This window comes from Mesorhizobium sp. 113-1-2 (assembly GCF_016756475.1).
GTDB classification, from domain to species: domain Bacteria; phylum Pseudomonadota; class Alphaproteobacteria; order Rhizobiales; family Rhizobiaceae; genus Mesorhizobium; species Mesorhizobium loti_C.
The window spans coordinates 6482766-6540436 of record NZ_AP023242.1 but is presented as its reverse complement, the minus strand read 5'-3'; the positions used below and the strand labels follow the sequence as shown (position 1 = coordinate 6540436).

Here is a 57671-nt window from a genome sequence, read left to right as displayed (position 1 = left end):
CAGATATAGGAGGCGGCGACCGCGCTGATGACCCAGGGAATGATCAGGATGGCGCGAAGGACACCACGGCCGACAAAGTCGCGATGGAGCGCCAGCGCGCAGGCAAACCCCAGGGCAAAGGAGATGAAGGTGGATGCCAGTGTCCAGATCAGGGTGTTCGAGGTGACCTTCCAGAAAATCTCGCTGCTGAGGATCGCCGTATAGTTGTCGACGCCGACGAAGATCTTGTCGCGAAGCTGCAGGCCGGGCGGCGTGTTGAAGAACGACAGCTCGACCGTGTAGTAGATCGGATAGGCGATCACGATCAGCATCACGGCCATCGCGGGAAGCACATACGCGTAGTCGGCGCGATGCTCCCAGATCCTGCGCAGCAAGCCGGATCCCCCCGGTTGCAGTCTTCCGCGAGCCTCGGTCTTGCCGGTCACGATCGTCACTTTGGCGTGCCCTTGTTATTCGGAACGAACCGGCTGTCCCCTGGAACAGCCGGTCGGATCGCAGGTCAGGCTCGGACTAGAGTCCGCCCATCAGGTCTTTCACCTTCTGGGCCGCGTCATCTGCTGCCTGATCGACGGTCATCGCTCCGGTCAGGGCATTCTGCAGCATGTCCGGGATGATGATGTTCATGATCTCGGGAGATTGCGGCAGCGCCGGGAACGGGATGCCGTATGGCAGCATCGAAGTCGTGACATCGAGGAACTTGATGCTGTCCAGACGCTCCTTCATCCATTTGGTCTTGAAGCCGTTGAGATTGCCCGGATTCGAGCCGGCATAGGCCATCTTCAGCGACCATTCCGGGCTGGTCCACATGCAGATGATGGCCTTCGCGGCCGGTTCGTCCACCTTGCCGCCCTCGACATATTCAGGCTTCAGAATGTGAATGTTCGAACCGCCGAAGACGACAGCGCGCTTGCCGTCGGGGCCGGTCGGGATCAGGCCGTAGCGCATGTTGTCGATGACGGTCTGCGCCTTGTCCTTGTCGGTGCCGGTCGCCTTCTTCTGCAGGTCGAGCATGACATTGTAGTCGGACGGGTGCGAGATCATCATACCGAGCTGGCCGGCGAGGAACAGCGGCTGGTTGTCGGCCTGCTGGTTGGTGAGTGCCGAAACCGGAACCGACTTGTCGCGGACATACATGTCGTAGGAGGCTTGCAGGGCGGCCTTGCTCTGCGGGCTGTCGATCTCGATCTGCTTATAGGTCGGGTTCGCCGTGGCTTCGTCGAAGACCCCGCCGCCATAGGCCCACAACTGAGGCATGAAGCGGTACGGTGTATTGCCGGCATTCTTGCGGGCCACGAGGCCGTAACCGGCGATGCCGAGCTTGTCGTGGATTTGCTTGGAATACTTGACGACATCGTCCCAGGTTGCCGGAGCCTTGTCCGGATCGAGGCCCGCACGTTTGAAGATGTCGGCATTCCAGATGAAGGCCATCGTTTCATTGTTGGTCGGAATGCCGTAGGTCACGCCGTCCCAGGTCACGGCTTTCATGGCGCCGGGCCAGAAATCCTCGGTCGAATATCCCACGTCCTCGGGTTTGAGCGGCTGCAGATAGCCCTTTGAGGCGAACTCCGTGCCACCCAGGATTTGCAGCCGCACCGCCATCGGCGCGGCATTGCCAAGCAGCGCCGTACGGAACTTGTCCAGGAGATCGTTGTAGGTGAGCGCCTGGTCCTCGAGCTGGATATTCGGATAAGTCTTGCGGAAGGTTTCGAAGAAGTCCTTGTAGTACTGGCGCAGGAGGTCGGGGTCGCCCTCGAACACGCCCTGATACCAGAACGTCAGTCGCCCCTTGTAGTCGAGCGGGGTGACCTTGGCGCAATCGCCTGCCGTATCAAAATCCTGTGTGCCCGCAATGGAGCGCACATATTCGGGCGACCACTTGCTCAGGTCGACCGGCGCCGCGCCCAGAGCCGGTGCGGACATCAACGATGCGATCAATGCAGTGGAGACAGTGCCGCGCAGGACGGCACCGCCGAGTGTGAACCTCGTCATAGGTATCCTCCAGGTTTCTCTCCCATGCCGCCCTTATCGAGGTGGGCGGGCTTTACTCGTCGGCTGCGGGACATCTCCTCAAATGTATCCCTTCGAGCACTTTATACGTTTTCAGATCGCAGATTGGCTGTCAACGAAACAAATCGTACATTGTTTATGGAAATCGTGCGTGATATCGAGAAAGTCGTGTATTTATGGAAGGGGGGCGGCCTTGGCCGAAGCGCGGGAATTTAAAGCAGAGCCTCCCGAGGGGATCGATCCTCTCGGCGCCTCGAGCGAGGGCGCCTCGCTTTATGAGCTGATCAGGGAGGACATCATCGAGGGGCGGCTCGCCGCCAACGAACGGCTGGTGGTCACCGATCTGGCCCGGCGTCACGGCACCTCGACCAATCCTGTGCGCGAGGCTCTGCAACTGTTGCGCGGGGAAGGCTTTGTCACCTTTCTCCCCAATCGCGGGGCGCGCGTGCGACCCATAGATCAGGATTTTGTCCGGGATATCTACGAGATCGGTGTGCTGATCGAACCAGCCCTGACGCGATGGTTTGTGAACATGGCCACCGACGAGGACATCGCCGAACTCGAACGTCTCCAAGGCCTGATCGAGGAGAACAATTTCGCCGACACATTCAGGCATAGCGAGCTGGATACGGCTTTCCACACCGTGATGTACCAGCGGCACTATAACCGCCATGCCGCCGAGCTTTGGTGGAAGCATCGCGAAGTGCTGCGAGCGGTAAGCCGTCGTTTCAATTTCACGCTGGCCCGCCGTGCCGCGATCATTCGCGAGCACCGCGAACTCATCGCTCATGTAAAGGCGGGAAATGCGGACGAGGCAGCCGAACTCATTGCGCGCCATGTCGAGGGTTCCGGGCGCCATGTCCTCGAACACATGCGCGCGCGCAACGCCGCTCGGGCAGGGTAGGACAATCGGCCCGGAACACCGCTCTTCGGTTCATTCCAGACAAGGGTAGTTAAGAGATGAAAATCACGAGCATTCGGCCGTGGCTGATCAAATCCGATGCTTCTTATTGGGGAGAGTACCTGTTCGTCGAAGTGACGACCGACGAGGGGGTGAGCGGCTGGGGGGAGATCACCACCACCACAAAGCTGGCCAACCGCGCGCTCTGTACGATCCTGCGACAGATAGGCGCCGCCGTGACCGGCGAGGATCCGGCGCGCATCGAGCACCTGTGGCACAAGATTTTCCGCAGCTTCACCTATATGGGCAGCCGCGGCGCCGCCGTCGAATGCGTGAGCGCCATCGACATAGCCCTCTGGGACATCCGCGGCAAAGTCCTCGGCAAGCCGATCTACGAGTTGCTGGGCGGCCCGGTGCGCGATGAAATCGCGCTCTACACCCATCCCAACCAGGCCAAATTCACCAGCAAGGAGGCCGTGGTCCGCGAAATTCGCGATATTGTCGAGTCAGGACACACCGGGCTCAAATTCGATCCGTTCCCCCACCAAGGTCCTAGTGTCGATGGCGAGGCTCGCGAAAGGAGGGACGGCTATCTCGATGGCAGCATGACCCGCAAGGACGAGCGCGAAGCGGCCGAACTCACGGCCCTGATCCGCGAAACGGCGGGCCCTGACGTCGACATCCTCATCGATGCGCATGGCCGCTTCGACGTTCCCACCGCCATTCGCCTCTGCCGCAGCCTCGAGGAAGCCGGCCAGATCGACTGGTTCGAGGAGCCCTGTCCGCCCGAGAGCCTCAACGCCCTCAAGCAGGTGCGTGACAAGGTCAGCGCCCCGATCTCGTGGGGCGAGCGCGGCCACACGAAATGGGATTTCGTGCCGGTGCTCGAGAACAAGCTCGCCGACTACATCATGCCCGACGTCACCTGGACCGGCGGCATTACCGAACTGAAGAAGATTTCCGCCCTGTGCGAGGCCTACTACATCCCGGTCTCGCCGCATGACGCCGCGGGGCCGATCAACGTGGTCGCGGGGGCGCAGGTGATGATGACCGTTCCGAACTTCTACAAGCTCGAGACGTCAGAGTGGAACCTGGGCAAATACGATCACCTCATCGACAGACCGCTCGACGTCTCGAACGGCAACCTCAAGCTGACGTCGAAGCCTGGTCTCGGTGTCGAGATGAACCGCGAATACCTGCAAGCCCATGAGATCGAGCTGAGCTAGCAAGGCTCGATGCCGGCCAGCGTTTGGGGCGACGGGCCCCGACCAGAACGAGGACAAGTCATGCCAAAGACGGGAGGAGCCGGCGAGGCTCTCAATCGGGTCAACGCCAATTCAAGGCCATCCGACCTTCGCATCACCGACATGCGGGTTGCCGAAATCGTCGGCGCGCCATTCACCTCGGCACTGCTCAAGATCTATACCAACCAGGGCATCGTCGGGCTTGGCGAGGTGCGTGACGGCGCCAGCGCCACCTATGCGCTGATGCTGAAAAGCCGGCTGCTTGGCGAGAACCCTTGCGACATCGATCGCCTGTTTCGCCGCATCAAGCAGTTCGGCGGCCATGGCCGGCAAGGCGGCGGCGTGTCGGCGGTCGAGATCGCGCTGTGGGATCTCGCCGGCAAGGCCTATGGCGTCCCCATCTACCAGATGCTCGGCGGCAAGTTCCGCGATCAGGTGCGCGTCTATTGCGATACCGATGCCGAGAAACCGAGCGGCACCGAAACCGGGAAGCGCCTCAAGCAGCGTATGGACCGCGGTTTCACCTTCCTCAAGATGGACCTGGGCTTGATGCAGATTGCCCATGTCCCGGGCGCCGTGGCCGCGCCCGCCGGCGCGCTCGAAGGGTTTCACGCCAACCCGCGCGGCCGTGGCGGGACACCAGAGGAGCGCAAGGCCCGCAATCTCGCCTACGACGCGCAGAACGTGCAGCACCCGTTCACGGGCCTGCATTTCACCGAGAAGGGGATCGACCTGCTCGAGCAGTACATCCACGAGGTCCGCGAGGTGGTCGGATACGAGATCCCGCTCGCCATCGACCATGTCGGCCACATCTCGCTGCAGGACGGCATACGCCTGTCGCGCCGTATCGAGAAATACGTCCCAGCCTGGTTGGAGGACGTGATCCCCTGGCAATATACCGAGCAGTACCGGCAGCTGCAGCAGGCCACCACGGTGCCGATCTGCACCGGCGAGGATATCTACCTCAAGGAAGGCTTCGAGCCTCTGCTCAAGAGCGGCGGCCTCTCCGTCATCCACCCGGACCTGCTCACCAGCGGGGGCATCCTGGAGACCAAGAAGATTGGCGACATGGCGCAGGATCACGGCGTCGCCATGGCCATCCATATGGCCGAAAGTCCGATCGCCGCGATGGCTGCCGCGCATGTCGCCACCGCGACCGAAAACTTCATGGCGCTCGAATACCACTCCGCCGATGTCGACTGGTGGGACGACATCGTCACCGGCTTACCCAAGCCGCTCGTCAAGGACGGCTTCATCACCGTGCCCGACAAACCGGGGCTGGGCATAGACGATGTGGTCGACGAGGTGATCAGCCGGCATCTGCAACCCGGTGTCACGGGGATATGGCAATCCACCGAGCACTGGGACAATGAATATAGCTGGGACCGGACCTGGAGTTAGCCCAGACCACCTGCCATCATTCCCCAGGCTCACAGGGCCAACGACCGACCATTCGTGTCGACCTCTCCCAAGCGAAGAAAGAAACGGACGAAACCATGATCTACGAACTGCGTATCTATGACTGCCTGCCGGGCAGGCTGCCGGCTTTGCTCAAGCGCTTTTCCGAGCAAACGCTGGCCATCTGGGAGAGGCATGGCATCCGCCAAGCCGGGTTTTTCACCACGGCGATCGGTGAAAAAAGCAATCGCCTCACCTATTTCCTCGCCTGGGAATCGTTGGCCGAGCGTGAGGCGAAATGGGCGGCTTTCGTTACCGATCCGGCATGGCACAGAGCCCGGGACGAGTCTGAGCGCGACGGGCAGATCGTTGCCAATATCAGCAGCCAGCTGCTCACGCCGACGGCTTTCTCGTCTGTGAAATAGGACTGCGCCATGAAGATCACCGACCTGCGCTGCGCCGTCATCGGCAAGCACCCGATCGTCCGCATCGTCACCGACGAGGGCCTTCATGGCCTTGGCGAAGTCGAGTTCACCAAGACCTACCTCAAGCCTTTCGTGCTGCATTTCCGCGAGGCGCTGATCGGCGAGGACCCGACCGACGTCGAGCGTGTCATGCTGAAGATCCGCCAGCGCGGTTCGTTCAAGCCCTATGGCGCCGCGGTGAGCGCCATCGAGCATGCCTTGTGGGACATCGCAGGCAAGGCGGCGGGCGTGCCGGTCTACAAACTGCTCGGCGGCAAGGTGCGCGACAAGGTGCGCGTCTACAACGGCTCGATCCGCCGGAAGCGCACCGGCGACCGGCCGGAGGATTACGCCGCCGACGTCAAATGGATGATGGAGCAGCCGCAGAACTTCTTCATGGTCAAGCAGGGAATCTCGTTCCACTCCAACATGAAGGACAGCATCGAAGGCTTCCATTACGGCGTGACGCAGAAAAAGGCCGGCTATCATGGTGCCATGGATCAGGGCGTGATCAGCGAACGCGGTTTCAATCACATGCTCGACTGCGTGATCGCGATGAAGGAGGTGCTGGGCGACAAGGTCAGCCTGGCGCTCGACTGCGGCCCGGGCTGGATGCTGCCCGATGCGATCAAGTTCGCCCGCGCGGTCGAGAAGTACAATTTGATGTGGCTCGAGGACATGCTGACCGGAGACTATGTGCCGTGGGTCAATCCGCAGGCCTATCGGGAACTGACCACCTCCACATCGACGCCGATCCATACCGGCGAGCAGATCTACCTCAGGCACAATTTCAAGGAGCTGATCGAGACGCAGGCGGTGCGGGTCATCGGTCCGGATCCGGCTGATATCGGCGGCATTGCCGAGCTCAAATGGGTCGCCGAGCATGCCTATATGCACTCGATCCTGATGGCGCCGCACGGCACCGCGAACGGCCTCCTCGGCCTCGGCGCACTGATCAACGTCTGCGCCACCTTGCCCGCCAACTACATCGCCTTCGAGTATCCGAGCGCCTCCGACCCGTGGTGGGAGGATCTGGTGGTCGGCCTGCCGGCGCACATCGTGAAGGACAGCATGGTGGACGTGCTGGAGGCGCCGGGGCTGGGTCTCGATATCGACGCTGAAGCGGCCAGGAAATATCTCATGGAAGAGGATAGGGGCTTCTTCGACTGAAACTCCATTCGCCCTGCACGACGCTACCCGTCTGGGCATCAACCGGGTCGTTGTGTGCGCCAGTCATACTCTTGCCGGAAGCCAAGGACGTCGCGCAGCTTGTGGTTTGAGGTCGGTCCCTCGAACAAATCCATATCTGACTTTTTTCTCACGAAAAACCAAATAAAATCAACGATCTTATGCGTCCTCCGGGCGCCGATCTGCTGACAGAGACTTGCCCGGATTCTTGGCGACAGAATCGAACCAAACGTCAAGCTGTGGTGCGACGCTCATCGTGACTTTGAGGCAGGCTGTGCCTCCGCATTTGCATGTGGCTGGGCTCTGTGCGGTTGCGACCGCACGGCCCGAGTAAACCGAAGTCTAGGTCGCTGCGGCAGCTTCGGTTGCGGTTGCTCTGAGCAGCATGCCGAAGAGGTCGCGCGGCTCATCGGGGTCGGCCAGCATGTCGAGTTCCTGGTAGAGGCCGGTCGACTTCAGCTGATCCCTGACATAGCGCAGCGCCGAAAAGTCCTCGATGGCGAAGCCGACGGAATCGAACAGCGTGATTTGGCCGGCATCGCGCCGGCCCTTAACAGTGCCTGATATCACCTGCCACAGCTCGGTCACCTCATGATCCGGCGCCAACTGCTGGATCTCGCCCTCGATGCGGGTCTGCGGGGGATATTCGACGAAGATGTCGGAGCGCAGCAGGATATCGCGGTGCAGTTCGGTCTTGCCCGGGCAGTCGCCGCCGACCGCGTTGATGTGGACGCCGGAGCCGACCATGTTGTCGGTGAGGATGGTGGCATACTGCTTGTCGGCGGTGACCGTGGTGATGATGTCGGCGCCCTCGACCGCCTCCTGCGCGGTGGCGCAGGCGGTCATGTCGAAGCCGAGGCCGGCGAGGTTGCGGATGCATTTTTGCGTCGCCGAGCGATCGATATCATAGAGGCGCAATTTGTCGATACCGAGCAGCGCCTTGAAGGCCAGTGCCTGGAATTCGGCCTGGGCGCCATTGCCGATCAGCGCCATGCTGCGAGCGCCGGCCGGCGCCAGGTGCTTTGCCGCAAGGGCCGACATCGCCGCCGTGCGCAATGCGGTCAAGATGGTCATTTCCGACAGCAGCACCGGATAGCCATTGTGGACGTCAGCGAGCATGCCGAAGGCGGTCACCGTCTGGCGACCCTCGCGCATGTTCTTCGGGTGGCCGTTGACATATTTGAAGCCGTAGACCTCGCCATCGCTGGTCGGCATCAGTTCGATGACGCCCTCGGCGCTGTGCGAGGCGACGCGCGGCGTCTTGTCGAACAGCTGCCAGCGGCGGAAGTCGTCCTCGATGTAACCGGCAAGCTCCACCAGGAAACGTTCGACGCCGATCTTCAGCACCAGCTTCATCATATGATCGACGCTGACAAACGGCACGATGTTGAGATTGGGGATCACGGTCAAAAGCTCCTGGTCGGGCGGTCCATGATCCTGCGACCCATCAGGCTGGCCGTCAGGTCCACCATCAAGGTGGCTGTGCGGCCGCGCTCGTCGAGAAACGGATTGAGCTCGACAAGGTCGAGACTGGTGACGAGGCGGGAATCATGCAGCGTCTCCATGACCAGATGCGCCTCGCGGAAAGTGGCGCCGCCGGGCACGGTGGTGCCGACCGCCGGTGCAATCGATGGATCAAGGAAATCGACGTCGAAGCTGACATGGAGCATGCCGTTTTCCGCCGCGACGCGGTCAAGGAATGGGCGCAGCAGCTTCTGCATGCCGTGCTCGTCGATGGCGCGCATGTCATGCACGGTCACGCCTGTCTCGGTCAAAGCCACCCGTTCGGCGGGATCGACGCTGCGCACGCCGAAAGTACAGATACGGGTGGGATCGACGCTCTCCTGCAGGTCAGGGAAGTAGCCGGCGAAGCCGGGCCGACCGCTGACATAGGCCAGCGGCACGCCATGCAGATTGCCGCTGGCGGTGGTGTCGAGCGTGTGAAAATCCGGATGCGCATCGAGCCATAGCACGAATAGCGGACGCCCAGCCTCGGCGGCGCGGCGGGCGAGGCCCGACACGGTTCCGGCCGAGATCGAATGGTCGCCGCCGAGAAAGATCGGCATGGCGTCCTCGCTCGCCGCGTAGGCGGCTGCGGCAATGGCGGATGTCCAGGCCGATATTTCGGGCAGGGCCTTCAGCGCCAGATTGCCATGCATAACGCGCCTCGCCGGAATTGCTTGGACGGCACCCATATCGTCGACAACGTGTCCGAGGCCGGACAGCACCTCAACAAGGCCCGCGGTCCTCAGCGCACTCGGCCCCATTTCGCAGCCCATTCTGCCGGCGCCGTCCTGCACCGGTGCCCCGACGATTTTGCAACGCATTGTTTTTCCCGCGACCAAATCCTGATAGCCGCGAGCAGATCATGGCGAGCCGGCGATACGAATAGGCAGAATTGGCAATCCCGGAAAGTATTCTCTATCATAATGGCAGCAGAACTGATCAAAATGGTAACCTCGATGGGTGCGCCCGATGGATACGCTTGACGAACGGCTGGTGACCTTGCTGCGACATGACGCGCGGCGCAGCGTGTCGGATCTCGCCATCGATCTGGGCGTCTCGCGCGCCACGGTCAGGGCGCGCATGGAGCGGCTGGAACGGTCCGGCGACATCATTGGTTACACGGTGGTCCTGCGCGCCGACGCTGTCGATCAGCGCATCCGCGGCATCATGCTCATCGAGATTGAGGGCCATGCCGCCGACCGCGTGGTGCGGGCACTGGGCGGCTTCCCCGAAGTCTCGACCATCCATACCACCAATGGCCGCTGGGATCTGGTGGTCGAACTCGGGACCGCATCACTGACCGATTTCGATGCGGTGCTACGGCGCATCCGCCTCATAGCCGGCATAACAGGCAGCGAAACCAGCCTGCTCTTGGCCACGCCGCGCACGACCCGGGCACGACTGACTTAGAGCCCCATCAAGACCGGCATGCTGCCAGCCGGTTCCTTCAAGCTACCGTCAGGGTAGGTGAGGCTCGTGACAGTACTTTTTCGTCTTAAACAGTTGAACATAAAAGAGTATCCTGCCACGGGCGATGCGCGCAAAGCTGCACCGTGACTGGCAGGTTCCCAGCTTTTCTACTCCGTTGTGCCAGCTTTTTTTCTGCGCCGATTGGTGTGCGACTGCGCGACGGCCATTCTTAACTCGGGCGTGATTTCCAAAGGCGCATTCTCCGCCTCATGTGGGTTCTGCAGCCCCTGGACGTGGACGGTGGGGAATGGGAGTTCGATGCCCTGCTCCTTGAAGGCCTGGCGGAGGCGTAGGAAGAATCTGCCTTTCATACTGAAGGCACCTCCCGGTCTGGTTGTGACCTTGACCCTCAAGACGATGCCGTACTCGCCGAATTCCTGTACGCCCTGCATCTTGATCGGTTCGATCACCCAGTGTTTGAATTCTGGATCTTCCGCCAGTTCGAGGCCTATCCGCTTGATCAGCTTGCGCGCGAGCTCGATATCGGTGTCATAGCCAACGGTGACGTTGAACTTGTCGGTGACCCAGTCGCGGCTCTGGTTCTGCACCGCCCCCAGTTCGCCGAAAGGTATTGTGAACAGCGGGCCACGATGGTGGCGCAGCTTCACCGAGCGCAGCGAAAAGCTCTCCACCGTACCCCTATAGCTGCCCGATGAAATGTATTCGCCGACACGAAAAGCATCGTCGAGCAGATAAAACACGCCTGAGATCACATCCTTGACGATGGTTTGTGCGCCAAAACCCACGGCGACGCCGACGACGCCAGCGCCGGCGATCAGCGGGCCGATCTGGATTCCAATTGAGGCGAGCATCATCAGCACCGCCATCACGATGATCACCGCGAGCAGAATGTTCTGGATGATCGGCAACAGCGTGTGCAGCCGCGCCTGATGCGGATCGAGGGTCAGGATGTCCTCATCGCCGATCACCGCATGCGGTGTGTGGATGCCCAGCTTTCGTTCGATCAAGGCTTTGATGATCGACCAGCCGAAATCGGCTGCAAGCGCAATGACCACGACATTGATCAAGCCGCTTAATATGAGCATGGTCGTCGTATCGCTCTCCCGCATGGATTGCATATCCAGACCCCAGACACGCGCGAGAAAGTAAGCCGCCGCCAGGATCAAAATCATCCTGATGCCGCGATCGATGACTGCGATTGTCACCGCCGGGATCGTCGGCCGGCCAGCATCTTCCGAACCCGGCCGCAGGACGAAATTGACCCCGCGCTGCGTCAGCACGATTGCCAAGGGCAGGACGAATGCGGCGAAGGTAAACCAGAACCATGTATACAGGCCGGCGATGCGCTCCAGGAACAGAACGACGAAATAAGCAGTCAATAACCAGGTCACGCCCACATGACCGCTGCGGTGCGCGCCATCCGCCGCCCTTCTTGGTCGTCGCCAAACGGCAAGCAGCCACAGAAACAGCATCACGAAATCGGCGCCCAGAGACAGAACCATCATTCCGTCCCGATCGATGCCGAGACCCGGCAAGAGGTTAAAGGCGGCGGCGAAGAAGGCGAAGACGCCGACGATCCGCGGTAGCCAATAGAACCAATGGTCAGCCGTTTCGTTGGTGATCGGCAAGGCACGAACCTCGACGGCGTTCTCGACGTGCATGAAGGAAGGGACGAGCAGGGCCAAAACGTAAGTGCGCACGCCCCATGTGAAGACTGCAGCCATCAGAAATGTCAGCACAATCTCGCGGATCAGCATTGGCCAGTCGAACAGCATGAACGCGCCGGCGCTGCCCAGTGCGAACGAGACGATCAGCAGGCTGGAATAAAGCAGGCGGCCGCCAATCTTCTTGGCTCGCCCGATGGGCGTATCCTTCGATTGGGCGATGATCCAAAGACGGAACGGGCGGGTGAGCTTGTATGTTGCCCAAGTCAGAGCCAGGCCGGCAGCGATGAATATCGTAATCAGCACCAATACGCCGGCAGGCCCTTTGCTGGACATATCCTCCATGGTCTGTGCCCGAACGCGCGCGAACTGGCCTGGCAGCAAGGGCAAAGTTCGCACGATTCTTTCGATATGATGTTTGATCCGATCGAGCGTCGAGGATGCCATCGTATTCATCTGGGCTGGTGCGGCCTCGGCGCTGGACGATGCGTCGGCCGGCGAAGCGCCTGCCTCGGCAGGCGTTCCTGTTGACCGCGCGTCCTGTTTTCGTTGTTCGGCCACCCAGGCCTTCACTGACGGATCATCGAGTAGCTCGAACAGCTGTTTGACCCTCTCAGGCGGGACGGTCGCCGGTGACTGCGCCTGTACCGGGCCAGCCAACAGGAGGGCGATCCCAAAGACGAGCGGCCTGGCAATCAGGACAAACATCGCCGTCAGATCTTCGAGACGCCATGCCGGGCGCGCCAGGTTCCTGGCTCCCAATCGTGGAATCATGAGTGACATCGTGCTGTAACCTTCCGGCCAAATCGGCGAGCGACGACATCTATATCCGTCGTTGCTCCTACCTTGAACAAGCCGATGTTGTGGTGCAAGGCGTCATCGGTCCGGGCTAGATCGTTGCGCCGGATACTTGGCGGTGTCTACTAGCCGCAGGGGCAGGGCATTTCGGTCTCGGCCCGGGTCTCCGGGCGTTCCATGAACCGGGCATCGGTGATTCCGGGCGCAGAACGCCGGCACCAGGATCCCAGGCCCATACTATGAGAGCATGAGCGCTTGCCATTCAGCCCTGTTACCAGGTCTTTTGCCTGTCTCTAATTCGCCCCGACCTTGACAGAACAGAGCTGCCATCCGATGCCGTCATCCGTTTTTGACATTCGCCGACTCTTGCCGAAGAAAACGAAAGCTCGATGGCCAAGGATAATGCGAACGGCGGTACTGCTTCCGAAGCCCTCGCGTGGACCGCGTTGTGGAACGCCGCGTCGGATTGCGGCCGCGGCTCGCGCTCGATCGACCCGCAGCCCCTGCGCGCGCTGCCGGCAGGACGCAAGTGGGTGCGTGAGGCAGCCAAGGTGGTCTTCGATGGGCTTATGGCGGGAAGCCTGTCGGCGCCAGGGCAATTGGCTGCCAGGTGGGACAGGTTCGGCGGGGCCATCACAGAGTTGATCGTCGAACTCGGCAAGATCTGGGGCGATCCCGCAGCGGGTCGCCGCGTCCAGTATCTCCTTGAGCAAATGCTTCTCGACGTCGACGACCTTGCCGCGCCGCGCAGACTGGCCCTGACACTCGGAATTCGCGTCGACGCGCAAAATCCGACCTCGACCGAACTTCCGGAGGGGGTAGATCAAATCTGCGCCCGGCTGATGATGGATAGCCAGATAGAGGCTCGCGTGCAGTTCGGCGCACTCGGGACAGTGACAAGGCGTCATTGGCTTGAATTGACCCAGGATTTCGTGCCCACTGAGCGGCTTGAACCTAGGTCTGATCAGGACAGCCACTTCGCCAAACTCGCGCAATTGGCCGCAGAAGCGCAGGAGCTGGTCCGGTCGAGTGCCGAGCCTATGGAACCCCTTCCAGCGCCGCGCCGTGCACCGGCCGCGGATGGGCACGACAAGGATCGGACGTCGTTCTGGGATCGCCATTTCGCGACCCAGGATCCCTGGAAGTACGGTTCGCCCTATGAGCAGGAAAAATATGAGCGGCAGCTCGAAATTCTGCCTGGCGGTGCCATCGGACGGGCGCTTGAGCTGGCCTGCGCGGAGGGCCACTTCACGCGGCAGCTGGCGCCGCGAGTGGGCCATTTGACCGCAACTGACATCTCCGCCGTAGCCATCGGGCGGGCGCGCGCGCGATGCAGCGATCAGCCGAATGTCGAGTTCGGCGTACTGGATTTCTCTGCCGATACGCTGCCGGGCGAGATGGATCTGATCGTCTGTTCGGAAGTGCTCTACTACCTGGATGATCTCGCCGAGTTGCGGCGCGTCGCTAGAAAACTCGCCGAGGCGTTGGCGCCTGGCGGCAGTTTCATCAGCGCGCATGCATTCGTGCTGCGTGACAATGTTGAAAAGACGGGCTTCGACTGGAACACATTCGGTGCACAAGCGATCTCTGAGGCTCTGGCGGCGACCGAAGGCCTCGTCCTCGAGCAATCGATCCAGACCGAGCTCTATCGCATAGACCGCTTCCGCCGCCTGTCACCAGACGAGGTGGCGGCGGAACCGAGGATTGATCATGTGCCAATCCGCGCCCGCATCGAAATAGGGGTCGCGCGAAAAATCGTCTGGGGCGGGGCGCGGGCCTTGCGCCGCGACGTCGCCCGCAGCGAGCGGCGGCAGCGTGTCCCTGTCCTCATGTATCACAGCATCGCCGATGATGGTCCGGCCGCGCTCGCCCGTTTTCGGTGCACACCCGCCGCGTTCGGCAGCCAGATGGCATGGTTGCGCGCCAATGGCTTTCACGCGATTGCGTCCGAGCAGCTGGAATGGTCCATCGCCGAGCGTGAGCCTTTCGCTGGCCGCCCGGTGCTCATCACCTTCGATGACGGCTTCCAGAACTTTGCCGACCATGCCTGGCCGATCTTGCGCGCCAACGACCTGACCGCGGAAGTGTTCCTGGTGACGGACCTTGTGGGTGAAAGTGCACGGTGGGACGCCCACAGCGGGCCGCCGACGCCGCTTATGGGCGCCGGAACGGTGCGACGCCTCGCCGGTGAGGGTGCCTTCTTCGGAAGCCATATGGCGACGCATCGCGCGATCGATGGTCTGTCGAGCTCCGACTTGGCCGCCGAGCTCCTGCGCTCTCGTATGTTCATCGAACGATGGACTGGTCGGCCGACCACGGCGTTCACGGCACCCTTCTCTGTAACCGACCGACGGCTTGGTCGGCTGGCCAGGGAGTGCGGCTATCGGATCGGCTTCGGCGGCAGACACGGGCCGGCGGGCCTCGATGGTGATCCCATCGACCTTCCACGCATCGAGATTCGCGGGGATCGCTCGCTTGATGACTTTGTTGCCATTGTCGAGGCCGTGCTCGATGAACGGTGAACTTGCCTATTGGGCGACTTGCGACACGGCCGACATCAGCTCCCGTGGGTTTGGCGCCCCAAACATGTATCGCCCACCCTCCGGAACCTCCGTGAAGCTCCAGCGCACGATCCCCTGCCGGTCGAGCAGGAACTGACCGACCAGTTGTCCGTGTCCCGTTGCCATCATCTGTTCGTCGGCTTCGGTCACTTCATAGGGGTCCTTCTTCTCGAGGAACTCGCCGGCCGCAAAAGGATCCATTGGGCCGGGCAGCACGCCTGGTATGTCGACCCGCAAGCCCTTTGCCGCTGCCATCGCGACCTTGTAGGGCCAGTTCGTCTCGTTTTCGGTGAACTCCAGATTGGGCAGTCCAAAAGCGCGATGTGAGGCGCGTTCTGGGTCGGAGGCAGCAAGCAGATTCGGCATCGGGTGGTAGCGGAAATAGAGACGCGCCCGTTCGATCGGCGTGTTGACCACCGTCAGGCTCTCCACACCCTTTTCGCGCAGCTCAGGATCGAGCCGCGCTTGGGCGGCGATATGGCGCCGGCAAAACGCGCAATGCAGACCTCGAAACAGGCCGACCAGCACCGGCTTTTGCCCGCGAAAGTCGTCAAGGGCGATCTTGCCTTCCTGGGTAATGGCGTCGAGTATCACGTTCGGCGCGCGGTCACCCGGTTGAAGCGGTACCAAGTCACTAGGCGCGGACATTTCTACCTCCAACCCCGGCTAGTCGAGAAAAGGTAGCACCACGAGCGATTCCGGGTCGAGCCCGTGCTGGGCGCATATACCCTGCGCCAGGGAAAAGTAGCGCTCGGCCTCAGGCAGATTGTCGAGGTCGAGATTAAGCGTTGCGAGACCATCATAGCACGGAAACAGCAATTGGGGCTCGCCCGTTTCGCGGGCCACGTCCAGCGCGTCGTGGAACAGGCCAACCGCCAGTTCCGGACGGCCGTTGCATTGGTGGATCTGCCCCAGCACGATCAACGGCACCGGCAGGTGCTCGCGCTGGTCGAGTGCCCGGTCGATCTCGATGGCCTTCTCTGCGGCAGGCACGCCCTCTGTCGGACAGCGATCCGTGAAGGTACAGCAAGCGACCGCCAGATTGGCCAACAGGCGCGCCTGGAAGCCCAAATCACCGATACGGCGCGCCACGTCGAGACCGCGCCGACAGACTTCGATCGCCCGTGCCGGATCGATGGTCGTGTAAAGCACGCCGAGATTGGTGTAGCCACGGCACGCAGCGCCCAGCAGACCGGCGGCTTCGGCCAATTCGATGCTGCGCTCAACCTGACGCACGGCCTCATGGTTTCGCCCCAGGCGAGCCAGCGCGACAGCCTTGGTATTGAGTGCCTCGGCGGTCACCAGAGTCGCATCGCGCCCCACCTCGGAGACATGCTCCGTTGTCAGACTGCCTACGCAATCCAGCGCCGCGTCCGCCCATTTTGCCGCGAGAGCGTGATCCCCGCTGCGGAACGCCTGCCGGCCACGCTCTTGCCAGAGATGCGCCTGCTCGACCGGGGCATCCGCTCCCTCGAGGAGCGCTGCCGCTTCGGCGTAGCGGGATTCTGCGTTGTCCCGCTTGCCGACGTCCCAGAGCAGCCTGCCGATCTTGCGCAAAACGCGCGCCGAAGCGACACGATCGGCTGACCCGCGGTATGCCTGCAGCACGGTCTCGTAATGCTGGTGCGCGATCTCGCGGCGGCCTGCCGGGCCGCTCAAATCGGCAATGCGCTCTGCAATTGCCAGTTTGAGCGGTGTTTGCCCGATTGCGCCCAACGCGGTCAGTGCCCGCTCGTAGAGACGAAGCGCGTCGTCATTGGCGTATATCATGCGAGCGCGGTCACCCGCCGCCTGCAGGTAGCGCGCGCCTCTCTCCCGCTCGGCGCTCAGTGCGAAATGATGACCGAGCACGGTCAAATCCTCGAGCCGTTCCGGCTTGTCGCCGTATAGTTGCTCCAAGGCGGCACCGACCCGCCCGTGGATGTCGGTCCGGCGTTGCAGGAGCAGATTCTGGTAGATCACGTCCTGCAGCAATGTTTGCGTGAAGCGGTAGCTTTGCGACGAGACCGAGCCTGATCCGGCAACTTCCTCGATGATTTCCGCATCGCAAAGCAGTTCGCAGCCGGCTTCCAGCCGGCCGGGGTCGGCCGTCACGGTTTTCAGAAGCGTGGCATCGAAGCGCGGGCCGATTACCGCCGCTTCCTGGGCCAACCGGCGCACCTCTTGGGGCAGCCGGTCGACGCGAGCAAGCAACATTGCCTGGATGGTGGCGGGAATGTCGGTTGCGACTTCGCCCGCCGCAGTCCGCCATCGCTGGCCCTCGCGCATCAGTGCACCGCGATCGATAAGGCCGCGAACGATCTCCTCTACAAAAAGCGGGTTGCCGCCCGCGCGCTCGAGGATCTGGTCGAGAAGCCTTCCTGCGGAGTTTACCCAACTCTCGCCGAGAAGCGCCGCCAGCAGGCTGCGTCCGTCATCCCTGTTGAGCGGCGAAAGCCTGAGCGCCGTGTGACTGACCCGACTTGAGTCTAGCTGGCCGTTGTCCGGCCCCGGACGATGCGTGACCAGCAACATCAACCGCGTGCGCTCCAACCTGTCCATGACGAAACGGAGTGCCTCGAGCGACACGGCGTCGGCCCAATGCAGGTCTTCGACGACAATCAACAGCGGCGACAAGGCAAGCCGCCGCTCGATGATTGTGCGGACGGCGTAGAGAATTTGCCGCCGCAGCTGCTCGGGCTCGACATGCTGCAAGGTGGCATCGGGGTCGCCAAGGCCGAGCACATGGTAGAGCAAAGGCATCAGCCGTTTTGCTTCTTCGCCCTGCAGGCCGAGATCGGCAAGCAAGTCTGCGAGCTTCCCCCGCATCTCGTCCCCATTGTCGTTTTGCATCATCCCGGCAGCGCTGCGCACCACCGCGCCCAAGGCGCCGAATGATTGTTCGCCCAGCGGTGAGCACGTGGCCTGCCGCACGGCGACGTTGCGAAAACGATCCTCGTCGCCGACGCGGGCGACGAACTCTTTCACCAGCCGCGATTTCCCGATGCCGGCTTCTCCGACGAGGCGGACAAGTTGGGCCGAGCCGCCGCACGCCTGGTCAAGGCCCGCCAGCATTCTGTGAAGCTCCGCGCCACGACCTATTATCGGCGCGCTGAGGCCGAGTGCCTCGAGCCCACGCGCTGCACGCGGCGCCGCAAGCGGTGCATCCAGTCGATGGACGAGCACACTGCCAGCCTTGCCGCGCAGCACGACATCACCCAGCGGTTCGTAGGAGAAGGCATGCCGGGTCAGCCTGTGCGTGAGCTCGCCTACCAGCACCTCACCCGGTGCGGCCAGCGATTGCAGGCGTTGCGCCGTATTCACCGTATCGCCGGTCACCGAATAGGATTTGGCGGTGCCGATGCCCAATCCGCCAGTGACGACCGGTCCGGTGTTTATGCCGATATGGAGCAACAGAGGCGTACCGGAGTGGCGGGCGCTTTCGCCGAGCCGCGCCGTCCGGGCTATCATGTCGAGAGCGGCGCGAAGCGCACGTTCCGGATCGTCCTCATGCGCGACCGGCGCGCCGAACAAAGCGAGCAGTGCATCACCGATGAATTTGTCGACGAAACCGCCAAAGTTTCGCACGGCCGCCGTCAATTCCTTGAACAGTTCGTTCTGCAGCGCTTGCATGACCTCGGGATCGAGCTGCTCGCTGAGTGTCGTGAAGCCGCAAAGGTCGGCGAACAGGACCGTTACCGTCCGGCGATCGGCGTCAGAGACGGGATGCAGCCCATCTTCGCCTTCGATGTTCGCGAGCAGCGACGGCGTTCGAGACGGCGGCACAATGGTCCGGCTTGGTGTCGCAGCAGGCCGTTCGACGGCTTTGGCGGGCGCACCGACGCTTGTCCCGCATTTCGGGCAGAACTCGAAATCCGGTGCGCAGAGGTAGCCGCAACTGGCGCATGGCGCGGGCTGGCGCCTGCCACATTTCGGACAGAAGGCGAAGCCGTCATCAACCTCGAAACCGCAGCCCGAGCAGTCCATCGAACAAGACCCCACTAGGGGCCGTGACGGCGTGATCTCGCTACGCAGTTCACGGCCAGCGTATCCACAAGGATGAACCGATATACGTCGGCCAGCAAGCGGCAGCTCAAATGGGCACCGGGGCGATCGGCATGGGCCTGTGGCAGAGCGTTGCCGATGCGGGCGGCTGCATGGCCGTCGTTTGCGAAAGTTCCCTCTTGCCTCCGTCTTCCTGCTATTGTGGAGATGAGGAGACGGACCCTTGAGCGAGAATCGTAAGCTGGCCGCAATCCTGGCTGCAGATGTGGTTGGATACAGCCGGCTCGCAAGCGCGGACGAAGATCGTACTTTGGCGAGGTTGCGGGCACTGCGCAGCGACCTGATCGATCCAATCATCGCAGTGCACAACGGACGAGTGATCAAGCGCACCGGGGATGGGGCGCTGGTTGAGTTCCGCAGCGTGGTGGATGCCGTGCGCTGCGCCATCGAGGTTCAGAACGGTATGGTCGAGCGCAATGCCGGCGTGCCGCAGGACCGCCGCATCGAGTTCAGGATCGGCATCCATCTGGGGGATGTGGTCGAAGAAAGCGACGGCGACCTGATGGGCGACGGCGTCAACATCGCCTCGCGTTTGGAGGGCGTCGCGGCGCCCGGCGCCATCTGCCTGTCCGAGGATGCCTATCGCCAGGTCAGGGCGAGGCTCGACCTCTCGGTCAGCGATCTCGGCAGCACGCAGCTCAAGAACATCGCCGAGCCGATCCGGGTCTATTCGCTGCAAGTCGGCAGCGCCGGGGCCAAGGCGGTAGCGACCTCGCAAACCGCGACGAGCCGGCCGGCGGCGGCAGCGCCGCCCAAGCTATCGATCGCCGTCCTGCCGTTCGCCAACATGAGCGGTGACGCCGAACAGGACTATTTTGCCGACGGCATTTCCGAAGACATCATCACGGCGCTGTCCAAACTGTCGCAGCTCTTCGTCATCGCACGCAATTCGTCGTTCACCTTCAAGGGCCAGAACGTCCATGTGCAGGAGGTGGGCACGAAGCTCGGCGTGCGGCATGTCCTCGAGGGCAGCGTCCGCAAGTCGGGGAACAGGGTGCGCATCACCGCGCAGCTCATCGATGCAGTTTCGGGCGGCCATCTCTGGGCGGAGCGGTTCGATCGCGACCTGACCGACATATTCGCCGTGCAGGACGACGTGACGCAGCAGATCGTCGGTGCGCTGGCGCTCAACCTGACTGATGGCACCCGGCTGCGGCTGGCGCCGGAGCACCCGCGCAACACGGAGGCGTATGACTGTTTCCTGCGCGGCCGGGAGCTGTGGCACCGGCTGACGAAGGAGACAAACACCGCCTCCCGCGACCTCTTGCAACGTGCCACCGAGCTGGACCCGAACTTTGCCTCTGCCTACGCTTTCCTTGCCCTCACGCACGGCGTCGATTACCTGAACAGGTGGGGTGCGTCACCGCCGGAATCGATGGCGCAAGCCGAAGAGGCCGCAACGCGAGCGGTAACGCTCGATGACAACGATCCCTGGGCGCACTGGGCGCTGGCGATAGCCAGGCTGTACACACGACGGCACGATGAGGCCATCGTCGAGGTCGAGCGCGCACTGGTCCTCAATCCGAATTTCGCCGAGGCGCATGTCTGCCGCGGCGAGACGCTGTATTACTCGGGCAGAGCCGAGGAGGCCCTCGAGAGTTTCGCCCGGGGAAAGACCCTGAACCCATACTTTCCGGATGTGCTTCTGCACTTCCAGGCTTTGGCATTGTTTCAACTGGGAAGATACGACGAGGCCGTCGACCTCTTGCTGCAACGGCTGGCTCGCAACGCTGTCACCGACGTCTCGCGCGCGCTTCTGGCCGCCAGCTACGGCCATCTGGGCCGTTTCGCCGAGGCCCGCGCGGCATGGCAGGAGTTGCTTCGCGTCAATCCCGACTATTCGTTGGAATACCGCCGCAAAGTCTTGCCCTACAAGAACCCTGCCGATTTCGAACTCATGGTCGACGGCCTCCGCAAGGCTGGTGTCGTGCAATGACAAATGAGGCCATGCGGACGGGTCAGACTCCAGAGGCTCACCGATAGATCGCCTGGCCGATCTTGCGCCACCGGGCGTTTTCGCGAACCAGTTTCAGGTCGTCGGTCGTCTCGGCAAAAGTCCGCAAACGGTATTGCCGGAGCAGGTCCGGGAAGAGCGCCCCATCCGGCAGGCCGGCAAGCTGCTCGCGGACCGAGATCTTTTCATCGATGACCCGCATGCCCCAGGCATTTTCCCGAACCTGCAGCTCCGCAGCCAGATCACGCTCTTCCGGCACGTTTTCGTCCAGCGCAGCCAGCAGGATCTGATGGAAAAGCGCGACATAGCCGATCTGTCTCAGGCCGCCCACAACCCGCGCCCGCGGCAATATGGCAAGGACGAGGAACGTCAGGAACAGGTTCGGCAAAAGCACGCCGTCCAGCAGCGCCTGCCTGAGATGCGGCCGCTCGAACGGGATGGAAAGACCATGCGGCCTGTCAGGCTCGATCAGGTGCCCGTTGTCGAGGACGAGCTTGCGCACGCGCTGCTCGCGAATGCCCCAGAAATAGTCCGTGGTGTTGGGCAGAAATCTGCCGAATGGTCCCGATGCGGCCTCTTGCAAGGCATGTTCGAGACGCTGGCGTCTTGCGGGCTCGGTGAGCAGCCTGGAAAGAAGGCTGCCGTCATATTCCAGATGCCGCGCCATGGCAGAGGCAGCGAGCCGATCGTCGATGAAAACCGGCCGGGCCATACCGGAACCATCCCACCTGGCGACCAGATCCTCATTGAGTTCTGTCAACGCATCGGCGGCGGTTCCAAACACCTTGTCCTGACTGGCAAGCAGTGTGCCCAGCCAGCGGCTGGCATCCGTTTCATCGCCCACCGCTTCGAGTGCGCGTTTGTTGAGGGAGACGGGACCGGCCGCGCAGGTGCTTTTGCGGCACAGTTTGTGGCGGCCCATGCCAAACAGGTTGACCTTGTCGTCGCCGACATCGAGCCATCCCGGCCCCTCCCGGCCAATGGTCTCCATGGTCATCGTCGTTCCCATGAAAGCGAAGAAGGCCGACAGCCCGTTTTCGACCGCTCCAAGCCAGGCAAGCAGGAGGGCATCGAAGGTGATCCGGTCCATCAGAAGCAGGCAGTGCAGGCCGGACTGGATAATCGGTCTGTGCTCGAACTCTTCGACGGCCTTGCCGATCTCCTCAGGCTGCATGATCGCACCGAGGCGCTGATGCAGGACTTCGCGCAGGATGGAACGGGCAGCGATCGCCGGCGCCGATGCAGGCTTTGCCACCGGCCGCCACAGACGGCGGGCGTAATCGGAAACCGGTGCATTCCAGTTCTGCTCGATGTCGTGCACGACTTCCGGGCAGAGCCGCGACAGCACAGCCAGAATTTCCGCCGGAGGCGTAGGGGTTGGGTCAGAGACGGCGGTCATCGATCCCGTCTAGCCGCTTGCGGTGCAAACGCCAAGGGAGACCGGACTTGCCGGGTGCGGCCCAGATCGTCAACTTGATCAAACGCCGAACCGCTGTAAGCCAAACAGCGGATCTTAGAACCGCAGCCGGGCCATGCTCAGGAGGTCGTGGTACTGCCCGTCGGTAAAACCGGCCTTCACATGCCGGCCTTCAATCTCGAAGCCGTGGCTTGAGTAGAGACGGATGGCCGGTTCGTTGTCGGCATAGACGGTCAATTCGACCCGCTTCAGGGCGCGCCAGTTGTCGGCCACGTCAAGCAGCGCGCCAAGTATGGCAGAGCCAATGCCCTTGCCGACAAAGGCATCGTCAAGGCCGATATTGATCTCGCCGATATGCGAACGGCGCGGCGAACCCTGCACGACCAGGCTGCCATGGCCGACGACCTTGCCGTCCAACTCGGCGACGATCCAGGTGGTTTCCTGGCCGGACTTGGCGATGCGCCGCTCCACCTGCTCCACCATCTCGAAGGGCATCCTGAGCGTGCCCCAACGGAAGCCCGGCATGTTGAAGATAGCGCAAAGCGCCTCCGCATCGCTTGGCCGTATGGCGCGGAGCTGCGGCTGGATTTTCTCGGAAGAGGTCGTGCTGGTCATGGCGTTCCCGGCTACAGCAATTCCAGGAAAAGTGTGAGCGGTTTTCCGCCCGGAATTGCGTCAGAACAAAGTGATAGAGCAGTTCGCCGTTTCCTTGAAACGGTGAAATGCTCTAAGGCAATCGGCTCGGCACGATGCACCGGACGTCACCTGAAAATCCAGCTATCTCTGCAGCCTATGCCGCCGATTGCGAGCCAAAATAGCGGGAGGCGGCGTAGAGTTTGAAGACGCCGCTGACGCCGATCCAGCCGAAAAGGGCGAGCCAGCACAACGTCCTGGTCGCTACCCAGTCGATCCGGTGCACCGCAGCGTCGGTGATGACGAGGCCAAGGATGGCAAGCAGGCCGACCAGAAACTGCGCCAGGCCGAGCACCAGCAGTTCCTCGCGCGGCGCGCTTTTCCAGACGAGATATGTGCCGCCGGCGCCGGCGAGGAAGATGGCGCTGTAGACCTGGGCGTGGAAGGGATCGACCGGCCATGGCCAGCTGCTGCTGACCACTTGGGGAAACAGCAACATGCCGACGCCGTAGAGCCCAAGGATCGCGGTTTCCGCCAACATATAGCCGCGCCATGCGGGATTGAGGGTCACGCCTTTTGCCGAAGGACGGGCCCTGGCCTGCCATAGGAACAGCCCGGATACCGCGGCCGAGGCAAGATAGACCAGGAACCAGAGCCAGGCCGCTTTTCGTTCGAAGCTGAAATAGCCGAGATTGATCAACGAAACCGCCGACACGATGACGGTGAAGATGAAGGCCATGACGAGCACCAGCCTGCCGGGCGACCAGCGGTTCCAGAACAAGAGCGCCGCCATCACCGCCATTTCGGCGGTGTAGAAGCCGCCGAGGAAGCGGGCACTGAATGGCGTGACGGGCCAGGGCCAGCGCGGCTTGACCAGCGCCGGCGCGAAAAACAGGCCGGCGCCCACGATCAGGACGATGATGACCCCAGCGGAGAAAATGCGCAGGGCTGCTGGGAATGGCGAGTTGTCGGACGTCTGCATGGAAACGGCCCCAAAAGGTGAATACCCGTGGACCATCATAGTGCCGCTTGCGGTCGGATGGAAATCGAGCTGTCACCAGGCTTGTCTATTGGAATGGCCGTACGATCCGTTTCGACGTAAAATGAATCACTCGGACCAAGGAGCGGTCCGGTCAACCCGCCTCGGGAGGCGCATTTTCCGGAGCCTGCACGATGAACGAAGCTCAGGATCTGTTCTCGCTTCTGCGGCAATCGACCGATGTCGACCCGCGGGCAATCGACGCGATCAAGCGAACCATCGCCGAGGGCGAGGATCGCGAGCTTTGCCGCATCAATGTGCCGGCCTTCGCCGGCAAGCATGGCCTCGACGAGGAGCGCGCCATAGGCGCCTTTCTCCATGCGGCGCGGGTGGGCATCTTCGACATTTCCTGGAATGTTCTGTGCCCCGGCTGTGGCGGCGTGCTCGATACCAACGCCACGCTGAAAACCCTGCAGAAGGACGAATACACCTGCGCGCTATGCTCCGAGGGCTATTCGCCGACACTCGACGAGATGGTCGAGGTGACATTCACCGTCAGTCCCCGCATGCGCAGGATTGCCGCCCACAATCCACACGAACTGCCGTTGATGGAATATTTCCGCCAGATCTACTGGGCGTCAGGCGTCGATCTGCCGGATGAGGATTTCGCGAAAACGATCGAATCGTTCTCGCTGGAAGATATCGAGCTTGCACCCGGTGAAAAGGCGGTTCTGCCCATACAGCTTCCGTCCGAATTCGTCATCGTCTTCGAGCCGGTAACCCATTCAGCGCAGTTCATCGACGTGAAGGGCGAACCGACAAAGGAGCGCCGAAGCCTGTCTTTGGTCTTCGACCGCGACCATGTCCAGAACCAGACGCTGGAGATGCAACCCGGCCCGTTGCGCATTTCGCTGGAAAACAGAACAGACACCCGCGTGCTGCCGACGGTCTTCATCGCCGGCCAGGCATTGCACGATCTCCTGGGCAAACGCCGGCCCTTCCTCACCGCCAAGCGCCTGCTCACCAACCAGACGTTTCGCGATCTCTATCGCACGGATACGCTCGACATCGATCAGCGCCTGAAGATCACCAGCCTGACCTTCCTGTTCACCGACCTGCGCGGATCGACCGCGCTTTACGAGCGGGTGGGTGACCTCCAGGCCTTCGATCTCGTGCGCGCGCATTTCCAGGTTCTGCACGAGATCGTCGCGGCGGAGGCAGGCGCGGTGGTGAAGACGATCGGTGATGCGGTGATGGCGACCTTCGCGACGCCCGATCGTGCGATTGCTGCGGCCCTCAGGATGCGCGATGCCATGCGTGCGCTCAACGACAAGAGCGGGCGCGAGGATCTGCTGCTCAAGATCGGAATCCATGCCGGCCCCTGCATTGCGGTGTCTATGAACGAGCGACAGGACTATTTCGGCCAGACGGTCAACATTGCTTCGCGGGTCCAGAACCTTGCCACCGCGCAGGCGATCTTCGCCACGCGTGCGGTGGTCGACGACGATCTCACCGCCGATCTGTTGCGCAGGAATGCGTTGACGCCGGTGCCCCACGAGGTCTCGCTGCGTGGCATTGAGCGGGAGATAGCCGTATATACGATCCCCTGAAACCGGGGCGTTACGCCCTTACACGCGCCTGCAGATGAAATAACGATCGGCTGATACCGAAGGCGGCGGCGGGAGGCGTTGTAACTGCGGATGATCGAGCGGCGTGCCGCTGACCGCGAGGCCGCCGACGCGAAGCAGGCGCGCGGTCAGATCGGGAAGCCAGGTAGAGGTCACGGCATCGCGATCTTCATAGCCGGTGCCGATGTCGGCATGAACAAGAGCGGCGTCGATGCCAATGAACCTGCTCGCCGTCTCGCGTATTTCGCCGAGCACGAGGTTTTCAGCTTCGGGAATTGAGCTGGAGTGTGCGGCAAGTGCGCGGTCGAATGCCACGATCCGGCGTCCGGGCAGGCGCTCGCGCAGATGGTCGAACGTCCGGCCGTTGCCGAGGCCGAGTTCGATCACAGGCCCCTCGATCTTCGCCACCTCGGCGCAGACTAGATCGAGAATGTCGCGCTGTGCGGTCATCCTGCGGATGAAACTCTCGAGGCGACTCATATGCGTTTGTTTGTCCTGAACCAGCCCAACAGATCGGCAATGAGATCATCAATGCCCGTGACCAGAACGGGTCGCGGGTGGAACCCGGGGCGACGGGTTAAACCCCGATCGAGTCCTGCCGCATATAGAGGCGAACGATGAACACCGCAACATCCGAACAAGGCTGCCGACAACGGTCATACCGGGCCGAGTCGGCGGCCCGGCGCGTGTCGGAACAGCGATCTCACTTGTAGGGGTCTGCGGCGTCCCGCAACCCGTCGCCGAAGAAGTTGAACGCCATGATGACGAGAATGACGGGGAGCATCGGCAAAAGCAGCCATGGATAGAAAGCAATCACGCTGACGCTGCGTGCCTCGGTGAGCAGGATGCCCCAGCTGGTTGTCGGCGCCCTCAGGCCGAGCCCGAGGAAGCTCAGCGCCGTCTCGCCCAGGATCATGCCGGGGATGGAGATCGTCGCCGTCGCGATCAGATGCGACATGAAGCCGGGAATGAGATGCCGTCCGATGATGCGGCTGCTGCTGGCGCCCATCAATTGCGCGGCCAGAACGTAGTCCTCCTCGCGCAAGGCTAGAAGCTTTGAACGCACGGCCCGCGCCAGTCCGGTCCAGTGGATCAGCCCGAGGATGACGGTGATGCCGAAATAGATCAGGATCGGACTCCAGGTTATCGGCATGATCGCCGCCAGAGCCAGCCACAGCGGAATGCTGGGGATCGATTGCAGAACTTCGATTATCCGTTGAACGATCAGGTCGAAGATACCGCCGTGGTAGCCGGCCAGTCCGCCGATGACAATGCCGAGCAGGAAGCTGAAACTGATGCCGACGAGGCCGATTGTCAGTGAAATGCGTGCGCCATAGATGATGCGCGAGAGCACATCGCGTCCCAGCCTGTCGGTGCCTGCCAGAAAGAGCTGGCCGTTTTCGGCAGGGCAGACAAAATGCCTGTCACCTGCGATCAGGCCCCAGAACCAATAACTGTCGCCCTTGCAGAAGAAACGGATCCGCTGAACATCATCCTGTTTGTCTGTGTAGTTCCGCTTGAGGGTGTCCATATCCAGCGTCATCTGGCGGCCATAGACGAAAGGCCCGACGAACTGGCCGTTGTGGAACAGGTGCACGCGCTGCGGCGGCGAATAGATGTAGTCCATGTTGCGCGTATGCAGATTGTAGGGCGCCAGGAACTCGCAGATCAGTATCCCGAAATAAAGCACTGCCAGGAATATGCCGGATACAACGGCAAGCCGGTGCCTTCGGAATTTCCACCACATCAGCCGTAGCTGCGACGCCTGATAGACCTTCGATTGCTCCGGCGTCATCGCCTCGACCGACTGCAGGTCAAAGGGCGCGATGGAAACGTAGTGTTGCAGTGGAGCACCCGGAGCGGGCAGTGGCGATTGCGTGTTCATTTGGTGCTGCCGCCCTGCAAACGAATTCGTGGATCAAGCAGCGCCAGCGCCAGGTCGGAAATCAGCACGCCGATTACCGTCAGGAAGGCGAGGAACATCAGGAACGACCCTGCCAGATACATATCCTGGCTTTGCAGCGCCCTGATCAGCATCGGCCCGGTCGTTTCCAAGGACAGCACGATCGCGGTGATTTCGGCGCCGGAGATGATGGCCGGCAGGATAGAGCCGATGTCGGAAATGAAGAAATTGAGCGCCATGCGCAGCGGATATTTGACCAGCGCCTTGAAGGGATGAAGGCCTTTGGCACGCGCGGTCACGACATATTGCTTGTGTAGCTCGTCGAGCAGATTGGCGCGCAGCCGCCGGATCATGCTTGCCGTGCCCCCGGTGCCGATGATCAAGACTGGGATCCAGAGATGGGCGAGGATCGACTGCGCCTTGGCCCAGCTCATCGGCTCGCCGAGATATTGCTGGTCCATGAGATGACCGATGGACGTGCCGAACCAGATATTGGCGAAATACATCAGGATCAGCGCCAGCATGAAGTTCGGAATGGCAAGGCCGAGAAGGCCCAAGAACGTCAGGCCGTAGTCGCCCCAGCTGTATTGATGCGTGGCGGAGTACATGCCGATCGGAAAGGCGATGAGCCAGGTGACGATGATCGTGACGAAGGAAACCAGCACGGTCAGCCACATTCGGTCGCCGACGACGTCGCGGACCGGCAGCTCATACTCGAAGGAATAGCCGAAATCGCCATGCAGCATCCCGCCGACCCAGTAAAAGTAGCGAATGACCGGAGGCTGGTCGAAACCATATTCCTTGCGCATCATCTGGATGCGATCGGAATCCACCGCTTCGCCCTGAGCCCGAAGCTCGGCGACATAGCTGTCGAAATAATCGCCAGGCGGAAGTTCGATGATCGTGAACACCAGCGCCGATATGACCAGCAGCGTTGGAACCATCACGGCGATGCGCCAGACAATATATCGAAGCACGCTCAGGTCTCTCCAAGCCAGAATGTATCCGGCATATAGACACCGAAATAGGCAGTCGGGTCGTAGCCGTATAGCGCCTTGTCAGGCAGGTTGCGCAGCCGCGAGGACGCAAGAATCGGCTGATGCGTTGCGTTCACCGTACCGATCGAAAACACCTGATCGGTGTAGATCGACAGCATTGAATTCCAGATTTCGGCGCGCTCCGTGGCTTCGGTCGATGCGTTCCAGCGCTTGAGCAAAGCCATCAACTCGACCACAGGCGGAAGATCGGGCGCCTCACCGAGCGTGCCATGAGACAAATAGTGAGCACCCCAGAGCGGCCATTGCAACTGATCGTCGACGGTGGGGGCCAACTGGTACGGGTTCATGTCGGCGGTCGGCACGCCATTGTCGATGCCCGACCAGATCGACATCATGATCTCGCCGCCAAGCGCGCGGCTGCGGAAGATGTCGCGCTGTGAAGTCCGGATGAACAGGGCAATGCCGATCTTGCGCCAGTGATCGGTGATGAGTTCGAGCGCATCGGTTTCCAGCGTGCTTTCGCCGGCCGTTTCAACGATGACCTGCGCCGGGCGTCCGTCGGGAAGTATCCGCAGGCCATCATCGTCACGCCTCTGAAGCCCGACCTCGTCGAGCAAGGCATTGGCCTGGTCGGGATCATGGGCGACCCAGGCTTTCGCGAATTCCGGCCGGTAGAGCGGGCTCTCTGGCAGGACCGTATCGGCACTTTCCTGCGCCAATCCGTAGAACACGGCCAGATTGATCTCGCGCCTGTCCACAGCGAGCGAAAGTGCGCGGCGCACGCGTACGTCACGGAAGAGGCCACGCCACACCTGGTCGGAACAATTCAGATTGGGCAGCAGCGCCAGGCGCGAGCCCTGTGTGCGTTTCCACAGATGCATCTTCACCGGGTAGCGCTTCTCCGCGTCCTTCAGGAAGGAGTAGTCGGCGAAGTCAATTCCCATGCATTGCAGGTCGCTCTCGCCCGCACCGGTCTTGGCGGAAATGATCGCCGACGAGCTGACATTCATGACAATCCGGTCGACATAGGGCAGTTGCCGGCCGTTCTCGTCTGTTCGATGAAAGAACGGGTTGCGCTCGAAGATGAACTGCTCAGCCGGCGGCTTGGTCCGGTTCTGCCAGGGATCGAGCGTCGGCAGCTCCGGGTTCTCCGGGCGATACTGCCGCGACATGCGGATATGCAGGAGCGTCCATTTCTTCGCCCGGTACTCCTTCATCAGGCCGGCGAGCCGGAAGGGATCCTGGTATTTCTTGTGGAACTGCTTGAGATAGGCGGCCGGCAGAGCAAGCGAGAGCGGCGAAGCAGCAGCGAGCTTGGGCAGGAAGTCGGGATTGGGCGCATCCCAACTATAGCGGACCGTCAACGGATCGACGATCTCGAAGCGTGGTGGCTTGCCGTCCGCCAGCAGGGAAGGGGCGAGCCCGTCTTGCGAAAGCTCATCGTTCAGCCAGACATCTTCCCAGCAATAGCGAAAATCCTCCGGCGTCAGCAGGCTGCCGTCGGACCATTTATGTCCTTCCCGTATCTTGAAAGTGAAGACGCGATCATCTGCTACATGGAAACTTTCGAGAATGTCGGCTTGCAAGTTGAGCTTTTCGTCATAGCCGACCAGGCGAGCATACCCGTAGATCGTCATCATCCGGATATCTTTCTGGCTGCCGATGATCGTGCGCAGCGTGCCGCCATACTGGCCGGGCTGCCGGCCCATCGCAGCGAGATTCAACGCACGCGGGTTCTTGGGCAGGCGTTCGGCGAGCGCCGGCAGGGCCCTGGCCTTCAACTGCGGCTGAAGAAATTCCGGCTCCAGATCGCCGGCGCGCAGCGTGCCCGGCAGAAATGTCGAAGCCATGAGGCCAAGGACGGTGCGGCGGTTGATCAATGGCGTAGGTCTCTGACATCGGCCGAACGTCGGGCCAGCACGAGGTGGCCGCCGCCAAGGTCGAGCGGCGACAGCATATCCTCGTCGCCCTCGTCGCGGAATTGCGGTCCCCATGCGCTGGTATCGGAAGCGCCCCCGAGCTTCAGCGTCTTGAAATCCATCGGCCTGTCGAGATCCGGGAAAGGTACCGCGGCGACCAGTGAGCGCGTGTAGGGGTGGACCGGTTTCCTAAGCAGAATTTCGCGCGGCGCAAGCTCGACGATACGCCCGCCGCACATCACCGCGATGCGGTCTGCCATATAGTCCACCACGGCCAGATTGTGGGATATGAACAGGTAGGTCAGGCCCAGTTCCTTCTGCAGGTCCTTCAGAAGGTTCAGGATTTGCGCCTGGACAGAGACATCGAGTGCCGAAACCGGCTCGTCGCAGATCAGAAGTTCAGGCCCCAGCGCCAACGCGCGCGCGATGCCGATACGCTGACGCTGCCCGCCGGAGAAACTGTGCGGATAACGCTTGATGAAGCGCGGATCGAGCCCGATTGCCTGCATCAGGCTCTTGACCGTGGCCAGTCGGGACGCGGCATTGCCGCGCTGATGGATTTCCAGCGGCTCGCTTAAAATGTTCTCCACCGTCATGCGCGGTGAAAGCGACGAAACCGGATCCTGGAAGACCATCTGGATTTTCGCGCGCAGCAAGCGCAGGGCGTCTCCCTCGGCCTCCAGGACGTCGATTGATCTGTCGCGGCCGTTGAAGACCACGGAGCCGCCGCTCGGGGTGACTGCCCGCATCAGCATCTTGCTGACGGTGGTTTTGCCGGAGCCGCTTTCGCCGACCAGACCCAGGCACTCACCCCGCCTGATGTCGAAGCTCACGCCGTCCACGGCGCGAACAGTGGTTTGATGATCCCCGCCGAACCATCCGGACTTGCGGGTGGTGAAGACCTTTTTCAGATCCCTGACCGACAGCAGGATGTCGTCCGGCCCCGTCGATGCCGGCGCCGTCTGCTTGCCGAGCAGGTTCCCGACATTCACCGGCACCTCGCGGAGCGCTTTCAGCCTTTCGCCAGGCTTCAGGTCGAAATGCGGAACGGCTGCCATCAAGCCCTTCAAGTAGGGGTGGCCCGGCCGGCGGAATATCGCCTCCACAGGTCCCGCTTCCATGATCTCGCCATGGTACATGACCACCACCTCGTCGGCGACATTGGCGACGACGCCGAGGTCGTGCGTGATCAGCAGCATCGCCATGTTCAGCTTGGTCTGAAGCTCGCGCAGCAACTGCAGGATTTGCGCCTGGATGGTGACGTCCAACGCCGTCGTCGGCTCATCGGCGATCAGCAAAGCGGGCCGGCAGATGAGAGCCATGGCGATCATGGCGCGCTGACGCAATCCTCCCGAAAGTTCAAACGGATACATGTCATAGGCGCGCTTGGGATTGGGAAAGCCGACAAGGCTGAGCATTTCCTCTGTCCGGGCCTTGCGCTCCACCCGAGCCATGGGCGTATGAATCTGCAGCGATTCGCTGACCTGGTTGCCGATCGTGTGCAGCGGCGACAGGGATGTCATCGGCTCCTGAAAGATCTTGCCGATGCGGCTGCCTCTCAACGCCCGGATTTCGGGTCCATCGCGCGGCATCTGCAGGATATCCTGCGTCGTGCCGGGCTTTTCAGGATCGGAAAACAGGATACGGCCGCGAACATGGGCTGTGTTCGGCAAAATGCCCATCACAGCCTGGCTGAGAACCGATTTTCCGGAACCTGACTCGCCCACAAGCGCGGTAACCTTGCCGGGCAGGACGCGAAGACTTGCGCGCCTGACGGCATGCAACGGTCCCCCGATAATGGCAAAAGAGATGCCAACATCTTCGATCCGCAGCAGATCAAAACCCGAATTCATTCTCGCACCAGCCCCACTCTGGCAGTCCAGAAAGCGAGACTAGCGCATTGCCAGCCTAGAGCAACTTGGATTCGAAACGGTCGCCGTCGCGGACCGACGACCGGACTGCCCACCGCCGGCGTTCGGACCGGGTTGCGGCGCTTACTGGAGCTTGCTCGGGTCGCCCGCCGATATCCGCGCGGTATCGCGATGAAGCAGCATGACCTGCTCGGCGTCCGATCTTCGGTCGTGAATCGGCTCCAGCGCAGCGTCTTCATCGAGTGCGAGAGCACCCGACAGATCGGGCGCAAGCACTGTCAGCTTCTGCTTGATGCCCCGCAGTTCCTCCTTGCCGAGTGTCAACCAACTGTTGGTCCCGCAGTAGCTGGCGAAGTCTTCGCTGGCGAGAACGCTGTGCGGATATTTCTTGGTCAGGGTCTGGAGGCGCTGGACCTCGTTTACAGCCGAGCCGAAGGCAGAGAATGTGAGCCGGTCGGTAAGCCCGACATTGCCGAACATCACATTACCGACATGCAGGCCGATACCAAATTGTATGTCGCCCAATCCCTGCTCCTTCCTGCGCAGATTGAGATCCATCATGCGCGCGGTCGCTTTGTGCGCGGCCGCAAGAGCAGCCTGGCAGGCGACCTCGGACTGCGAGCGGTGCCTTTCGCAAGGGTAGACGGCAATGAAGCCATCCCCGATGAAACTCATGATCTGTCCGCCTTTGCGATTGAAAGGTGCGGCAACGGCGTCGAAAAACTGGTTCAGCGTATCGATATAGATTTCGCGGCCGGAGGTTTCGGCAAGCCTCGACGATCCACGCATATCGCCCATGACCAGCGCGGCCCGGATCGTATCGCCCTCGCCGCGCTTGATCTGGCCGTCCAGCACGCGCCTGCCGGCGTCGCCGCCGAGATAGGTGGTCATCATGTTGTCGGCGAGCTTGGTGAGCACCGCCATCTTGGTTGCGATAGCGAGATGGCTCTGGATGCGCAGCAGCGCCGAAATCATGCTGTCGCTGAAGCCTGTTGCACTGTCGGTGGACCAGGACCCGATCATGCCCTGACTGGTGTTGCTGAAGGGATGGACGAAAGCCATGTAGTCGGTGACGCCGATAAGCCTGAGTTCATCGAAAATAGGAAACTCCGGCGGCAATGACGGGTCGATCCGGCGTCGCAGATGGTCGAGCTTGTTGCTGAGCAGATGGTAGTATGGGCTGGTCAGGAATCTGTCGGACGGCCCGCCGGGCTCGGCGCGGAAGCCTTCCACTTCGATGCCCTGGCCGCGAAACCAGGTGAAGCCAAGCGCGTCATAAAGCGGATGCAGCATCGAAAAGCTCAAATGCACCCGCTTCAGCGGCAGGCCGGCAGCAGCCAGCCGTTCGCAAAAGCCTTTTACCAATGTTTCCAGGTCGCTGCCCGCCAGCGCCGATTGGTTCAGCCAATCGGCAACCTTATCCATGAGAATGGTGGAAATTTCTGCTTGCGCTTTGCTCATGCTATCTCGAAACCCATTGAAGACCGGGCATTGTCCTTTGATCCGCCATAACACAGTCCGCCAACGACCCAAAGATAAAGCCCCGAAGTCAACGAGGCCGGCTTCGGCAGCATGCGGCAAGGAATTTCCCGGATAACCGTCCTTGCAACCAAGGAGCGGGCGTAACTGCATCTATGCCTTATGTGGCGAGGCTGCCGGCGGAGTGCAATCACGATCCTGACATCCGGCAAAAAAATTCGCCGGCTTAGACGCCGTCAGGCCTTCACCACCGTGTCTCGGGCCAGCCCGAGGCGGCCAAAAACATTGCGTGTGTCGAGGATCAGAAGGGCGTGATCAGCGATGGTCTGATAGTCGATCGCATCGTGGTCGGTTGCAACGACGACAGCGTCGAAATCCTTCAAGGCCGCCTCGGTCAATTCGATCGAGCGGCGCCCCTTGATCGCCATATGCTCCCGTGTGGTCGGGATCTCGCTAACATGCGGATCGTGGAATTCCGCCTTGCCGCCCCATTCCTCGATGAGCTCAATGAGCCGCAACGAGGGGCTTTCGCGGATGTCGGGCACATTCTTCTTATAGGCCAGCCCGATGATGAGAATGCGCGAGCGGCTGAGCGCCTTGCCGCAGCGCCGGTCCAGCGCCTTCGCCAGTTCATCGACCACATGACGCGGCATGGCCGTATTGATCTCTGCCGCCAGCTCGATGAAGCGGGTCGGCAGTTCGTATTCGCGCGCCTTTCACGTCAGGTAGAAGGGATCGATCGGAACGCAGTGCCCGCCAAGTCCCGGGCCAGGATAGAAAGGCATGTAGCCGAAGGGCTTGCTCTTTGCCGCCTCGATCACCTCCCAGATGTCGATGCCCATCGCCCCGAGCACAACCTTCAATTCGTTGACGAGGGCTATGTTGACCGAACGGAAGATGTTTTCCGTCAGCTTGACCGCCTCGGCGGTCGCGGTGGTGGAAACCGGAACGACGGTCTTGACCACGCTTTGGTAGAAAGCTTGCACGAGCGCCGCCGCTTCAATGCCGTCGCCCGCCACGACCTTGGGTATCGTCGCGACTTCAAAGCTGCGGTTGCCGGGATCCTCGCGTTCGGGCGAGAAGCCGAGGAAGAAGTCTATCTTCGACTGCAAGCCGGTTGCTTCCAGGATGGGCTTGATCACGTCGTCGGTGGTGCCGGGATAGGTGGTCGATTCCAGCACGATGAGCTGGCCGAGGCGCAGATGCTTCGCGATAGTGCCAGCCGTGTTCGTGACAAAGGAGAGATCCGGCTCGCGGTGTTTCGTCAGCGGTGTCGGAACGCAGATGATGATGACATCGCAGACGGCCAGTTCGGTAAAATCCGCGGTGGCGCGGAACCGTCCGCTCGCCACCTGACCGGCAAGGACTTCCGACGTCACTGCCTCGATGTAGGATTGGCCGTCGTTCAGGCTCTCGACCTTCCGGGCTTCGATGTCGAAGCCGGAAACCGGGAAGCCGGCGCGTGCGACCGCGACCGCCAAGGGTAACCCGACATAGCCCAGTCCGATCACGCCGACCTGCGCGGCGCGCGTCGAGATCCGGTTGAGAAGACGGTCATATATCGATTGTGAGGCGTCCAAAAGTCTGCTTTCCAGTCAATTCGGACAGGCTGTCCGTTGCCATGGCGAGGCTCACCTGGTCCCCGGAACCATGGCCGAGGCATATTGCGGAAGATCGGTTTCCGCAAGCCGTCATCAAACCGGCGCCTTCGCCTTCAGGCTTGCGGCAGCCATCGCATAGCCGCCCGCGGCGCCATCGATGAAATGAACATGATCGCGCTGCAGCGGCGAGGCGACGAGGCATGTCATCAAGGCCGATTTCTGGCGGTGCAGGCCGTAGCTGCAGATGCCCGCCTCTTCTGCCTGTTTCAGCCGGCTCTCGATCCGCTGCAACACATCCGCGTCAACGTCGATGGTCATCTTCAAGCCGTCGTCGAACTTCCGGAAATCCGAATTGCTGGCCACCTCGCGTTTGTAGACCTTCGGATCGAAACGACCGATGGTCCAGCCAAATCTGTCGGTGACCGCCGTAAGCGTCATCAGGAATATCACCCACAGCTTCGCCAGCCACCGCCGCCCTGGCGGCGCCGTGGCCCGCGCCTCGACATCAAGGCCGGCGGGCAAGAGACTGTAGCCCGGCCCTTCCACCGGCACCGGGTGGCCATCGCGCTCCTGCCTGCCGGCAAGGGCGATGATGTCGGAAGCCAGAAACTGAAAACCGCGCAAATCGCGCGACACTCCCGGTATGGCTATGATCGAGACGATTTCGCCGTGCCGGGCTTCTATCGGGTTCCAGCGGCAGGAGAGGCCGGTCAGATCCGGCCGCGCGCCGGCCGGCGCGGGATCTATCCGGTAGCGCCCGGCTTTCATCTCGGCCTCCGCCCAACTGCCGCCACCGCCGGCGAACATGGCATAGAACACCGCTTCGGAGGCCTGGAACCGCGCCACGCGAACGTCGAGGCCTTGCGCTCTTATATCCTCTATCGGCACGATTGCGGCACGCAAGGTCAGGTCCAGTTCGTCCGCCACCCATCTCTGGACAGCCGCCAGAGCGTTGCGGGTGACCTCCAACGCCGAGCCGGGAAACGCCACGAGCGCACCGTCGCCGCCGAAGACAAAGGGGAGATCTTGCCGGCCCTGCGCATTGAGCAGCGCCGAAATGACGCTGGCGCCGGCCATGTTGACGGTTTTGTAGCGCCCGGCCTCGATCGCCTTGGTCGAGCCGACGATGTCGGCGGTGGCCAGCGCCCAATCATCAGGGAGAGGCCGATAGTTGTCGATATCGGCAACGCTTTCGAACTTTGCGAAAACCGGCAGGGAAGCGACAAACGGGTCGGACGCGGCAGCTGTTTCCATGAGCATCAGATAGCACATTCCACGGCTTGAAGGCGAAGGCGATCATGCTTTGAAATTGACTTGCGCAGGCTTTCTGGGGATAGGTCCGGCGATGCGAATTGCCTTCTACGCGGCCCTGAAGTCGCCCAACCATCCCGTTGCCTCCGGCGACCGCCAGATGGCACGGATGCTCATCAAGGCGCTGGAGCACGCAGGGCACAGCGTCGAACTGGCATCCGAATTACGCTTCTATCTACGCGATCCGGAATTGAAAAGTTTCGAAGCGCTCAAGATCGAGGCCCGAGAAGAAGCCGCGCGGCTGACCAAGCTTTGGGATCGTGACGGCAAGCCCGATCTTTGGTTCACCTATCATCCCTACTACAAGGCGCCCGACCTGATCGGGCCCGAACTGGCGTCGGCCTTTGCTGTCCCCTATGTGACAGCGGAAGCCTCCTATTCGAGGCGGCGCAACGCCGGTCTGTGGGCCGATGCGCAAGCGTTGGTGGCGCGCGCCGTCGCACAGGCGGCGCTGAACATCTGCTTCACGCAAAGGGATCGTCAGGGACTGGCAGATGCGATCCCCGACGCCGCTTTCGGCATGCTTTCGCCCTTCATCGACACATCGGTGTTCCGGGAAACGCCGGCACGCGGTTGTCCGACGCGCCTCGTTACCGTCGCCATGATGCGCCCGGGCGACAAAGTCGAAAGCTATCGCATGCTGGCGCAGGCGCTTGCTTCGATCGGCCACCTGCCCTGGACCATGTCGGTCGTCGGGGACGGGCCGGCCCGTGACGAGGTCAAAGCGCAATTCGCCGGCTTGCCCGCCGACCGTATCGAATGGTTTGGCGCGATTGAGCCAGCCGCCGTGCCGGATGTCCTGTGCAGCGGGGGAATTTACGTCTGGCCAGGTTACGGCGAGGCCTATGGCGTTGCCTATCTTGAAGCGCAGGCCGCCGGCCTGCCGGTGGTGGCCCAGGATATCGCCGGCGTGCCGGAGGTCGTGCGGGATGGCCAGACCGGGTTTCTCACCCCGCCGGGCGATGTGGCGGCGTTCGCTTCAGCCATTGAAAGGCTGCTGGGCCGTAACGACGAAAGAACCATCATGGCCGCAGAAGCCAGACGTTTCGTCCTCGAAGAACGTTCCCTCGGTGGTGCAACGGCGCGTCTGGCCGAACTTCTCGCGAAGGTCCCGGTTTCATGACATCCGATCAGATCTGGCAGCCATTGGTGGAACAACTGGCGCGCGGGCAACGGGCGGGCCGTAAGGCAGAGTTCTGGCTGCGCGACGATGACGCCGTGGAGCCGACGCCTGCGCTTGATCGGCTGCTTAACCTCACTGCTGAATTCGCGGTTCCAATCACTCTGGCCGTCATTCCGGCCATGACCGATGAGAAGCTTACCGTCCGGCTTGACGAGGCGCCGCATGCCACGGTCGCCATCCATGGCTGGGCGCACCGGAATCATGCGCCCGAGGACCAGAAAAAGCAGGAGCTCGGCCCGCATCGGCCACGCGAGGTGGTGCTCGATGATCTGGCGCGCGGACTGTCGCACATAACCGGCCTGCACGGCGCACGTGCCGTTCCGATGCTGGTGCCACCCTGGAACAGGATCGATGCCGGCTTGGTATCCGGCCTTGGATCGATAGGATTTGCGGCATTGTCGGTCTATGGGCCGCCGAAGCCGGCTTCGCTGGCGGTCATCAACAGCAATGTCGACATCATGGATTGGCATGGCACGCGCAGTTGCCGCGATCATGGCCTGTTGGTTCAGGCTATCACCGCGCACTTGCAGCATGCGTTCGACGGCGGCGAACCGGTCGGCCTGCTCACCCACCATCTCGTACATGATGAATCGGCCTGGCTTTTCCTCGAACGGCTGTTCACAGTCACCGCACAGACCGAGGCCTGTGCATGGCTTCAGATCAGGACACTGATCGGGCGCAGCGCCGGCTCAGGAAAATAGCTCAGCGCTTTTTGTCTAATGAGATCGGAAATTTGAGCGTTTGGCCATCCCGCGCGGCAAAAGCGCCGGTAAACCTGTCTTTGGCCAATTTCTCCATCTCGTCCAATTCCCCGTCGGTGCGCGACGGTTCGTGGTGAAACAGCGCAAGCCCGCGCGCACCGGCGGCCTCACAGAGCTTGACGCCCTGTTGCCATGTCGAGTGCCCGTTGCCGCGGTAGCGCTCCATTTCCTCCTCGGTATAGGTGCAATCGTAAATGACGAGGTCGGCATCTTCGATCAGCCGGAGCACCGCCTGATCGAGTTTGCCCGGTTCGTGCTCGGTGTCGGTGATCACCGCCACGACGCGGCCGCCCCATTCGACCCGGTAGCCTATGCAGCCGCCTGGATGGGTAAGACTGCCGGTTCGCACCACAACCCTTTCGCGCGGCCGAAGCACGTCTCCGGATACGAAATCGCGGTAGTCGAGATTTGCCTTGCAGATGTCCAGTTTCACCGGAAACCACGGCGGCCGAATGAACTCATCGACCATCTCGCGGGTCGTCATGCGTCCAGCGAGATGCCCGGACCAAAGTGTAACCTTGAAGCCCCTTTCATAGATAGGCTTGAAGGCCGGCAGCCCGATGATGTGATCGTAGTGGCAATGGGTGAAAAACAGTTCGAAATCGGTCACGCCCGACGCCCGAAGCGCCCTGCCGGCAGGCCGCAGGCCAGAGCCCGCATCGAACAGAAGCGTATCCTTGCCGCACCGCATCTCGATGCAGCTTGTGTTGCCGCCATAGCGGGAGAATTCTGGCCCCGATACCGGAATGCTGCCGCGCACGCCCCAAAACCTGACCAGGAAAACGTCGTCGTCCATGCTACCCCTTCGCAGTCAAGTCGCCCATGGTAGCCAGTGCCATCACGGCGGCGAGGACTAAGCTCACGTCACGTGTCACTTGGCGCTTCGTGCGTCGATCAGATCCGCGGTCGTATGGCTTAGGCGATCGGCAAGAACCCGCACCATCTCGATGGTCATTTCCGGGAACTCCTTCATAAGCCTCAGGAAATGATCCTTGCGGATTCTCAAGGCTTCCAGCTGACTTGCGGCCCTGACGGTGGCGGTGCGGGAGCTGTTGCACAATATGGCGATCTCGCCAACAATCGAATTTGGCACCAGTTCGGCGACTTTTATCGGTCCGCTGTCGGAATCGACCAGAATATCCGCCCTGCCTGAAAGGATGACATAAGCGGCGTCTCCCTCGTCGCCCTGCCGGAAAAGGATCTCGCCGGCGCTGTAGCTCACGCGATCGGATGTGAATGCAAGCAGCTTGAGCTTTGCCGGCTCTACGCCGGAGAACAAGGGAACGCGTTGCAGCATTCCAACCTCATCCTTGAGCAGCATTGTCGCAAACCTTCCCAAAAATTCGCGTTTGCCAGACTAGAGCAACGGCCGCCCGGATGGAATCGATTCTGTTTTCCGGGATGGCGAGACGAGCCTCGCGAAAGGTGGCGAGCCTGATGTCGTGCGATCGAGCGATGCCGCCTGAAAAAATGGGCGTCCGCCAGCCGAAAAGCTGGATGAAGTTGCGGCAAACCCTTCTTGTTTTCGGCGCGGATGTATTCTCGCTACGCCTTTCGCCAAATCCCTTGACCTTGCAGCAAATTCTCACCGGCGAAATGATCCCATCTGAACGTCCGTTGCTCTATGACAGCAGTTCCTTAAAGATACCGCTCTCTGCCAGAAGTGTCTCGTGTGTTCCGTCTTCCACCAATTGACCCGAGTCGAAGACGATAACGCGATCGAACATCATCGCCATTGCCGGGTTCGTCACGGCCCACACAATTGCCGGTGAATGGCCGTCGCGTCTGGCTTCCTCGAGCACGTTTCGCAGCACCTTATCCTGCATGCGCTGATCGAGCGCCGACAGCGGCCGGTTGAGAATGAGAAAATCAGGACGCTTGAGCAGGGCCCGGGCAACATCGAGCTTCTGTCGTTGTCCACCGGTCAGCCGCCTGCCGCCGGCGCCGACGTTGAAGTCCAGGCCGACATCCAGAAGCTCGGCATAAAGCCCCAGTTCGTCGAGAATGTCATAGACGATGGAGCGTATGCGGTCCGGCGCGTCGGGATGGTTGTTGCCCACACGCCCGAACAGCACATTGTCCATGACGGTAGCCGCGGCAATGTATTTGGCAGGATCATACCGTTCGACCGCATTCTGCAGCTCGGGCGGCAGGTTTTCATAGAACTGGTTGCGCGCAGCGACGATCTTGCTCATCAACTCGTCGCTCAGCAGGCCGAAACGGTGCCGGGGCTCGATATAGGCAAAGCTCAAGGTGACGATCATGGCCCGGTCGCTCTCCGAAACCGCCTCGTAGGGACGGTTTTTGAGCCGTTGCAGCAAGGTTTCGTAGGCGGGTATCTCTTCGGCGCTCATGAAGGCGAGCTGCTGGAAGAACTGGTGATCGGGCGGCAGATCGGCAAACAGCTCGATCGCCTGTTCGGCGATCTCCATGCCCATCTCGTAGAACGTGCGGTCGAGGCCGGCTTGCCTCAGCACGGAAGCGAAATAGGGATTGGCCGCCAGGGCCCTGTCGGCCAGTTCGGGGCCGGCGGCGGCGCCGAAGAGCAGGTTTTGGCCGATCGTTGCTTCCTTGTTGTAGGCGCCTGGTTCGAAAGGAGCCACCAGTCCGCTCAGCCCTTCCTGTTCCAGCCGGGTTCGCAGCGCCACACGCAGTTCGACGATCCGCCTGGGAAGCTCCGTGTGACGCGTGAGGTTGGCCGAAGAGCGCAAGCCGAGATCCAGAATGTCGCGCGACAGAACAACCGCGTCGAGCACCCGGCGCACGGCTTCAAAGAGGTCGTGCGGGCCAGTGGCGCCTGCGGAAGCGTAGTCGATCCAGTCGCTGTGGATATCGAGATCCGTATTGCCGGACCGGCGCGCCTCGTTGATGTTCCAGCGGCGCTGGTCTGCCGCGGCACCGTCATAGGTCACCGACGTCAGCGGCGCATGCTTCAACCCGTAGAGCAGGTTATCGCGGAGGCTTGCCTGGAACAGGAAAACGTCCGACGACGCATAGGACATGCGCCGGCCGGTCACGGCCTCAGGGAGTTCAAGCAGGTCGTCGGCGCCTGAAACGACCCTGCCGCTGTCCGGCCAGTTCAGCCGTGCGAAGGCTTCTGCAAGCGCCTCCGCTCCACCTGTTGCGGTGCTGACCAGCGCCACCGTCTCACCCGGCTTGATCTGGAGGGAGATACGGTCGAGGAGCATGGCACCGCCATCGTCCGCTATGGACAGACTGATCGCCGACAGCGGGTCGGTCATCGGACCGGGATCGTCGACTGTCAGGGCCCCGATTCTCGGCGCAATGAGATCCTCGACGGTAAACTGTTCAACGACCTGCTGATATTTGACCTGGACATCCTGCCGTGCCTGATCCCAATCGATCAGTTCCTTCATCGGTCCGGGCAGGTCCTTGTAGGCGCTGATCACGGCCACGAGCTGGCCGACGTCCAGCCGCCCCTGGATGACCAGATAGCCGCCGATCATGTAGAACAGGAAGGGCGTGACCTGTGCGAGAAAATTGTTGAGGAACTTTACCATGAATTTCCATTGGTAAAGATCGAAGCGGATCTTGAAGATGAGCCCGAGCCGGGCAGCTATGTCGGCGCGCTCGTAGTTTGATGTATCGTGGACGTGAACCGTGCCGATGCCGTCGACGATTTCGCCGACCCGGCCCGAAAGCGCGCGCGCCGTGAGCTGCCGTTCGCGCCCGAGCACGATCAACCGGCGCCGCATTCGCGGGATGAGCACGATCTGGATCGCCACGATGACGAGCGCTATCATCCCGAGCCAGACATTCTGAACCATGATGAACAGCATGGCCGTCAGCGCCTGGCCGCCAAGCAGCACCGGCTGAAGGAAGGCATCGCCGATGAAGCCGCCCAGCGGCTCGACCTCGTCCTTCACCATGGTCGCCACTTCGGCGGATTTCACTCGCGTGAAGTAACTCGGCGGGAACCGCAGCACACGATCGACCAGATCGAAGCGGATACGCCGCAGCATGCGCTCGCCGAGGCGGCCCTTGTAGGTGTTGATGTAGAGTTTGAACAGGCCGTTGATAACGACCAGCAACAGGAACACAAAACTGAGGGCAAACAGCGTCTCCTTGCGGTCGAGCTGAAAACCGGAAAAGAACTGGACCTCTCCAAAGAACGGCAGATCATAGTGCAGCTTCAGGAATGGCCGGGTCGCGTCCGCTTGCTCGAAGCCGCGACCTTGAATCGGGCCATTGACGATCAGCTTCGGCAGGTCGAAGGACATGAAATACGGGATCATCGAAAGCAAGACGATCAACACTATCCCGACCTGCTGCTTCTTGGTGTGTGTCCAGATATAGCGGGCTAGGCTGGGTTCCATATGCGACTGTGGGCCTTCAGTTCAAAGGACAAAAGTAAGAGCGCCGGCTGGTGAACGGCGCATCGGCAATCATCGCCGGCGACACGCTCGGAGCCTGCGAGGCGGCTTTGCGGGCAAGATTGCGTTGTGTCGCCCGAAATCCCAACATACAAGGCGAATATGATGGATGTCACGCAACCACGCAATGTCGGCACGGACGGGCACGAGCAGGCCCTGGACCTCACGCGGGGAATTGCCGCCTATGTCAACCATCCTCTCGTGGCAGGGCTGGCGCGCGTCATCGCCAAGCATCCAGAGGCCGATATCGCCAATGCCTTCAACCACAAGCAGGTCGCCTGCAAGATGTGGGCGCTCGACAGGCTGTTCGAAAGCAGCGGCGGCCGGTTCGGGCGCATATGGGTTCTGGGTGGATGGTACGGCGTCTTGCCGGCAATGCTTTTCAACGACGCCCGCTTCGACATCGCGGCGGTCGACAGCATCGACATCGATCCCGAAGTCGAGCGGGTCGCCCGGACCCTCAACCGGCAAGCCGGAGATCGCTTCCAGGCGCTGACGGCAGATATGTACGCGCTCGACTATGCGGCCGGGGGGGCCGACCTGATCGTCAATACGAGCTGCGAACATATAGCCGATCTCCCCGCCTGGCTTGCCCTGCTTCCGCGAGGCACGAATGTTCTGCTGCAATCCAACGATTATTTCAGCGAGCCGACGCATATCAACTGCGTGGCCTCACTGGCAGCCTTCGAAGCCATGGCGGCGCTCCGGGAGGTGCGGTTTTCCGGCGAACTGCCGACAAAAAAGTATACGCGCTTCATGCTGATCGGGACTGTTTGATGCGTTTCGCTCAAGACTGCGCAGCGGTTTTGGGACAACGCCATAACCAAGGACTTGAAGCGCGTCGCACTCGCCAGACACGGTGCGTGTGAAAGCCGACAGGGCCGTTTAGGATCCATCGGCTGTTTGATCATGCGCCTTTCCGAAACCAGCCCCCATTTCCAGGGACCATGTTCGATACCGCTCGCGCAGGATCTGCGCCGAGTGACGCGCGCCTTCCAGGTCGAGACGGTGCGCGGATGGCATCGGTCCCACAAGTGCCTGTTCGATCGCTCGCGCCAAGCCCTCAGGCGTCAGGTCGTTTTCGGTCAGCACCGTTGCAAGACCGAGTTCTTCGAGCATCAGGGCGCGAACTGTCTGTTCGGTTTCGCCGCCGGCTGCGAATGGAACCAGCAAGGAGCGACAACCCGCGCGCAGGACATCGCAGACCGTGTTGTAACCTGCCTGCGAGACCGACAGGCGGGCGCCGGTCAGCAGGCTGGCGAAATCCTCGCGGAACCGGAAGATGGACAGGCCCGGCGTGGCATCGCGTGTGATCGCGTCAAACTCGTCTTTCGGCAGGTTTGGGCCGGTAATCAGGCACCATTTCCAACCGTTGTCGGCATTCCGCGCCGCTGCGATGGTGGCGTTGACAAGGCTCTTTCCGGCAGCCCCGCCGCCAACCGACACCAGGACGTCGAAGCGCTCGGAGACCGCGGGCGGCGGCGGCGCGGCAACGAGCCCTGTGTAAGTGATCTCGGCCTTGATCGCCCCAGCCAGTGGAAATGTCCTGTCGATGGTCGCGAAAGCTGGATCGCCGTGGACCATGACAAGATCGAAATGCCTGTTGATGAGATCGACCGTTTCCTCGTTTCGGCCCGGCTTGACGCGCTCCTGAAGGATATCGCGGACCGACGTCGCCAGCAGCGGCCTGGGCGACGCCGCCTCAATGGCCTCGATCAGCGGCAAGAGTTCGAAACGCATCTGCCGGCGTCCAAATGGAAACGCCTCGATGATGACGATGTCAGGCCTGCAATCGCGGAATGCCTGCAGCAGCATCCCAGAACGCAATGTCTTGAAATCATCGTCGATGGGTTTGCCCTTTAGGTCGACCAGTCCGGAAAATCCTTCATCGCCGGAGGTGACGGGTGGCAGGGCTACAGATTTTACCCCTGGTCCCGGAAACCCCGCGATCGACGCCCCGCCGGTCACGACAGTGACGTCGAACCCGTCATCGACCAGGGCCGCCGCAATGCGGCTGGCGCGCGCGAGATGGCCGATGCCGAGCAGGTGCTGGACATAGAAGAAAGCGCGCAGCTGCTTCATTCGGCAGCCCGCCACTCCTGCTGGAACAGTTGCTTGAGCTGTCCAATGCTTGCCGTATGATCGAAATTGCTTCGCACGCGCCGCTCCGCGGCGTCGCCCAGGCGGGCGCGCAGCATGGGATCACGGATCAGGCGCTCCAGCGCCTGTGCCAGAGCAATCGGGTTTTCCGTCGGAACCAGCAGCCCGGTTTCCTCGGGCGATAAAAGCTCCGGCACGCCGGAAATATCGGTCGACACGCAGGCAAGCCGCTGGCTGGCCGCCTCCACCAGAACATTCGGCAGGCCGTCCCGGTCGCCATCGGCGGTGATCCTGCAGGCGAGGGCGAAAATGTCGGCGCCTCGGTAGTGCTCAAGCACCTCCTTTTGCGCCAGCGCACCTTTCCAGGAGACGCGGCCATCCAGTCCGAGCTTTCGCGCCAACGCCTTGAGCCGTTCCAGTTCCTCGCCGCCGCCGACATGCTCGAAACGCCACGCCAAATCACCAGGCAAGAGGGCAAGGGCCTCCAGCAACGTATCGTAGCCCTTCTTTGCAACGGCGCGCCCGACACTCAAAACGACAACCGGTTCGCCCGGCGCCGAGCCGTCATGCTGTTTCCGCGCCTCGCTAAAACTTCCGAAGCGATCAAGGTCGAGCCCATGATAGCTCAGATGCACAGGCGAATTGCCGTTGGCCAGTGCTTTCAGACGGTCGAAACCGGTTTTCGTGCAAGTGACCGTCCAGCGCGCCGAGGAAAGCTTGCCGGCCAGATCCCAATCCGCCGAAGTCCAGATGTCCTTGGCATGGGCCGAGCAACTCCACGGCAGGCCACGAAGCTGGCTGGCATAGCGCGTCACCGATGCCGGCGTGTGCGCGAAATGTGCATGCAACCATCCCGCGTCTTCAGGCCATTCAGCCGCCAGCACAAGGGCTTGCCCGAAGCGGCGTACGCGATTGCGCGTAAAGTCGCGGGGGATATCGGCAGCCAGCGATCCGAGCGCGCGCCAGAAGCCCGGCCGCGGCAGACAAGCAAACAGCGAGCGAACCACGCGCAGCGGCTCTTGATGCAGATATTCCGGCAGATAGTGGACGGGCGCTTTGATCTCGTCATGCACGGGGTGGCGTTTTGCGTCGGTAGGCCGCCTGAGCGCGACGAGTATCAGGTCGAACCCCGCACGCTCCAGACCGAGCAGTTCCTGCGCGATGAAGGTTTCCGACAGTCGCGGATAGCCCTTCAGAACCACGACGATCTTGCGATGTTGCAATTCAGTTCATGCCTTCAATGACCGACAGGTGATGGCCGGCCCGCCGGTCGAGCAGCTCCGCGACGATTTCGGAAATATGAGGCAGCCCTTCCAACGTCAGATGCGGATTGCTCTGCGATGGGCGAGGCCGGTCCGAAAGCACCTTCAGTGCATCGGCAAACCGCTGGGAATCCTTGGCTTCTTCCGGCAAAAGCATCTCGACGAGGCCAAGTTCGGCCGCGCGCCGAGCGCGGATCAGCTGTTCCTCGCGGGGCGTGACGCGCGGCACGATCAGCGCCGGCTTGTCGAAAGACAGTATCTCGCAATAGGTGTTGTAGCCGCCCATCGCCACCACCGCCTTGGCGCCGGCAATCAGGTCTTCCATGCGGTTGTCGAACTCGATGATCTTGACGTAGGGGATCTTGGCCCCCTTCTTGAGCAGCTTGTTGCGCTTGCGCGCCGGCATATAGGGCCCAAGCACGATCAGCGCCCTGTGCTGCAGTTGCGGATCCTGCTGATAGGCGTCGATGACGTCGTGGATCAGTTCGGCGCCGTCGCCGCCGCCGCCGGTGGTGACGAGGATATAGTCGCCCTCGGGCCGGTGGCCGGGCAACTCGTTCCGCTGCAGGCTCCGTTGCAGGAAACCGAGGAACCTCATCTTTGCCCTGACCGCCGGCGGCACATCCAGGCCGGTCAACGGATCGTAGAAATCCGGCGGGCCATAGACCCAGACCTTGTCGTAGAACAGGCCTATCTTGCGCATCACATCCCTGCGTGCCCACTCGGCTTCGAGCAGATGCGGCGCGTCCATCACCTCGCGCAGGCCAAGCACGAGCGTGGTGCCCCGCGTCTTGAGGTAGGACAGCGTGTCCTCAATCTCACCGCGCAGGCCGAGCGGTTCCTTGTCGACGATGAAGATATCCGGCCGGAAGGTCTCGGCTGTGTGGCGGATGATCGACTGGCGCATCCTTAGCGTCTCATGCAGATCGATATCCTTTTCCAGCGAGGTGTATTCGCCGTTGCGCAACTTGATGACGCTGGGGATCTTCACGAAGTCGACGCGGGCGCGGTAGTCGAAGGCGCCAGCGATGGTCGCACCCGAAATGATAAGCACCTGAAGTCCGCGGAAATCCTCGACCAGCGAATGCGCGATCGTCCGGCAGCGCTGCAAGTGGCCGAGCCCGAACGTGTCGTGGCTGTACATGAGAATTCGAGCGTCTTGTGCGTGCTGGGTCATTGTTGAACGTCTTTTAGAACTCTCGCTTTGAGGGTCGTGGGCGACCCGCAGGCTTCGAAACCACCCTCACGGGCCGACTGACCTGTTTTGAACATCAGGCCGCAATTTCAAGTTGTACAACCAAACGGTCCAAGGATGACGCTCTTCCTGATAGTGCCTTCAAGCTGATCGTCGTCCGCTATACGACGTTCGACAATGTCGTCCAAGCTTATTAATCACTTCAAAGGTCAAGCTATTCGAGCCGCCGCGACAAAGCGCCTCGTTACTGAAAGTGGCGCCGGGCGTCGCACGGCGCATATTGTCGTAGACCTCACTTCGCGCGCGATTGCTCTCGGTCCTGGGAGACCAAAGGTGCTGCCCGTCAATCTCTTGACGGTCGATCTGACTGTGATTCACCCACCGGAACTGAGCCATCTAGCACCCAAGCTAGCCGGAAACTCGGCAGGAATCGAGTGGATGCCCGCGCTCACATTGCGAGACGGACTGAGCGCGCCATCAAAATGTCGCGAGCTGCAAAAAATCGCTCGATTGATCCCGATTGTTGGTGAAGCCTCAAATATTTCCTGCGGCGGTCTAAGGTGTGTTGAGATTCAGGTGATGCCGGCCTGCAAACGGCGGCTTTCCGCGCTTCCGGTGCTCCCGGACCCGGATGTCCGCTCCGCTCCGGTTCTCGAAAGCCACCATTTTCGGCTCGGCCTGACCTGAATCTCAACAAGCCTTAGTTGGTCTTCAGCTTGCCGACGCGGTTTTCGGCGATCCAGCGGGCGGCGAGCACCAGCGCGCCCATGCTGAAATCCTTGCCATGCTTGGCCACCATTTCTTGCGACAACTCGGCCAGCCGCTCGAAAAATTCGTCCTTGCTCTTGTCCTCTGGGGTGAGTTCGGTCTGCATTTTATCCTCCTGTATCTGCGGACGGCGTCCGCTATTTGAACATCTGCGCGGGAAAAGTGACGATTGCGGCGGTGCCATCGACAGACCCCATTGCCAGGTGCCGTCCGTCGCCGGACCAGGCGAGAGCTGTGACGGCGCTGCCCAGGGGCCTGACCAGGAGTTCGTCCCGCCCGCCGATCTGGGCGATGGTGATCCGGCCGTTGGCGTAGCCCGCGGCAATCAGCTTCTTTTCCGGGTGCGCCGCCACCGCCTCGACCAGAACCAGCCCGGCGCGGCCCGTCTCCAGGGCGCCGGAGGTTTCGCCGTCAACAGGCGGGGCGGTCATCGACCAGCCGGCGATTCGAAAAGCGCCCGAGGCAAACAGCGCATTCGCCGGCTGGCTCCAGCACACGGTGCGGACCGGCGATGGAAAGCCCGCGACGATGTCGGCGCGGCCCTCGGCAAGGCTGACCAGGGCAAAGCCGCCGGCTTCGAGCCCGCAAGCCAGCCAGGTGCCGTCTCTGCTCCAGCGGATCGACACCGGGCGTGCGGAAAGGGGGATGTTCCGTATCAAGGCCGCGTCGCCTTCGGCCGCCCAGACCGACAGCCCTTCATCAAGGCCGCAGGCAAGGCGCCGCCCACCTGGCGAGAAGGCGAGGGCATCTGTCGATGATGCCACATCGCGTTCCAGTCGCACGGCATCGCCTTGGCCGTGCGACAGGAAGACATCGTGCCCGTTGGCGACGGCTGTCTTGCCCGCTTTGGCGCTGTGGTCGATGGCGGCGACCGGTCCCTCGATCTTGAGCAGAGCGCCCGCGGCGTCACCGCCGGCGGTCAGATGCAGCACCTCGCCGCTGGCCCCGCCGGCCAGAAAGCCGGAATCGCCATAGACGGCGAGTGGGATATCGCCGTCAGCGAATGCTGCCGTGGCAATCAATGGCACCGGGGGCTTTTCCCTGGGGCGGATCGTCGTCTGGCCGAGATCGTTGCTCACCCTGATCCGCGCTTCCGGCGGCTCGTGATCCGCGACCGCGGCAATGGCGACGGTCCCGTCAACGCAAGTGAAAGCGACAGCCGAACCGTCGGCGTTGAAGCGCAGATCGGCGATCGCCGCCTGCCGCTGCCAACTGCGGCCCAAGAGATCGAACAAGGTCAGGTTCTGCATCGTCTGCTGGTTCATGCTGTCTCTCCCGTCAGGTCTCGTTCGCCGTTGCGGCCAGTCGGCGATCGACGTCCTCGACATCGCCTTCGGCCGCCAGGATGCGATCCTCGCAAGCCGCGCATGCCTGCATGATCGCCATCGCGCTCCCTTCTGCCTCATGCAAGTCCCGCACCAGTTGCGCGCTGGCGCCGCTTCGACCGATTTCCAGCTCCAGGCGCAGCACGTCCATCTCGATACCGGCGCGTTTCTGATTGAGGCGCAGGGCCTCCGCGGTAAGCGCCGAGACGCTGGCGACGAGATCGAGCCGGCGAGCGAGCAGCGCGTCACGCTGGGCAGTGTCGGATGCTTTGGTCATGTTTCGCTCCCCGAAGATCCCTGCGGTTTTTCGAAAGCCGACAGCAATTTGGGCAGTGTGCCGGCCTGCGACTGGAACTGTTTTTCGGCCGTCTCGATGTGGCTCTTGAGCTGGTCCCAGATGTCGACGCGGATCATCGATGTGGTGTCACCGGTCAGGCGTTCGATCTCCTCGACACGGAACTGGCGCGTCAGCGAAACGCCGGAGAATACGAAGTCACGCAGCAGGATCGCGTGGCTTTCGATGAACAGATGGATCATCGGATGCGTCTCCGTGGTGACGCCGCCTGCGGCAAGCTCGGCCCGGATGAAGTCCTGGAAGTGGCTCTGCAGGCGATGCTGGCTCTCGCCCATGAAGCGCATGACGAAGACCAGATCGCGGGGCATCAGCTTGACGAGATCGCCGGTGACGCCGTCGGCATGGCTGGACATTGGCCCGGGTGATCCTCGGCTGTCCTTGTCGTTTGGCATGGTCTTTCTCCAGCGCAAAGCCCATCGATGGGCCGTCGCCTTCAAATAGTTCGGAAAGACCAAGAGTTAAACAGACAATATGATTTTTGATATTTGCTGCGACTGCTAACTAAATATATTGCACATGCGAATATATGTAGAATATTACAGCCGTAAATTACATCTGTAAAAGAATGTTACAGTTGGATACCGGGTATCGCGCCGAAAGAACTACGATCTTGTTTTGAGAACCGGTCACGGGCGCCATTTCAAAACTGGCACGGCGCTTGCTTTGTTCATTTTCACAAGAAGCCCATCGCGCTTGACGCGGTGCCAAAAGAACGAAGGAACGGAGGAAAGCAGGACCGCTTCGATACGCCCATCGCAATTGCGGTTGGCGCCGCGGCTCCCTGCCAGACGCCTCGAAACCTTTGCCCCGATCCACTTGAACGGCCGGACCTCGGGTCGCGCCTCGGCGCGCAACCCTTTGTCATGCCGCTCGCACTCTCACTGGCGGTGCTTTGCCGCTTCATGCCGGGGTCAAGGGACCTGCGGCTCAAACCTGGTGGAGGCTTATGACCATGACGTCTCTGACGCTCAACAAGATTACCTCGCAACGCGGCATCTCCGTCGGCGAGGCGACCAAGAAGATTGCCGATCTCGGCTGGAATCCTTCCTACGTCCAGGAAGCGATGACGTTTCCGACCGACTACAAGATCAACAAGACGCCGCGCGACCCGATGAAGCAGGTCTTGCGGTCCTACTTCCCCATGCAGGAAGAGAAGGACAACCGCGTCTACGGTGCGCTCGATGCGGCCTTGCGCGGAGACATGTTCCGCAACGTCGAACCGCGCTGGGTCGAGTGGATGAAGCTCTTCCTGGCCATCATTCCCTTCCCGGAAATCTCCGCCGCCCGCTCGATGGCGATGGTCGCCCGCATTGCACCTGGCGAGGAACTCAGAACCGGCTTCACCATGCAGATGATCGACGAGTTCCGTCACTCGACGATCCAGATGAATCTGAAGAAATGGTACATGGAGAACTACATCGATCCGGCCGGCTTCGACATCACCGAGGAAGCCTTCGGAAAATGCTACGCCACCACCATCGGCCGACAGTTCGCCGAAGGCTTCATCACCGGCGACACGATGACCGCCGCCTGCATGTATCTGACCGTGGTCGCCGAGACCGCCTTCACCAACACGCTGTTCGTCGCCATGCCTTCGGAAGCCGCCCGCAACGGTGACTATGCGCTGCCGACCGTCTTCCTGTCGGTGCAGTCCGACGAAAGCCGGCATATCGGCAATGGCCACTCGCTGCTGATGGCGGCGCTCAAGGAGCCCGAAAACCACCTCTTGCTCGAGCGCGACCTGCGTTACGCCTTCTGGCAGAACCACGCGATCGTCGATGCGGCCATCGGCACCTTTATCGAATACGGCACCACCAACCGCGACAAGAACAAGGAGTCTTACGCGGAGATGTGGCACCGCTGGATCTATGAGGACTACTACCGCACCTACATGCTGCCGCTCGAGAAATACGGCATCAAGGTCCATCACGACGACGTCCAGGCAGCCTGGGAACGCATCACCAAGAAGAATTACGTCCACAAGGTCGGCCAGTTCTTCGCGGTCGGCTGGCCGGTCAATTTCTGGCGCATCGAAGCCCAGACCGACAAGGACTTCGAGTGGTTCGAGCATAAGTACCCAGGTTGGTACGCCGAGTTCGGCGACTTCTGGAAATGGTACGCCAAGCTCAGCCACAAGGGCGAGAAGGTGCTGCTGTTCAACAGCGATGTCGGCTACGTCTATCCGCACCGCTGCTGGTCGTGCCTCGTCCCTTGCCTGATCCGCGAGGACATGGTGGTCGGCGAGATCAATGGCGAACTCTACACCTTCGCCCACGAACTCGACCGCTGGACCGCAACGGTCGCCTTCGCCGACGAGTATCAGGGCCGTCCGACGCCCGCGATGGGCCGCTTCAGCGGCAAGCGCGAATGGGAGACGCTCTATGACGGCTGGGACCTGGCCGACGCCATCAAGGACCTGAACTTCGTCCGCTCCGACGGCAAGACGCTGGTCCCGCAGCCGCATCTGCGCTTCGACGACAAGGAAATGTGGACGCTCGACGATGTGCGCGGCAACACGCTCGGATCGCCGCTCAACGCGCTGCGCGCCATGTCGCCCGCCGATCGTGAGAAGCACCTGGCTGAATACCGGGCCGGCTTCACGATCAATCCCTGCAACTGATCAGGCCAAAGGGGGGCGGGTTCGTCCCGCCCCTTCCTTTCACTGGAGGTCCGTATGTCGGAAACCCACACGGTCAGGCTCAGCCCGGTCGGCGTCGAATTCGAGGTCGAGAATGGCGAAACGGTGCTCAACGCCGCTTTCCGTCAGGGCATCGCCCTGCCGCACGGCTGCAAGGAAGGGCAATGCTCGGCCTGCAAAAGCGTGTTGCTCGAAGGCGAGGTCGACATGCTGAAATACTCGACCTTCGCCCTGAACGACATGGAGAAGGAAAGCGGGCACGTGCTGTTGTGCCGCTGCATCGCCTACTCCGACCTGGAAGTCGAGCTTCTCAACTACGACGAGGAGATTCTGGCGAAAGCGATCGCCGTGAAAACGTACAAGGGCCGGATTGCTCGCATCGAGCAACTGACCCACGACATTCGCGGCATCGAGATCGAACTCGGCTCCCCAATGAAGTTCTGGGCGGGGCAATATGTCGACATCACGGTTACCACGCAAAAAGGGGAGACGATTACGCGCTCGTTCTCCATGGCAAATACGCCGGACCAAACCCAAAAACTCTCCTTCATCATCAAAAAATACCCTGAGGGAAAGTTCTCGGGAGAACTCGATTCCGGAGGCATCAGGGCCGGAGCCGAAGTCACCGTCGTCGGACCTTACGGAACCTGTTTCCGCCGCGACGAACGGCAAGGACCTCTAATCCTGGTCGGCGCCGGCTCGGGCATGTCGCCGATCTGGTCGATCCTCAACGATCACCTCAAGAGCGGCGAGAAGCGTCCGGTCTATTTCTTCTACGGCGCCCGCACCCGCAACGACCTGTTCTATCTCGACAGGATCGCCGAGCTGGTCGGCAATCATTCCGACGTCACCTTCATTCCCGTGCTGTCGCACGCCAATGACGACGCCGAATGGCAGGGCGAGCGTGGCTTCGTGCACCAGAGCGTCGACGCCAAGCTCAAGCAACTGGCGGTCGACGGGCAGGGCGATGTCCATGCCTGTGGCCCGCCGCCGATGATCGATGCGCTGCAGCCGGTGCTGTTCATGAACGGCTTCGAAACCGAGCGGATCTTCTTCGACAAGTTCACCACATCGGCGGGTGCAACGCCGGCCCATTGAGGGCGGTCGACGCACAGCCAACTACAATCGCAACAAGGGAGAGAGACTATGCCTGCAACCTCGAGTTCAGTCGGATCCGGAGCCGCCGGTGCTGCGATCTTCGCCGACTCCGACAGCCGGAAATACCGGTATTTCGAGCCGAAAGGCCAGCGTGCCACCCACTATGAGGACATGACGGTCGACGTTCAGCCCGATCCGGAACGCTATCTGATCCAGGACTGGATCATCTCCTTCGCCGACGGCAAGGGCGCCTATGTCAAGCAGAACACCGCCGCCCAGAGCTCCAACTGGCATGCCTTCCGCGCTCCCGACCAGGAGTGGGAGCGCACGCACTACCAGCGCCAGTCGAAGATCGAGACGATGGTGCAGAGCGTCATCAACAATGCCCGCAAGTCGGGCGCGCCGAAAACCTTCGACAAGGCCTGGGTGAAGATCCTACAGACCCAGCTCGGCGCCTGGAAACACGCCGAATTCGGGCTCGGCACCTCGCTGATGCAGGCGCAGCGTTACGGCTACACCCAGATGATCAACAACGCGACGCTGACCAACTCGTCCTACAAGCTCCGGCTCGCCCAGGACATCACGCTCTACCTTGCCGAGATCGGCATGGACCTGCCCGGCTGGGACGACGAACTCGGCAAGAAGGCCTGGCTCGAGGACAAGAACTGGCAAGGCACGCGCGAAGCGGTCGAGACCATCATGGGCGCGACCGATTATCTCGAGCAGTATTTCGCCATCAACATCGTCTTCGAGCCGCTGGTCGGCGAGGTGTTCCGCTCCGGCTTCCTGATGCAGATCGCCGCCGCCAACCACGACTTCATCACGCCGGCGGTGATTTCGGCGGCCGAGGCCGACTACGAGCGCAACCTCGCCAACACGATCGACCTCATCCACATGCTCGCCAACGACGAGAAGCATGGCGCGGCGAACAAGAAGCTGTTCCAGGGCTGGGTCAAGAAGCACGGCGCGCTCGCCGACAAGGCAGCCACCGGCCTGCAGCCGATCTGGTCGATGCCGCATTCCAAGCCGGTCGCTTTCGTCGATGTCCGCGCCAAATCCGAGGAACGGATTGGCCAGATCCTCGGCGAACTCGGCCTCAAGCGCTGAAACAGGGAGAAATCGTCATGTCACTAGCAGCACGCGACGCAACGCATTCCAATATCTTCAAGGCGATGAAGGACATCACCTTCGAGCAGACGATCTCGCATCAGTGCGGCGTCACCATGAACGACTCGGTCGAGGCGAGAGCCATAGCCGAATTCATGGGGCAGAAGCCGGGGGTGACCATCACCTACCAGCCAGCGCTGATCCGCATCGATGGCGACGGCAAGCTGATCTTCAAGATGGACGCGATCGGCGAATATCTCGGCCGCGAAATGTCGGCGGAGACCTTCGAGGTCAACACCTCCACCCATTACGGCCGCATGGTCCGTGTCGACGATAACACCGTGATCCTGTTCGGCAACATGGACGAGATGTTCGAATACATCGAATAGCTGCCCCCAAAAAAACCGGCGCGCCGCCGGGTGCGGCGCGCCCAACCGATCAACACGATTGCTGCGGAGGCAACCATGTACAGAACACCGGAAGGCAAGGACATTTTCGTGGTCGACGGCCACACCCATTTCTGGGACGGCAGCCCGGAAAACCAGAAGAACATCCACGGCAAGCAGTTCATCGAGTGCTTCTATGCCTACCACACGGGCTTGAGCCCGAAGGAACAGCTGTGGGAGAAGAGCAAGTTCGAGAAATACAGCGCCGACGATCTCTATCGCGATCTGTTCATCGACGGCCCCGACGATGTGGCGATCGTCCAGTCGACCTACCTCAAGGACTTCTACAAGAACGGCTTCAACACCATCGAGCGCAACGCCGAGGTGGCCAAGCGCTATCCCGAGCGCTTCATCGTCAACGGCGCCTTCGATCCGCGCGATGGCGAAAAGGCGCTGGAGTACATCCACTTCCTCAAGGAGACCTACAACGTCAAGGGCGTGAAGATGTACACGGCCGAGTGGAACGGCGCTTCCAAGGGGTGGAAGCTCACCGATCCCGACGCCTACAAATGCTTCGAACTCTGCGACAAGCTCGGCATCAGGAACATCCACGTTCACAAGGGTCCGACGATCATCCCGCTCTCGAAGGATGCGTTCGACGTCCATGACGTCGACCACGCGGCGACGGATTTCCAAAACCTCAACTGGATCGTCGAGCATTGCGGCCTGCCGCGTCTCGACGATTTCTGCTGGATCGCGACGCAGGAAACCAATGTCTATGGCGGCCTGGCCGTGGCGCTGCCCTTCATCCACGCGCGACCGCGCTATTTCGGCGAGGTTATCGCCGAACTGCTGTTCTGGCTCGGGCCGGAGAAGATCCTGTTCGGTTCCGACTATGCGATCTGGACGCCGCGCTGGCTGGTCGAGAAGTTCTGGGCCTACCAGATCCCTGAAGATATCGCCGCCGAACGCGGCGTGCAGCTGACCGACGAGATCAAGGAGAAGATCCTCGGCCTCAACGCCGCGCGTCTCTACAACATCGACGTCGAAGCCAAGAAGAAGGCGCTCGCCAGCTCGCCCTTCAGCATCGCGGCGGAGTAGGGGCCATGGCCACCGCCAGCGTTTCCGGCGGCCGCCAGAACGAACTCTGGCGGCGCCTTGGTGAGGTCAACGACCCCGAACTCGACGAACCCATCACCGAGATGGGCTTCGTCGAGAGGGGCGAGGTGAAGGGCGACGGCAGCGTGGAGATCGACTTCCGCCTGCCGACCTACTGGTGCTCGCCCAACTTCGCCTTCCTGATGCTGGACGGCGTGCGCAAGGCGCTCGACCAGCTCTCCTGGGCGCCGGCCTATCGCGTCAAGCTGCACGACCACATGTTCGCGGAAGAGGTCAATCGCGGCATGGCGGAAGGCAAGAGCTTCGGCGACATCTTCGCCGTGCTCGCCGAGGATCAGGATCTCGGCGGCTTGCGCGAAACCTTTGCGATGAAGGCCTTCAAGCGGCGCCAGGAAGCGGTCTTGCGCGGCCTCAAGGCGCACGGCCTGACCGATCGCGAAATCGTCGGCATGGACCTGCCGGCCTACGACGTCGCGCGGCCCGAGCCGGGCGAGGCGGCCAAACAGAAGCCGCGATACCGGGCAGCGCTGCTCGAGCGGTTTCCCGATCGTAGGGCCGATGATCCGGTCTTCGTGACCTGGGAAGGGCAGCGCATTCCGCCTGGCACGCTTAGCGCCCATCTCGCCGAACTGCGCGGTGTGCGCATCAACATGGAGTTCAATGGCGCGCTGTGCCGGGGGCTCAAGCAGACCCGCTACAAGGAACTGGATGTGGTCGACGGCGAACCGACGCTGGTCGATTTCATCATGGATCGCGTGCCGGCACGAACCGCGCCGAGCGCCTGAAGCAGAGCTGACAGCAACGGCCTCCCTTGCACGAGGCCCCCAACCAACAAGCCGCCCGTAAGGCGGAAGGAGGAATCATGCCCAAGATAATGCTCCACAATTCGGACGCCCGACGCGCGCTCGCCCGCGGTGTCTTCCGGCTCGCCGCCGCCGTCGAGCCGACGCTCGGCCCCAAAGGCATGAACGCCATGATCGACCGGCCGATCGGCACGCCGATGGTCACCCGCGACGGGGTCAGCATCGCTTCCGAGATCGAGCTGCACGACCGTTTCGAAAACATGGGTGCGCAAGTCGTC

Annotated in this window: 47 protein-coding genes and 1 pseudogene (2 of these 48 cut by a window edge); 20 read left to right on the top strand and 28 right to left on the bottom strand. The window is 61.7% G+C overall.

The window, feature by feature from the left end; genetic code table 11:
• Both JN279_RS31710 and JN279_RS31705 read right to left on the bottom strand, forming a co-directional pair.
• Positions 1–434 carry the 5' portion of a carbohydrate ABC transporter permease gene (locus JN279_RS31710; RefSeq protein ID WP_096455057.1) on the bottom strand. 526 nt of this gene lie to the left of the window's left edge, so 434 of the gene's 960 nt are visible here — the first part of the coding sequence; the start codon lies at positions 432–434; its stop codon lies off the left edge, out of view.
• A 76-nt stretch (positions 435–510) separates the two neighbouring features.
• Positions 511–1989 carry an ABC transporter substrate-binding protein gene (locus tag JN279_RS31705; protein WP_202351147.1) on the bottom strand — a complete coding sequence of 493 codons (1479 nt, stop codon included), beginning with the start codon at positions 1987–1989 and terminating at the stop codon, positions 511–513.
• 211 nt (positions 1990–2200) lie between these two features.
• Between JN279_RS31705 and JN279_RS31700 the strand changes: the two genes are divergently transcribed.
• The 5 genes from JN279_RS31700 to JN279_RS31680 all read left to right on the top strand — a co-directional run bounded on the left by JN279_RS31700 (position 2201) and on the right by JN279_RS31680 (position 7184).
• A complete protein-coding gene (locus JN279_RS31700; RefSeq protein WP_202351146.1) occupies positions 2201–2911 on the top strand; it encodes a GntR family transcriptional regulator in 711 nt (236 codons plus the stop codon).
• A gap of 56 nt (positions 2912–2967) precedes the next feature.
• Positions 2968–4134, top strand: coding sequence for a mandelate racemase/muconate lactonizing enzyme family protein (locus tag JN279_RS31695; protein ID WP_096455063.1), 1167 nt, complete (start codon positions 2968–2970; stop codon positions 4132–4134).
• Positions 4135–4194: 60 nt separating this feature from the next.
• A complete protein-coding gene (locus JN279_RS31690; RefSeq protein WP_096455065.1) occupies positions 4195–5553 on the top strand; it encodes a mandelate racemase/muconate lactonizing enzyme family protein in 1359 nt (452 codons plus the stop codon).
• Positions 5554–5648: 95 nt separating this feature from the next.
• Positions 5649–5975 (top strand): NIPSNAP family protein, encoded by a 327-nt coding sequence (locus tag JN279_RS31685; RefSeq protein ID WP_096455067.1) that lies wholly within the window; start codon positions 5649–5651, stop codon positions 5973–5975.
• Positions 5976–5984: 9 nt separating this feature from the next.
• Positions 5985–7184 carry a mandelate racemase/muconate lactonizing enzyme family protein gene (locus JN279_RS31680; protein ID WP_096455069.1) on the top strand — a complete coding sequence of 400 codons (1200 nt, stop codon included), beginning with the start codon at positions 5985–5987 and terminating at the stop codon, positions 7182–7184.
• A 360-nt stretch (positions 7185–7544) separates the two neighbouring features.
• On the opposite strand, the gene JN279_RS31675 is transcribed toward JN279_RS31680, so the two are convergent.
• Together JN279_RS31675 and rocF are read right to left on the bottom strand one after the other, a co-directional pair.
• Positions 7545–8606 carry an ornithine cyclodeaminase gene (locus JN279_RS31675; protein ID WP_096455071.1) on the bottom strand — a complete coding sequence of 354 codons (1062 nt, stop codon included), beginning with the start codon at positions 8604–8606 and terminating at the stop codon, positions 7545–7547.
• A gap of 2 nt (positions 8607–8608) precedes the next feature.
• The gene (gene rocF, locus JN279_RS31670) at positions 8609–9529 is read right to left on the bottom strand and encodes an arginase (protein ID WP_096455073.1); all 921 of its coding nucleotides are present in this window, start codon (positions 9527–9529) and stop codon (positions 8609–8611) included.
• Positions 9530–9677: 148 nt separating this feature from the next.
• On the opposite strand from rocF, the gene JN279_RS31665 reads away from it, so the two are divergent.
• Positions 9678–10118, top strand: a complete 441-nt coding sequence (locus JN279_RS31665; RefSeq protein ID WP_095197976.1) for an Lrp/AsnC family transcriptional regulator — start codon at positions 9678–9680, stop codon at positions 10116–10118.
• 167 nt (positions 10119–10285) lie between these two features.
• On the opposite strand, the gene JN279_RS31660 is transcribed toward JN279_RS31665, so the two are convergent.
• The gene (locus JN279_RS31660) at positions 10286–12586 is read right to left on the bottom strand and encodes a mechanosensitive ion channel family protein (RefSeq protein ID WP_244734209.1); all 2301 of its coding nucleotides are present in this window, start codon (positions 12584–12586) and stop codon (positions 10286–10288) included.
• 404 nt (positions 12587–12990) lie between these two features.
• Between JN279_RS31660 and JN279_RS31655 the strand changes: the two genes are divergently transcribed.
• A complete protein-coding gene (locus JN279_RS31655; RefSeq protein WP_244734208.1) occupies positions 12991–15123 on the top strand; it encodes an SAM-dependent methyltransferase in 2133 nt (710 codons plus the stop codon).
• Positions 15124–15129: 6 nt separating this feature from the next.
• Here the strand turns inward: JN279_RS31655 and JN279_RS31650 are convergent, their stop codons facing one another.
• Both JN279_RS31650 and JN279_RS31645 read right to left on the bottom strand, forming a co-directional pair.
• The gene (locus JN279_RS31650) at positions 15130–15810 is read right to left on the bottom strand and encodes a redoxin domain-containing protein (protein ID WP_096455075.1); all 681 of its coding nucleotides are present in this window, start codon (positions 15808–15810) and stop codon (positions 15130–15132) included.
• Between the two features lie 18 nt (positions 15811–15828).
• A complete protein-coding gene (locus JN279_RS31645) occupies positions 15829–19128 on the bottom strand; it encodes an adenylate/guanylate cyclase domain-containing protein (RefSeq protein ID WP_202351145.1) in 3300 nt (1099 codons plus the stop codon).
• 241 nt (positions 19129–19369) lie between these two features.
• On the opposite strand from JN279_RS31645, the gene JN279_RS31640 reads away from it, so the two are divergent.
• Positions 19370–21142: an adenylate/guanylate cyclase domain-containing protein gene (locus JN279_RS31640; RefSeq protein ID WP_096455077.1), complete on the top strand. Its 1773-nt coding sequence runs from the start codon at positions 19370–19372 to the stop codon at positions 21140–21142.
• 37 nt (positions 21143–21179) lie between these two features.
• Here JN279_RS31640 and JN279_RS31635 read toward each other — a convergent pair whose 3' ends face one another.
• The 3 genes from JN279_RS31635 to JN279_RS31625 all read right to left on the bottom strand — a co-directional run bounded on the left by JN279_RS31635 (position 21180) and on the right by JN279_RS31625 (position 24192).
• A complete protein-coding gene (locus JN279_RS31635; protein WP_096455079.1) occupies positions 21180–22559 on the bottom strand; it encodes a hypothetical protein in 1380 nt (459 codons plus the stop codon).
• 114 nt (positions 22560–22673) lie between these two features.
• Positions 22674–23192: a GNAT family N-acetyltransferase gene (locus JN279_RS31630; protein WP_096455081.1), complete on the bottom strand. Its 519-nt coding sequence runs from the start codon at positions 23190–23192 to the stop codon at positions 22674–22676.
• Between the two features lie 175 nt (positions 23193–23367).
• Positions 23368–24192 (bottom strand): hypothetical protein, encoded by an 825-nt coding sequence (locus JN279_RS31625; RefSeq protein WP_202351144.1) that lies wholly within the window; start codon positions 24190–24192, stop codon positions 23368–23370.
• A 191-nt stretch (positions 24193–24383) separates the two neighbouring features.
• Here JN279_RS31625 and JN279_RS31620 point away from each other — a divergent pair, with 191 nt between their 5' ends.
• Complete coding sequence (locus JN279_RS31620; RefSeq protein WP_096455085.1) at positions 24384–25799, top strand: adenylate/guanylate cyclase domain-containing protein; 1416 nt, start codon at positions 24384–24386, stop codon at positions 25797–25799.
• An 18-nt stretch (positions 25800–25817) separates the two neighbouring features.
• On the opposite strand, the gene JN279_RS31615 is transcribed toward JN279_RS31620, so the two are convergent.
• The 8 genes and pseudogenes from JN279_RS31615 to JN279_RS31580 all read right to left on the bottom strand — a co-directional run bounded on the left by JN279_RS31615 (position 25818) and on the right by JN279_RS31580 (position 36860).
• Positions 25818–26297: a class I SAM-dependent methyltransferase gene (locus JN279_RS31615; RefSeq protein WP_096455087.1), complete on the bottom strand. Its 480-nt coding sequence runs from the start codon at positions 26295–26297 to the stop codon at positions 25818–25820.
• A gap of 223 nt (positions 26298–26520) precedes the next feature.
• Positions 26521–27702, bottom strand: coding sequence for an ABC transporter permease (locus JN279_RS31610; RefSeq protein ID WP_096455089.1), 1182 nt, complete (start codon positions 27700–27702; stop codon positions 26521–26523).
• Entirely contained in the window at positions 27699–28697 is a 999-nt protein-coding gene (locus tag JN279_RS31605; RefSeq protein ID WP_027031334.1) for an ABC transporter permease, read from the bottom strand. The genes JN279_RS31610 and JN279_RS31605 overlap by 4 nt, the downstream gene beginning before the upstream one ends.
• A 2-nt stretch (positions 28698–28699) precedes the next feature.
• On the bottom strand, positions 28700–30598 hold the full coding sequence (locus JN279_RS31600) for an ABC transporter substrate-binding protein (protein WP_096455091.1): 1899 nt from the start codon (positions 30596–30598) through the stop codon (positions 28700–28702).
• On the bottom strand, positions 30595–32490 hold the full coding sequence (locus JN279_RS31595; RefSeq protein ID WP_096455093.1) for an ABC transporter ATP-binding protein: 1896 nt from the start codon (positions 32488–32490) through the stop codon (positions 30595–30597). The genes JN279_RS31600 and JN279_RS31595 overlap by 4 nt, the downstream gene beginning before the upstream one ends.
• Positions 32491–32631: 141 nt before the next feature.
• Entirely contained in the window at positions 32632–33969 is a 1338-nt protein-coding gene (locus tag JN279_RS31590) for an adenylate/guanylate cyclase domain-containing protein (RefSeq protein ID WP_096455095.1), read from the bottom strand.
• Between the two features lie 254 nt (positions 33970–34223).
• Positions 34224–35567: pseudogene (locus JN279_RS31585) on the bottom strand (nucleotide sugar dehydrogenase).
• Between the two features lie 114 nt (positions 35568–35681).
• Positions 35682–36860, bottom strand: coding sequence for a DUF3095 domain-containing protein (locus JN279_RS31580; protein WP_202351143.1), 1179 nt, complete (start codon positions 36858–36860; stop codon positions 35682–35684).
• A gap of 73 nt (positions 36861–36933) precedes the next feature.
• Between JN279_RS31580 and JN279_RS31575 the strand changes: the two genes are divergently transcribed.
• Together JN279_RS31575 and JN279_RS31570 are read left to right on the top strand one after the other, a co-directional pair.
• Positions 36934–38022, top strand: coding sequence for a glycosyltransferase family 4 protein (locus JN279_RS31575; RefSeq protein ID WP_096455098.1), 1089 nt, complete (start codon positions 36934–36936; stop codon positions 38020–38022).
• Entirely contained in the window at positions 38019–38783 is a 765-nt protein-coding gene (locus JN279_RS31570) for a polysaccharide deacetylase family protein (protein ID WP_096455100.1), read from the top strand. The genes JN279_RS31575 and JN279_RS31570 overlap by 4 nt, the downstream gene beginning before the upstream one ends.
• A 1-nt stretch (position 38784) precedes the next feature.
• On the opposite strand, the gene JN279_RS31565 is transcribed toward JN279_RS31570, so the two are convergent.
• From JN279_RS31565 to JN279_RS31555, 3 genes are all read right to left on the bottom strand, one after another.
• On the bottom strand, positions 38785–39639 hold the full coding sequence (locus tag JN279_RS31565; protein WP_096455102.1) for an MBL fold metallo-hydrolase: 855 nt from the start codon (positions 39637–39639) through the stop codon (positions 38785–38787).
• Between the two features lie 75 nt (positions 39640–39714).
• Positions 39715–40164, bottom strand: a complete 450-nt coding sequence (locus tag JN279_RS31560; protein WP_096455104.1) for a cyclic nucleotide-binding domain-containing protein — start codon at positions 40162–40164, stop codon at positions 39715–39717.
• A 301-nt stretch (positions 40165–40465) separates the two neighbouring features.
• Positions 40466–43180, bottom strand: coding sequence for an ABC transporter transmembrane domain-containing protein (locus JN279_RS31555; protein WP_096455106.1), 2715 nt, complete (start codon positions 43178–43180; stop codon positions 40466–40468).
• Between the two features lie 162 nt (positions 43181–43342).
• On the opposite strand from JN279_RS31555, the gene JN279_RS31550 reads away from it, so the two are divergent.
• Positions 43343–44014 (top strand): class I SAM-dependent methyltransferase, encoded by a 672-nt coding sequence (locus JN279_RS31550; protein ID WP_096455108.1) that lies wholly within the window; start codon positions 43343–43345, stop codon positions 44012–44014.
• A gap of 108 nt (positions 44015–44122) precedes the next feature.
• Here the strand turns inward: JN279_RS31550 and JN279_RS31545 are convergent, their stop codons facing one another.
• From JN279_RS31545 to JN279_RS31535, 3 genes are read right to left on the bottom strand one after another with little or no spacing between them, the layout of a single operon-like run.
• Positions 44123–45319: a glycosyltransferase family protein gene (locus JN279_RS31545; protein WP_096455110.1), complete on the bottom strand. Its 1197-nt coding sequence runs from the start codon at positions 45317–45319 to the stop codon at positions 44123–44125.
• On the bottom strand, positions 45316–46560 hold the full coding sequence (locus tag JN279_RS31540; protein WP_096455112.1) for a glycosyltransferase: 1245 nt from the start codon (positions 46558–46560) through the stop codon (positions 45316–45318). Before JN279_RS31540 ends, JN279_RS31545 begins: the two co-directional genes overlap by 4 nt.
• Position 46561: 1 nt before the next feature.
• Positions 46562–47776, bottom strand: a complete 1215-nt coding sequence (locus JN279_RS31535; RefSeq protein WP_096455114.1) for a glycosyltransferase family protein — start codon at positions 47774–47776, stop codon at positions 46562–46564.
• 195 nt (positions 47777–47971) lie between these two features.
• On the opposite strand from JN279_RS31535, the gene JN279_RS31530 reads away from it, so the two are divergent.
• Positions 47972–48481, top strand: a complete 510-nt coding sequence (locus tag JN279_RS31530) for a hypothetical protein (protein ID WP_202353896.1) — start codon at positions 47972–47974, stop codon at positions 48479–48481.
• Between the two features lie 13 nt (positions 48482–48494).
• Here the strand turns inward: JN279_RS31530 and JN279_RS31525 are convergent, their stop codons facing one another.
• The 4 genes from JN279_RS31525 to JN279_RS31510 are packed head-to-tail and all read right to left on the bottom strand — an operon-like array spanning position 48495 to position 50634.
• A complete protein-coding gene (locus JN279_RS31525; protein ID WP_202351142.1) occupies positions 48495–48668 on the bottom strand; it encodes a hypothetical protein in 174 nt (57 codons plus the stop codon).
• 31 nt (positions 48669–48699) lie between these two features.
• Positions 48700–49827, bottom strand: a complete 1128-nt coding sequence (locus JN279_RS31520; RefSeq protein WP_096455116.1) for a WD40 repeat domain-containing protein — start codon at positions 49825–49827, stop codon at positions 48700–48702.
• Positions 49828–49840: 13 nt separating this feature from the next.
• Positions 49841–50164, bottom strand: a complete 324-nt coding sequence (locus JN279_RS31515; protein ID WP_096455118.1) for a hypothetical protein — start codon at positions 50162–50164, stop codon at positions 49841–49843.
• Positions 50161–50634 (bottom strand): hypothetical protein, encoded by a 474-nt coding sequence (locus JN279_RS31510; RefSeq protein ID WP_096455120.1) that lies wholly within the window; start codon positions 50632–50634, stop codon positions 50161–50163. The genes JN279_RS31515 and JN279_RS31510 overlap by 4 nt, the downstream gene beginning before the upstream one ends.
• Before the next feature lie 554 nt (positions 50635–51188).
• Between JN279_RS31510 and JN279_RS31505 the strand changes: the two genes are divergently transcribed.
• The 7 genes from JN279_RS31505 to groEL all read left to right on the top strand — a co-directional run.
• Positions 51189–52862 carry an aromatic/alkene/methane monooxygenase hydroxylase/oxygenase subunit alpha gene (locus JN279_RS31505; RefSeq protein WP_202351141.1) on the top strand — a complete coding sequence of 558 codons (1674 nt, stop codon included), beginning with the start codon at positions 51189–51191 and terminating at the stop codon, positions 52860–52862.
• A 54-nt stretch (positions 52863–52916) separates the two neighbouring features.
• The gene (locus tag JN279_RS31500) at positions 52917–53978 is read left to right on the top strand and encodes an NADH:ubiquinone reductase (Na(+)-transporting) subunit F (RefSeq protein WP_111547140.1); all 1062 of its coding nucleotides are present in this window, start codon (positions 52917–52919) and stop codon (positions 53976–53978) included.
• 48 nt (positions 53979–54026) lie between these two features.
• Positions 54027–55085, top strand: coding sequence for an aromatic/alkene monooxygenase hydroxylase subunit beta (locus tag JN279_RS31495; RefSeq protein WP_096455126.1), 1059 nt, complete (start codon positions 54027–54029; stop codon positions 55083–55085).
• Positions 55086–55102: 17 nt separating this feature from the next.
• Positions 55103–55474 carry an MmoB/DmpM family protein gene (locus JN279_RS31490; RefSeq protein ID WP_115144041.1) on the top strand — a complete coding sequence of 124 codons (372 nt, stop codon included), beginning with the start codon at positions 55103–55105 and terminating at the stop codon, positions 55472–55474.
• Between the two features lie 75 nt (positions 55475–55549).
• Positions 55550–56572 carry an amidohydrolase family protein gene (locus JN279_RS31485; RefSeq protein ID WP_202351140.1) on the top strand — a complete coding sequence of 341 codons (1023 nt, stop codon included), beginning with the start codon at positions 55550–55552 and terminating at the stop codon, positions 56570–56572.
• A 5-nt stretch (positions 56573–56577) separates the two neighbouring features.
• Entirely contained in the window at positions 56578–57375 is a 798-nt protein-coding gene (locus JN279_RS31480; RefSeq protein WP_202351139.1) for an iron-sulfur cluster assembly protein, read from the top strand.
• 77 nt (positions 57376–57452) lie between these two features.
• Positions 57453–57671 carry the 5' portion of a molecular chaperone GroEL gene (gene groEL, locus JN279_RS31475; RefSeq protein ID WP_202351138.1) on the top strand. The gene runs 1413 nt beyond the window's last position, so the window shows 219 of its 1632 coding nt (coding positions 1–219); the start codon lies at positions 57453–57455; the stop codon falls past the right edge of the window.

Coding starts and splice junctions, on each gene's coding strand:
- JN279_RS31630 (WP_096455081.1), bottom strand. CDS start 23,192: ATGACCAGCACGACCTCTTCCGAGAAAATCCAGCCGCAGCTCCGCGCC.
- JN279_RS31705 (WP_202351147.1), bottom strand. CDS start 1,989: ATGACGAGGTTCACACTCGGCGGTGCCGTCCTGCGCGGCACTGTCTCC.
- JN279_RS31595 (WP_096455093.1), bottom strand. CDS start 32,490: ATGAATTCGGGTTTTGATCTGCTGCGGATCGAAGATGTTGGCATCTCT.
- JN279_RS31560 (WP_096455104.1), bottom strand. CDS start 40,164: ATGCTGCTCAAGGATGAGGTTGGAATGCTGCAACGCGTTCCCTTGTTC.
- JN279_RS31550 (WP_096455108.1), top strand. CDS start 43,343: ATGGATGTCACGCAACCACGCAATGTCGGCACGGACGGGCACGAGCAG.
- JN279_RS31680 (WP_096455069.1), top strand. CDS start 5,985: ATGAAGATCACCGACCTGCGCTGCGCCGTCATCGGCAAGCACCCGATC.
- JN279_RS31505 (WP_202351141.1), top strand. CDS start 51,189: ATGACCATGACGTCTCTGACGCTCAACAAGATTACCTCGCAACGCGGC.
- rocF (WP_096455073.1), bottom strand. CDS start 9,529: ATGCGTTGCAAAATCGTCGGGGCACCGGTGCAGGACGGCGCCGGCAGA.
- JN279_RS31535 (WP_096455114.1), bottom strand. CDS start 47,776: ATGACCCAGCACGCACAAGACGCTCGAATTCTCATGTACAGCCACGAC.
- JN279_RS31615 (WP_096455087.1), bottom strand. CDS start 26,297: ATGAGTCGCCTCGAGAGTTTCATCCGCAGGATGACCGCACAGCGCGAC.
- JN279_RS31695 (WP_096455063.1), top strand. CDS start 2,968: ATGAAAATCACGAGCATTCGGCCGTGGCTGATCAAATCCGATGCTTCT.
- JN279_RS31685 (WP_096455067.1), top strand. CDS start 5,649: ATGATCTACGAACTGCGTATCTATGACTGCCTGCCGGGCAGGCTGCCG.
- JN279_RS31520 (WP_096455116.1), bottom strand. CDS start 49,827: ATGAACCAGCAGACGATGCAGAACCTGACCTTGTTCGATCTCTTGGGC.
- JN279_RS31575 (WP_096455098.1), top strand. CDS start 36,934: ATGCGAATTGCCTTCTACGCGGCCCTGAAGTCGCCCAACCATCCCGTT.
- JN279_RS31635 (WP_096455079.1), bottom strand. CDS start 22,559: ATGACCGCCGTCTCTGACCCAACCCCTACGCCTCCGGCGGAAATTCTG.
- JN279_RS31570 (WP_096455100.1), top strand. CDS start 38,019: ATGACATCCGATCAGATCTGGCAGCCATTGGTGGAACAACTGGCGCGC.
- JN279_RS31545 (WP_096455110.1), bottom strand. CDS start 45,319: ATGAAGCAGCTGCGCGCTTTCTTCTATGTCCAGCACCTGCTCGGCATC.
- JN279_RS31690 (WP_096455065.1), top strand. CDS start 4,195: ATGCCAAAGACGGGAGGAGCCGGCGAGGCTCTCAATCGGGTCAACGCC.
- JN279_RS31500 (WP_111547140.1), top strand. CDS start 52,917: ATGTCGGAAACCCACACGGTCAGGCTCAGCCCGGTCGGCGTCGAATTC.
- JN279_RS31510 (WP_096455120.1), bottom strand. CDS start 50,634: ATGCCAAACGACAAGGACAGCCGAGGATCACCCGGGCCAATGTCCAGC.
- JN279_RS31655 (WP_244734208.1), top strand. CDS start 12,991: ATGGCCAAGGATAATGCGAACGGCGGTACTGCTTCCGAAGCCCTCGCG.
- JN279_RS31480 (WP_202351139.1), top strand. CDS start 56,578: ATGGCCACCGCCAGCGTTTCCGGCGGCCGCCAGAACGAACTCTGGCGG.
- JN279_RS31485 (WP_202351140.1), top strand. CDS start 55,550: ATGTACAGAACACCGGAAGGCAAGGACATTTTCGTGGTCGACGGCCAC.
- JN279_RS31515 (WP_096455118.1), bottom strand. CDS start 50,164: ATGACCAAAGCATCCGACACTGCCCAGCGTGACGCGCTGCTCGCTCGC.
- JN279_RS31490 (WP_115144041.1), top strand. CDS start 55,103: ATGTCACTAGCAGCACGCGACGCAACGCATTCCAATATCTTCAAGGCG.
- JN279_RS31620 (WP_096455085.1), top strand. CDS start 24,384: ATGAACGAAGCTCAGGATCTGTTCTCGCTTCTGCGGCAATCGACCGAT.
- JN279_RS31665 (WP_095197976.1), top strand. CDS start 9,678: ATGGATACGCTTGACGAACGGCTGGTGACCTTGCTGCGACATGACGCG.
- JN279_RS31525 (WP_202351142.1), bottom strand. CDS start 48,668: ATGCAGACCGAACTCACCCCAGAGGACAAGAGCAAGGACGAATTTTTC.
- JN279_RS31625 (WP_202351144.1), bottom strand. CDS start 24,192: ATGCAGACGTCCGACAACTCGCCATTCCCAGCAGCCCTGCGCATTTTC.
- JN279_RS31660 (WP_244734209.1), bottom strand. CDS start 12,586: ATGTCACTCATGATTCCACGATTGGGAGCCAGGAACCTGGCGCGCCCG.
- JN279_RS31610 (WP_096455089.1), bottom strand. CDS start 27,702: ATGAACACGCAATCGCCACTGCCCGCTCCGGGTGCTCCACTGCAACAC.
- JN279_RS31495 (WP_096455126.1), top strand. CDS start 54,027: ATGCCTGCAACCTCGAGTTCAGTCGGATCCGGAGCCGCCGGTGCTGCG.
- JN279_RS31645 (WP_202351145.1), bottom strand. CDS start 19,128: ATGGACTGCTCGGGCTGCGGTTTCGAGGTTGATGACGGCTTCGCCTTC.
- JN279_RS31590 (WP_096455095.1), bottom strand. CDS start 33,969: ATGAGCAAAGCGCAAGCAGAAATTTCCACCATTCTCATGGATAAGGTT.
- JN279_RS31565 (WP_096455102.1), bottom strand. CDS start 39,639: ATGGACGACGACGTTTTCCTGGTCAGGTTTTGGGGCGTGCGCGGCAGC.
- JN279_RS31530 (WP_202353896.1), top strand. CDS start 47,972: ATGTCGTCCAAGCTTATTAATCACTTCAAAGGTCAAGCTATTCGAGCC.
- JN279_RS31555 (WP_096455106.1), bottom strand. CDS start 43,180: ATGGAACCCAGCCTAGCCCGCTATATCTGGACACACACCAAGAAGCAG.
- JN279_RS31650 (WP_096455075.1), bottom strand. CDS start 15,810: ATGTCCGCGCCTAGTGACTTGGTACCGCTTCAACCGGGTGACCGCGCG.
- JN279_RS31580 (WP_202351143.1), bottom strand. CDS start 36,860: ATGTGCTATCTGATGCTCATGGAAACAGCTGCCGCGTCCGACCCGTTT.